The organism is Bradyrhizobium sp. SZCCHNS3002 (assembly GCF_032377435.1).
GTDB lineage: Bacteria > Pseudomonadota > Alphaproteobacteria > Rhizobiales > Xanthobacteraceae > Bradyrhizobium.
On sequence record NZ_JAUHHY010000029.1, the window covers coordinates 1 to 40,568 of the forward strand.

At 65.1% G+C, this 40,568-nt stretch carries 39 protein-coding genes and 1 tRNA gene; 11 read left to right on the forward strand and 29 right to left on the reverse strand.

Translation table 11 applies throughout. The features are described from left to right. Nucleotides 1–228: 228 nt before the first annotated feature. On the forward strand, nt 229–1,824 hold the full coding sequence (locus QW845_RS33680; RefSeq protein ID WP_315805843.1) for an oleate hydratase: 1,596 nt from the start codon (nt 229–231) through the stop codon (nt 1,822–1,824). Between the two features lie 114 nt (nt 1,825–1,938). After that, on the forward strand, nt 1,939–3,498 hold the full coding sequence (locus tag QW845_RS33685) for an oleate hydratase (RefSeq protein WP_315805812.1): 1,560 nt from the start codon (nt 1,939–1,941) through the stop codon (nt 3,496–3,498). Between the two features lie 530 nt (nt 3,499–4,028). Here QW845_RS33685 and QW845_RS33690 read toward each other — a convergent pair. From QW845_RS33690 to QW845_RS33735, 10 genes are all read right to left on the reverse strand, one after another. Next, nucleotides 4,029–4,910 (reverse strand): AraC family transcriptional regulator, encoded by an 882-nt coding sequence (locus tag QW845_RS33690; protein WP_315805813.1) that lies wholly within the window; start codon nt 4,908–4,910, stop codon nt 4,029–4,031. A 101-nt stretch (nt 4,911–5,011) separates the two neighbouring features. Next, the gene (locus QW845_RS33695; protein ID WP_315805814.1) at nt 5,012–5,884 is read right to left on the reverse strand and encodes a class I SAM-dependent methyltransferase; all 873 of its coding nucleotides are present in this window, start codon (nt 5,882–5,884) and stop codon (nt 5,012–5,014) included. 488 nt (nt 5,885–6,372) lie between these two features. Beyond that, nucleotides 6,373–7,650, reverse strand: a complete 1,278-nt coding sequence (locus tag QW845_RS33700; RefSeq protein WP_315805815.1) for a hypothetical protein — start codon at nt 7,648–7,650, stop codon at nt 6,373–6,375. Nucleotides 7,651–7,835: 185 nt separating this feature from the next. After that, nucleotides 7,836–7,913: transfer RNA gene (locus QW845_RS33705), tRNA-Pro, on the reverse strand. 106 nt (nt 7,914–8,019) lie between these two features. After that, a complete protein-coding gene (locus QW845_RS33710) occupies nt 8,020–8,583 on the reverse strand; it encodes a MerR family transcriptional regulator (protein ID WP_315805816.1) in 564 nt (187 codons plus the stop codon). Nucleotides 8,584–8,715: 132 nt separating this feature from the next. Beyond that, a complete protein-coding gene (locus QW845_RS33715; RefSeq protein ID WP_315740211.1) occupies nt 8,716–9,072 on the reverse strand; it encodes an integration host factor subunit alpha in 357 nt (118 codons plus the stop codon). Nucleotides 9,073–9,204: 132 nt separating this feature from the next. Continuing rightward, on the reverse strand, nt 9,205–10,179 hold the full coding sequence (locus QW845_RS33720) for a beta-ketoacyl-ACP synthase III (RefSeq protein WP_315805817.1): 975 nt from the start codon (nt 10,177–10,179) through the stop codon (nt 9,205–9,207). Beyond that, on the reverse strand, nt 10,176–11,237 hold the full coding sequence (plsX, locus tag QW845_RS33725) for a phosphate acyltransferase PlsX (RefSeq protein ID WP_315805818.1): 1,062 nt from the start codon (nt 11,235–11,237) through the stop codon (nt 10,176–10,178). The genes QW845_RS33720 and plsX overlap by 4 nt, the downstream gene beginning before the upstream one ends. Before the next feature lie 319 nt (nt 11,238–11,556). Next, entirely contained in the window at nt 11,557–12,180 is a 624-nt protein-coding gene (locus QW845_RS33730; RefSeq protein WP_315805819.1) for a DUF177 domain-containing protein, read from the reverse strand. Between the two features lie 4 nt (nt 12,181–12,184). Next, nucleotides 12,185–12,721 carry a ubiquinol-cytochrome C chaperone family protein gene (locus QW845_RS33735; protein WP_315805820.1) on the reverse strand — a complete coding sequence of 179 codons (537 nt, stop codon included), beginning with the start codon at nt 12,719–12,721 and terminating at the stop codon, nt 12,185–12,187. A 129-nt stretch (nt 12,722–12,850) separates the two neighbouring features. On the opposite strand from QW845_RS33735, the gene QW845_RS33740 reads away from it, so the two are divergent. The 3 genes from QW845_RS33740 to QW845_RS33750 all read left to right on the forward strand — a co-directional run bounded on the left by QW845_RS33740 (nt 12,851) and on the right by QW845_RS33750 (nt 15,780). Beyond that, complete coding sequence (locus QW845_RS33740; RefSeq protein WP_315805821.1) at nt 12,851–13,312, forward strand: outer membrane protein assembly factor BamE; 462 nt, start codon at nt 12,851–12,853, stop codon at nt 13,310–13,312. A gap of 156 nt (nt 13,313–13,468) precedes the next feature. Continuing rightward, nucleotides 13,469–14,476, forward strand: coding sequence for a tripartite tricarboxylate transporter substrate binding protein (locus QW845_RS33745; protein WP_315805822.1), 1,008 nt, complete (start codon nt 13,469–13,471; stop codon nt 14,474–14,476). A gap of 221 nt (nt 14,477–14,697) precedes the next feature. Next, complete coding sequence (locus tag QW845_RS33750) at nt 14,698–15,780, forward strand: DUF2336 domain-containing protein (RefSeq protein ID WP_315805844.1); 1,083 nt, start codon at nt 14,698–14,700, stop codon at nt 15,778–15,780. A 74-nt stretch (nt 15,781–15,854) separates the two neighbouring features. Here the strand turns inward: QW845_RS33750 and QW845_RS33755 are convergent, their stop codons facing one another. The 13 genes from QW845_RS33755 to QW845_RS33815 all read right to left on the reverse strand — a co-directional run bounded on the left by QW845_RS33755 (nt 15,855) and on the right by QW845_RS33815 (nt 26,945). Next, a complete protein-coding gene (locus QW845_RS33755) occupies nt 15,855–17,975 on the reverse strand; it encodes a sodium-translocating pyrophosphatase (RefSeq protein WP_315805823.1) in 2,121 nt (706 codons plus the stop codon). A 202-nt stretch (nt 17,976–18,177) separates the two neighbouring features. Further along, a complete protein-coding gene (gene thiL, locus QW845_RS33760) occupies nt 18,178–19,170 on the reverse strand; it encodes a thiamine-phosphate kinase (RefSeq protein ID WP_315805824.1) in 993 nt (330 codons plus the stop codon). Nucleotides 19,171–19,408: 238 nt separating this feature from the next. After that, a complete protein-coding gene (nusB, locus tag QW845_RS33765) occupies nt 19,409–19,918 on the reverse strand; it encodes a transcription antitermination factor NusB (protein WP_315805825.1) in 510 nt (169 codons plus the stop codon). 1 nt (nt 19,919) lies between these two features. Further along, nucleotides 19,920–20,411: a 6,7-dimethyl-8-ribityllumazine synthase gene (gene ribH / locus QW845_RS33770; protein ID WP_315805826.1), complete on the reverse strand. Its 492-nt coding sequence runs from the start codon at nt 20,409–20,411 to the stop codon at nt 19,920–19,922. Nucleotides 20,412–20,593: 182 nt separating this feature from the next. Beyond that, nucleotides 20,594–21,202 (reverse strand): riboflavin synthase, encoded by a 609-nt coding sequence (locus QW845_RS33775; RefSeq protein ID WP_315805827.1) that lies wholly within the window; start codon nt 21,200–21,202, stop codon nt 20,594–20,596. Continuing rightward, nucleotides 21,202–22,353 (reverse strand): bifunctional diaminohydroxyphosphoribosylaminopyrimidine deaminase/5-amino-6-(5-phosphoribosylamino)uracil reductase RibD, encoded by a 1,152-nt coding sequence (ribD, locus tag QW845_RS33780; RefSeq protein ID WP_315805828.1) that lies wholly within the window; start codon nt 22,351–22,353, stop codon nt 21,202–21,204. The genes QW845_RS33775 and ribD overlap by 1 nt, the downstream gene beginning before the upstream one ends. Next, a complete protein-coding gene (gene nrdR / locus QW845_RS33785) occupies nt 22,350–22,835 on the reverse strand; it encodes a transcriptional regulator NrdR (protein ID WP_011927287.1) in 486 nt (161 codons plus the stop codon). Before nrdR ends, ribD begins: the two co-directional genes overlap by 4 nt. Nucleotides 22,836–22,849: 14 nt before the next feature. Next, nucleotides 22,850–24,154 carry a serine hydroxymethyltransferase gene (gene glyA / locus QW845_RS33790; protein ID WP_315805829.1) on the reverse strand — a complete coding sequence of 435 codons (1,305 nt, stop codon included), beginning with the start codon at nt 24,152–24,154 and terminating at the stop codon, nt 22,850–22,852. 186 nt (nt 24,155–24,340) lie between these two features. Continuing rightward, nucleotides 24,341–24,745: a hypothetical protein gene (locus tag QW845_RS33795; RefSeq protein ID WP_315805830.1), complete on the reverse strand. Its 405-nt coding sequence runs from the start codon at nt 24,743–24,745 to the stop codon at nt 24,341–24,343. 180 nt (nt 24,746–24,925) lie between these two features. Further along, on the reverse strand, nt 24,926–25,147 hold the full coding sequence (locus tag QW845_RS33800) for a hypothetical protein (protein ID WP_006612770.1): 222 nt from the start codon (nt 25,145–25,147) through the stop codon (nt 24,926–24,928). Nucleotides 25,148–25,165: 18 nt separating this feature from the next. Further along, nucleotides 25,166–25,390 (reverse strand): hypothetical protein, encoded by a 225-nt coding sequence (locus tag QW845_RS33805; protein ID WP_315805831.1) that lies wholly within the window; start codon nt 25,388–25,390, stop codon nt 25,166–25,168. A gap of 214 nt (nt 25,391–25,604) precedes the next feature. Continuing rightward, nucleotides 25,605–26,117, reverse strand: coding sequence for a transcriptional regulator LdtR (gene ldtR, locus QW845_RS33810; RefSeq protein WP_008962376.1), 513 nt, complete (start codon nt 26,115–26,117; stop codon nt 25,605–25,607). A 360-nt stretch (nt 26,118–26,477) separates the two neighbouring features. Continuing rightward, nucleotides 26,478–26,945 (reverse strand): DUF6163 family protein, encoded by a 468-nt coding sequence (locus QW845_RS33815; protein WP_315711435.1) that lies wholly within the window; start codon nt 26,943–26,945, stop codon nt 26,478–26,480. Nucleotides 26,946–27,166: 221 nt separating this feature from the next. Here QW845_RS33815 and hemB point away from each other — a divergent pair, with 221 nt between their 5' ends. The 3 genes from hemB (at nt 27,167) to QW845_RS33830 (ending at nt 29,816) form a co-directional block, all read left to right on the forward strand. Then, nucleotides 27,167–28,228 (forward strand): porphobilinogen synthase, encoded by a 1,062-nt coding sequence (gene hemB, locus QW845_RS33820; protein ID WP_315805832.1) that lies wholly within the window; start codon nt 27,167–27,169, stop codon nt 28,226–28,228. A 186-nt stretch (nt 28,229–28,414) separates the two neighbouring features. Next, complete coding sequence (locus QW845_RS33825) at nt 28,415–28,948, forward strand: RDD family protein (RefSeq protein WP_315805833.1); 534 nt, start codon at nt 28,415–28,417, stop codon at nt 28,946–28,948. Between the two features lie 91 nt (nt 28,949–29,039). After that, the gene (locus tag QW845_RS33830) at nt 29,040–29,816 is read left to right on the forward strand and encodes an arginyltransferase (protein ID WP_315720511.1); all 777 of its coding nucleotides are present in this window, start codon (nt 29,040–29,042) and stop codon (nt 29,814–29,816) included. 82 nt (nt 29,817–29,898) lie between these two features. Here the strand turns inward: QW845_RS33830 and QW845_RS33835 are convergent, their stop codons facing one another. Beyond that, nucleotides 29,899–31,281 (reverse strand): Nramp family divalent metal transporter, encoded by a 1,383-nt coding sequence (locus tag QW845_RS33835; RefSeq protein ID WP_315805834.1) that lies wholly within the window; start codon nt 31,279–31,281, stop codon nt 29,899–29,901. Between the two features lie 200 nt (nt 31,282–31,481). On the opposite strand from QW845_RS33835, the gene QW845_RS33840 reads away from it, so the two are divergent. After that, complete coding sequence (locus tag QW845_RS33840) at nt 31,482–32,273, forward strand: class I SAM-dependent methyltransferase (RefSeq protein ID WP_315805835.1); 792 nt, start codon at nt 31,482–31,484, stop codon at nt 32,271–32,273. A gap of 102 nt (nt 32,274–32,375) precedes the next feature. After that, a complete protein-coding gene (locus tag QW845_RS33845; RefSeq protein ID WP_315805836.1) occupies nt 32,376–33,599 on the forward strand; it encodes an MFS transporter in 1,224 nt (407 codons plus the stop codon). Here the strand turns inward: QW845_RS33845 and QW845_RS33850 are convergent. From QW845_RS33850 to parC, 5 genes are all read right to left on the reverse strand, one after another. Then, nucleotides 33,596–34,030, reverse strand: a complete 435-nt coding sequence (locus tag QW845_RS33850) for a universal stress protein (RefSeq protein WP_315805837.1) — start codon at nt 34,028–34,030, stop codon at nt 33,596–33,598. The genes QW845_RS33845 and QW845_RS33850 overlap by 4 nt on opposite strands. A gap of 62 nt (nt 34,031–34,092) precedes the next feature. Then, nucleotides 34,093–35,367 carry an adenylate/guanylate cyclase domain-containing protein gene (locus QW845_RS33855; RefSeq protein ID WP_315805838.1) on the reverse strand — a complete coding sequence of 425 codons (1,275 nt, stop codon included), beginning with the start codon at nt 35,365–35,367 and terminating at the stop codon, nt 34,093–34,095. A 37-nt stretch (nt 35,368–35,404) separates the two neighbouring features. Continuing rightward, nucleotides 35,405–35,809, reverse strand: coding sequence for an arsenate reductase (glutaredoxin) (arsC, locus tag QW845_RS33860; protein WP_315805839.1), 405 nt, complete (start codon nt 35,807–35,809; stop codon nt 35,405–35,407). 44 nt (nt 35,810–35,853) lie between these two features. Beyond that, nucleotides 35,854–36,816 carry a cation diffusion facilitator family transporter gene (locus QW845_RS33865; RefSeq protein WP_315805840.1) on the reverse strand — a complete coding sequence of 321 codons (963 nt, stop codon included), beginning with the start codon at nt 36,814–36,816 and terminating at the stop codon, nt 35,854–35,856. Between the two features lie 83 nt (nt 36,817–36,899). After that, nucleotides 36,900–39,152 carry a DNA topoisomerase IV subunit A gene (gene parC, locus QW845_RS33870; RefSeq protein ID WP_315805841.1) on the reverse strand — a complete coding sequence of 751 codons (2,253 nt, stop codon included), beginning with the start codon at nt 39,150–39,152 and terminating at the stop codon, nt 36,900–36,902. 395 nt (nt 39,153–39,547) lie between these two features. Between parC and QW845_RS33875 the strand changes: the two genes are divergently transcribed. Further along, nucleotides 39,548–40,378, forward strand: a complete 831-nt coding sequence (locus QW845_RS33875; RefSeq protein ID WP_315805842.1) for an alpha/beta hydrolase — start codon at nt 39,548–39,550, stop codon at nt 40,376–40,378. Nucleotides 40,379–40,568 lie beyond the last annotated feature (190 nt).

A 40,568-nucleotide genomic window follows, 5' to 3' on the forward strand; every position in this document is an offset into this window, starting at 1 on the left:
ACCCCAAAAGTGTCAACCATGTCCCCGAACAGGTGTAAGCTATGTCTCCGGGCTAAACACTGCGCTCGCAATGACGGTGGAGGGAGTTGGGCCCGCTCCGCGGGACATTGCGCCCCACCAGGGGTAAACGACCTCAAGCTGTTGACGACTAATTCATCCCGCTGAGGTAACATCGCGGCGAGTGCGTGCTGGTTGCGGCCGCCTGGCCGTCCTGGCGACATTTTCCTTATCTCGTTTCAATCCCTTGCTCGACAGGTCGATCTCATGAAGGCCTATTTCATCGGTGGCGGCATCGGTTCGCTCTCCGGCGCAGCATTCATGATCCGCGACGGCGGCGTCTCCGGATCGGACATCACCATTTTCGAAAAGCGCCTGCCCTATGGCGGCAGCCTCGACGGCGCGCGTCTTCCGGACGGCTCCTACTCGATGCGCGGCGGGCGCATGCTGACGACCGAGCAATACGAATGCACCTGGGACCTGCTGTCGACCATTCCCTGCGAAACCGACGCTCAGCAGACCATCCTCCAGGAGACCGTGGCGTTCAACAAGCTCCACGTCACCCACGCGCAGGCGCGGCTGGTCGATGGCAACCGGCACAAGGTCGACGTCTCCACCATGGGCTTCTCGATGCAGGACCGCATCGAGATGACCAGGCTCACCGAGGCCTCGGAGGAGAAGCTCGGCAAGTCCTTGATCTCGGACTGGCTGTCGCCGCCGTTCTTCACGACGAACTTCTGGTACATGTGGCAGACGACCTTCGCCTTCCAGCCCTGGCACAGCGCGGTCGAGTTCAGGCGCTATCTGCGCCGCTTCATCAACGAATTCCCGATGATGGATACGCTCGGCGGCGTCAAGCGGACGGTGCACAACCAGAATGACTCGATCGTCAAGCCGCTGATGCGCTGGCTGAAAGGCCACGGTGTCAACTTCGTCGGCGGCGCCGACGTCACTGACATCGCGCTCGTCACCGGGAACGGCAAGCATCGCGCCACGCGCCTCGATCTGGAACATGACTTCGTCGGCCGCAGCATCGATCTCGCGGCGGATGACCTCGTGTTCTACACCGCCGGCTCGATGACGGACGCGACCAGCCTCGGCAGCCACGACAGTCCGCCCAAGCAGCTCACCAAGGAGGACAGCCAAGGCTGGACTCTCTGGGAGAAGCTCGCACAGGGCCGCCCGGAATTCGGCAATCCGGCCGCGTTCAACTCATCGGTTCCGGAGTCGAGCTTCGAATCTTTCACGGTCACCTGCCGCAATGCGCGCTTCTTCGACGCGATGCAGACTTTCACCGGCAACGTCGCCGGCACCGGCGGGCTCGTCACGTTCAAGGATTCGAACTGGCGGATGTCGATCGTGCTCTACAGCCAGCCATACTTTCCGGACCAGCCCGGCACCATCAAGATCTTCTGGGGCTATGGGCTCCATCCCGATCGCGTCGGCAATTTCGTGGGGAAGCCGATGTCCGAGTGCAGCGGCGCCGAAATCCTGAAGGAGCTGTGCGGGCATCTGCGCTTTCCGCTCAACGTGTTCGACGAGGCGACCTGCGTGCCGTGCTGGATGCCCTACATCATGAGCATGTTCATGCCGCGCAGCTATGGCGACCGGCCGCTGCCGGTGCCGCTCACCTCGCAGAATCTCGCCTTCATCGGCCAATATGTCGAGCTGCCCGAGGATGCCGTGTTCACGATCGAATATTCGGTGCGCGCGGCCATGCATGCGGTCTATCAGCTCTTGAAGATCGACCGCGCCATTCCGCCGGTCACGCCGTATGACAAATCGCTGAAGGTGCTGCTGCAGTCGGTGGTGAAATCATTCGCTTGACGGACCACGCGAGATCGTGATCACCGCGCGCCGCAGCGCTTGACCTGGATCAGTTCCGCGAGGGAACACAGCAGCTAAGCCCCGGATCATAACACACGATCCGGGTGAACCATCATGAAGGCGTATTTCATCGGCAGCGGCATCGGCGCATTGGCCGGCGCGGCGTTCCTGATCCGCGACGGCGGCGTCGCGGGCCGCGACATCACGATCTACGAGAAGCACCTGCCCTATGGCGGCAGTCTCGATGGCGCGCGGCTGCCCGACGGCTCCTATTCGCTGCGCGGCGGCCGCATGCTGACGACCGATCACTACGAGTGCACGTGGGACCTGCTCTCCACCATCCCCGATGCCAGCGATCCCCGCCGCACCGTGCGCGACGAGACGATTGCCTTCAACAAGGCCCATGTCGCGCATTCGCAGGCGCGCCTCGTCGATCGCAACCGGCACAAGGTCGACGTCTCCACCATGGGCTTCACCATGCAGGACCGGCTCGAACTGGTGCGGCTGACCGAGGCGTCCGAGGAGAAGCTCGGCAACTCCCGCATCACCGACTGGCTGTCGCCGCCGTTCTTCACCACGAATTTCTGGTTCATGTGGCAGACGACGTTCGCGTTCCAGCCCTGGCACAGCGCGGTCGAGTTCAAGCGCTATCTGCATCGCTTCATGAACGAGTTTCCTCGCATCGAGACGCTGGCCGGCGTCAAGCGCACCGTGTTCAACCAGTATGATGCGATCGTGGTGCCGCTCGTCAAATGGCTGGAAGGCCACGGCGTGAATTTCGCCGGCGGCGTCGATGTCACCGACATGGAGATCGCGACGGAAGCCGGCAAGCATGTGGTCAAGCGCCTCACGCTGGATCGCAGCGGAAAGCCGGAGACGGTCGCGCTGTCGAGCGACGATCTCGTCTTCCTGCAGAACGGCTCGATGACGGACGCGACCAGCCTGGGCACGCAGGATGCGCCGCCGCCGCGGCTCACCAAGCAGGACAGCCAGGGCTGGACGCTGTGGGAGACAATCGCGAAGGGCCGCCCCGAATTCGGCAATCCCGCCGCGTTCAATTCATCGATCCCGGAATCCTGCTGGGAGTCGTTCACCGTCACCTGCCGCAATCCGCGGTTCTTCGACGCGATGGAAGCGTTCAGCGGCAACGCCGCGGGCACCGGCGGGCTCGTCACCTTCACCGAGTCGAACTGGCTGATGTCGGTCGTGCTGTATCACCAGCCGCATTTCGCCGGCCAGCCCGCCGACGTACAGGTGTTCTGGGGCTATGCACTGCATCCCGACCGCATCGGCAATTTCGTCGGCAAGGCGATGGCCGATTGCGGCGGCGCCGACATCCTCAAAGAATTGTGCGGCCACCTCAACTTCGACCTTGCGGTGTTCGACCAGGCGACCTGCGTGCCATGCCGCCTGCCCTACATCACCAGCATGTTCATGCCGCGCAACAAGGCCGACCGGCCGCTGCCGGTGCCGGCGAATTCGAAGAACCTCGCCTTCGTCAGCCAGTTCGTCGAGATCCCCGACGACGTCGTCTTCACGGTGGAATATTCAGTGCGTGCCGCGCAGATGGCGGTCTATCAGTTGCTCGGCATCACCAGGGCGATCCCACCGATCACGCGGCACGACAAGTCGTTCCGCGTGCTGATCGAGACGATGGAGAAGGCCTTCGCCTGACGCCTCTCTCATCCGCAAAAACGAACGCGCCCGGATCAGGCTCGATCCGGGCGCGCTTTCCGTCTCGCGAGGCACAGATGGCGCCTCCATGCGTCTTGCGTGAGTTGTCAGTAGCCGAGCAGCGCGAGACCAACCCAGCTGACGGCAAACAGCGATACGACCGAGGTTGCAGCGGCAAAAACGGACAGCGAAACTTTCAAAGTCCTGAGGACCATACGCGCCTCCTTCAACGACAATGAACAGCACATCGAGGTGAACCCCGATGTCAGTCTGAAATTTCCTGGAACCGGCTCCACAACGAGCCGAACACAGGTTTGGTGCGCGCCTGCGCGCAAAGGTTCAATGTCAGGGTGTGGGGCCCTGATAGAGCGGCTTGATCGTTAACGGACACGGCCGCTCGTGGTTCCCGGATGGGAACTGGAACCGCTCCAAAGGAGGCCGCTCTCCCCCTCAGAGCCCCCTTCCTGGCGGAACTCAAGGTTGAGAAGGCTCCTGGCTGCAGGTTTTAGGATGGATCCGGCCGCCGGGCGCTATTTCAGCGGCAGGAACAGGTCCGCAGCCGTCTCGTGCTCGGGAACCTCCGGGAAGAAATTCAGCCGCTGGCAATAGATCGGGAAGTCACGCACCTCCTCGCCGCTGGCTGGAAGCCAGTCGCGATAGAGGAACAGCGCGGCGGGCTCCAGATTGTGGGTGTTGCCGACGACGCGCAGCACGGCGCAGCGTCCTCCGGGGATCACGCCGGCTCTGATCGTCGCGTCGTCCGTCTCGACCGGCTGATCGGTCCCGACACAGAGATCCACGCTGTAGTCGGCAGGCGAAGCGGGGCGCCGCTCGGAGCGCCAGACCGTGAAGGTCGGATGGGTCCTGGGGTGCAGGCCGGCCGCCTTGCGCCAGGCGATGAAGCGCTGGATGGTCGCGCCGAGCGTCGCCGGGTCGCCGCGATGCTCCATGATCGCCACCGGCGTGGCCGGCACCTCGCGAATCGTCACGTCGTCAGGGGTATAGGTCGTCCGCATCAGCTTGCTCCTCGCGTCGTCGAGAGGCCCGAAGGCCGCAAGCCACGGCTCCCAGTCGGGAGATTTCCGGAACGATGACGGCGATTGCCCGAACCGTTGCCGAAAGGCGCGGGCGAAGGCGTCCGGCGCATCGTAGCCGGCCTCCATCGCGACCTCGGTGACGCTTTGGGCATCGCTGTAGGCCAGCTGATAGGACGCCCGCTTCATGCGGGCGAGCTGGATGTAGCGATGCACTGATAGACCGAAGGTCGCCGTGAACTGCCGGTGGAAATGATATTTCGAGTAGGCTGCGATGCTGCTCAGCGCGTCCAGATCGAGATCATCCTCCAGATGCCGGTCGATATGATCCAGCACCCGCTGCATCCGCGCATGGTAGTTTCGCAGCGCCGCCTTCATCGTTCCTTGCTCCGTGGCGGCATCAGCTAAGCGCAGGCGGACATGACGCGCTCGACCGATCTTGCGGCTTTGTCACGGGGTTCAGCGATCAAGACCGCCTTTCACGGATCGACGGCCGTCACGGTCCAGAACGAGGCGGGCACCATGACGCCCGCGCCTCTGGCGTAGCGCGCCAGCGCCTTCCTCACCGCGGCCGTCGCGGCCTCCATGGCCTCGGGCGGCTGCCCGACCACCGCACGGCCGGCAGGCCCGATCGCGAGCGCCGTCTGCACCGCGCTGTCGAGGCCGGCGCCCGCGCCGACGTCGAGCGCGATGTCGTGGCGCTCCAGCCGGATGCGGCGCAGCCCGGCATCGGTCGTCACCTTCTCCATCCACTCGGGAGCGCCGAATGCGAAATCGTCCGGCGCGTGCGGCGGCAATCCCGGTAGCTTCGGCACGTGATCATAGGCCGCCTGCAGCGGCTCCAGCGCCCACGGGTTGTCGCGCAGCTCGCCCCAGCAGGCGAACGCGACGCGCCCTTCCGAATGCAGCGCATTGCGGATGTTGAGCACGGCGCGCACCGGATTGGCGAAGTACATGACGCCGAGCCGCGAGATCACGAGATCGGCGCTGGCGGCCTTGAAGTGGTGCACCATGGCGTCGCCTTGCACGAAGCTCACCGGCGCCTCGGCCGGGGCGAGTTCGTGGGCCGCGGTCAGCATGGCCGCGGAGACGTCGAGGCCGAGCACGCTGCCGCCTGGGCCGACCTTGTCGGCCGCCGCGATCAAGGTCGCGCCGCAGCCGCAGCCGATGTCCAGCACCCGCTCGCCCGCCTGGATCGCCGCGCGCTCCAGCAACGCCTCCTGCACCGGCACCAGCATCGCATCGATCTCGGCGCGGCGTGCGACCCAGCGCCCGCCGCCGGCGCCATTCCAGAAGGCGATCTGCTCGGCATTCTCGAAATGCCCAAAGGAGGCGTCAAAAGTATCCGTCATCTCGGTCAGCCGACTCGCCTCGATCTCGAATTGATGACGCAGATGCGCCCAGGCACCACACTGCGCTGCATGATAGTAGAAAGCGGTCGTCGGATTTGGAAGTCATAGGCAGGGACGAGTTCGCCCTGTGCCGAAACACGAACTCTATGAGACTGGGCGCCAGCCGCACGACCAGGTTGCTCGCCACGCGTTCGCTGCATCGCGAAGTATAGAGCAGGACTAGGATTTCACCGATACTCGGATCTCAACATGCAAAAGCCTCCGCTCGTTGCGGAGGCCTTCTTGCGCCGGGCATCAATAATACCATACCTGCTCAGCCAGCAGAACGCCGTTTGCGCCGAATCTCTTCCCGAGCGCTCTCGCGCTCCTTTTGCAGCTTGCCAATGATCCGCCCCGACGCCTTGTCAGCTTCTTCCTCGGGGCTGCCCACGGCCCGTGTGCCACGCAAATAGTCAAGCACGGTGCGGCGGATGCGAATGGCTCTGTGCTCAGACCGATGTTCCATCAGAATTCACCTTCTGAAGCTGGAGTGCCTTACGGATACCAAAGTCGGGATTCAACGACGAGTCGAAATAATGTTTCCGCTTTGCCCAGACGAGACCATCACCTTTCGAGATCACCGCAACATCGGTTGGCCCTCCGACTGATTCCAACGGTGAATCAACGCGTCGTCGAAGGGACGTTAGTTCCACGAGAGCCTCGGCCATATCAGCCATCTCTTCTTTTGGAAGAGTCGCAACCACTTTCATAACCGGCTGAACCAAGCTCTTGTCGCGATACTCTTCAAACTCTTTATCGAGATCCCGTACGATTTTAGAATTTTCTCTTCTTTGCAAGCCGCGCTCCACGGTTTTTTCATCCTGATCCGATACGTATGTCCCGATCAGAGTGTCGGATTTGTCGTCCAGGAGACGCTTCAGGGCTCGACGCAACCAGCGCGTGTGTTGCGACAATACGCCTTCGAGAAAAAGGATGGCTATGTCATCTTGCCCGAAGGGAATGATTACCCCGTTAGACTCATCTTCACCGTTACAGTTGTGGCTATTGGTTTCATCTTGCCAAGCCCTGAGTTGCCCTTTGTGTTTGCCATCGACAACGTAAGACACGAGTGATGGAAAGAATTCGCTTGAGCCGAAACCAGCAACGACCACGCCTGTATAGAAGTCAGAGCTAAACCTCCGTCGAAACCCCGCGTAGAAGAGTTCAACTAGATTGTTTATTATCTTCTTCGGTACATGTTCGTGGATTTCCTGTTTCACCAAGCCCGCTATCGTCGCCTGATATTGAGCGCGAAAGTCCTTCAAACTTAGATCAACAGCGATCTCCGGAAGGCTTTGCATCTGCTCCTTGCCTCTCGCTATTCTGGCCGAAAGCGCCTCTCGAAATTCCTTTCTGGTTTTGCATTCCGGCATCTGTTTCTTGATGAGTTCAAGATGCTTCACGAACCCGATTACAATGCTGATCTCTTCTTCGGCACTCGCGGAGAATCTTGGATCCCTCAAGTAGCCGATGAAGTCGTCCGCACATTCCTGAACAGTATTGAACGTTTTTTGTCCCACCGCGAGACGATACGTTTTTACGATTGTTTCCCAAGGGTAGCCGATCAAATCACCGGCGCCGTAGGCCATGATTGCAATGTCATTGTAGGGGGATAGAGAAAAAAGCTTATTTGCGGTTTTCCAAACCTTGCGGCGACCGACCGTAACCGCGCTGTCGGCCGCGAGAACAAGCGCCTGCTTGTTCATGATGGCTATCTCGGTGGTCATTGGAGGACCTTCAGCAGCGGTGCAGCGCTATAGTCCGAATCTTCAACGATTCTCCCCGATCCTAGGGAGATTTGGGCAATCATGGATTGATAGCAACACCAAAATCACTTGAAGCGCCAGCATCAGCGCTCGGATTCAAAGAACATACAACAAATCCGGGCCCCTCAAACACCCGGTCAAAAAAATGGTCGGAGCGGCGGGATTCGAACCCACGACCCCTAGTCCCCCAGACTAGTGCGCTAACCGGGCTGCGCCACGCTCCGATGGCCGTTCCTGTAGCCGTGATCAGAGCGCGATGCAAGGCACGCTGGGAGGGTTTCATGGGGGCGATGGCCCCGAATCCGCCCCTGATCGCCGGGGTGTCCCGCCTCAGACGTCCTTCATCGCGCGGTCGAGCAGCGCGCGGCAGTCGAGCAGGTCCTTGAGCACGCCCTGGAGCTTGTCACGCTCCTCCGGCTTCATCCCGGCGCGGGTGGGCGGGCCGACGCGGAAGGTGTCGAGGATGTCGTCCTCGGTGTCGACGAAGCGGAAGTCGATGCCCTCCTCGTCGGAAGCCTCCTCCTCCTCGTCCTCCGATTCGACCTCGGCCTCGCCGATCGGCTCCTCTTCCATCATCGCCTGGCCGAGGGTCTCCTCCATCGCGCCGAACGAGACCGCGGCGGAGCTGTCGGCTAGTCCCTGGACCGACTTGACGCCGTGCTCCTTGAGGATCCGCTGCACCCCCTTGATGGTGTAGCCTTCGCCGTACAGCAGGCGGCGGATGCCCTTGAGCAAATCGACGTCGTCGGGCCGGTAATAGCGCCGGCCGCCGCTTCGCTTCATCGGCTTGATCTGGGCGAACCGCGTCTCCCAAAACCGCAGCACGTGCTGCGGGATGTCGAGCTCCTGCGCGACCTCGCTGATCGTCCGAAACGCATCCGGCGCCTTGTCCAAATGCCCGTTCCCCTTCGACCGTGCTGCCAAGAAAGTGGGAGACTACGCTGATTCGACTGGACGAACTGCACGCGGGACGAAGGTAACGCGTCGATACGGCCTCGCCGGACGATGCGGCGGGCTAGCCCGGCCCTATTCCGGCTCGGCGCCGAACTCGGCGCTAGCCTCGCCGTTCATCTTGCCGTTGCCCTGCTGGCCGTTGATGCGCTGCTTGAGGATCGCGGACGGCTTGAACACCATGACCCGCCGCGGCGAGATCGGCACTTCCGTGCCCGTCTTCGGGTTACGTCCGATGCGCTGACCCTTCTTGCGCACCATGAACGACCCGAACGACGATAGCTTGACCGTCTCGCCGCGCTCGAGGCAGTCGGTGATCTCCTTCAAGACCAGCTCGACGAACGCAGACGACTCCGTCCGCGACAGCCCCACCTTCTGGTAGACTGCCTCGCAGAGATCGACGCGTGTGACTGTTTTTCCGGTTCCCGCCATCGCCTGCCCCAAACTCTCGGCGAATAATTCGCTCCGGAAATTAAGAGGTTAAGCGGCGGTGGTCAACAGCAGCGTGAATAGAAGTACGGGCCCTCATGCCGATCTAAGGCGTAATCCCGCCGCGCGGCAGGCTCACCAGCGCACCAAAGCCGAGCCCCAGGTGAAGCCGCCGCCCATCGCCTCCAGCAGAACCACGTCGCCCTTCTTGATGCGACCGTCCTTGACGGCCACGTCGAGCGCCAGAGGGATCGAGGCAGCGGAGGTATTTCCATGCCGATCGACCGTCAACACCACCTTCTCCGGCGCGATGTGCAGCTTGTGCGCCGAAGCATCGATGATTCGCTTGTTGGCCTGGTGCGGCACGAACCAGTCGATGGTCTCGGCCGACAGGCCGGTGGCATCGAAGGCGTCGACGATCACGTCCGTGATCATGCCGACCGCGTGCTTGAACACCTCGCGGCCTTCCATCCGCAGATGCCCGACGGTCTGGGTCGAGGACGGTCCGCCATCGACATAGAGCTTGGCCTTGTGGCGACCATCGGACCGCAGGTGAGTCGTGAGCACGCCGCGATCGGCCGAGGTCCCCCCCTGCTCCTGAGCGTCGAGGACCAGCGCGCCGGCGCCGTCGCCGAACAGCACGCAAGTGGTGCGGTCGTTCCAGTCGAGGATGCGCGAGAAGGTCTCGGCGCCGATCACCAGCGCGCGCTTGAACTGGCGGCTGCGCAGGAAATTATCCGCGGTCGCGAGCGCATAGACGAAGCCCGAGCACACCGCCTGCAGGTCGAACGCCGCGCCATGATGGATGCCGAGGCCGTTCTGCACCGCCACGGCCGTCGCCGGAAAGGTGTTGTCCGGGGTCGAGGTGCCCAACACGATCAGATCGATTGACTGCGGATCGACATCGGCCGCGGCCAGCGCGGCACGGGCCGCGTTGATCGCGAGATGCGAGGTGAATTCGCCGTCGGCTGCGACGTGGCGCTCACGAATGCCGGTGCGCTGCACGATCCACTCGTCGGAGGTCTCGATGCGGCTTGCCAGCTCGGCATTGGTCACGACCCGCTGCGGGAGGTAGGAGCCACAGCCGAGCACGACCGAACGAATTGTCACGAGACAGCCTCCTGGGCGACGGGTTCGGACGCCGGTGCGCCGCCGTCGGGATTGAGTGTTTGATTGATCTTGGTCAGGAGATCGTAGCGGGCCATCTCATAGCCAACCCTGACCGCCGAGGCAAAGCCCTCGGCATCGGTTCCGCCGTGGCTCTTGACCACCATCCCCTTGAGCCCGAGCACCACGCTGCCGTTGGATTTGCGCGGGTCGAGCCGGGCCCGCAGGGCGGCGAACGCGCCGCGTGCCAACACGTAGCCGATCCGGGCCAGCAGACTGGCCTGGATCGCGCCGCGCAGGAAATCCGTGACCTGGCGCACCGTGCCCTCGGCCGTCTTCAGCGCGATGTTGCCGCTGAAGCCCTCGGTCACGACCACGTCGGCGGCGCCCTTGCCGATGCCGTCGCCCTCGACGAAGCCGATATAGTCGAGCTGCGGCAGGTTCATCGCACGGAGCTGCTCGGCCGCCTCGCGGATCTCCTCATGGCCCTTGATCTCCTCGACACCGATGTTGAGGAGGCCGACGGTCGGCCTGGGCTTGTTGAACAGCACGCTCGCCAGCGCGCCGCCCATCACTGCCAGCGCGACGAGGTGGTGGGCGTCGCCGCCGATCGTCGCGCCGAGGTCGAGCACCACCGATTCGCCGCGCGCAGTCGGCCAGATCGCGGCCAGAGCCGGCCGGTCGATCCCGTCCAGCGTGCGCAGGCAGAAGCGCGCCATCGCCACCAGCGCGCCGGTGTTGCCTGCGGACACGGCGACGTCGGCCTCTCCCTTCTTCACCGCCTCGAGCGCGAGCCACATCGACGACGTCTTGCGGCCGCGCCGGAGCGCCTGGCTCGGCTTGTCCTCCATGCTGACGGCGACATCGGTGTGAACGACGCGCGAGACTGCCTTCAGCCGCGGATGCCGGTCGAGTTCGGGAACGATCTTGGCACTGTCGCCGAACAGCAGAAACTCCGCATCCGGATGGCGGCTCAGCGCGATCGCGGCACCGGGGATGACGACGGCCGCGCCGAAATCCCCGCCCATGGCGTCCAGCGCGATTCGAACCTTTTGAGGCATGACGTCCCGGAAACCTGATCTCGAGCTTTGTCTCGTCTTGGCCGTGATTTGGTTGGCCGTGTTTGGCGGTCGTTCAGAGGCATTGCGCGGCCGATGGACAGGCCAGAGGCCGTCCGGGCCTTTTCGTCGCACCCCGACCCGGGCGCGACAATAGCGTCTCTCCGTGTCGAAACAACCTCCCGGGAGCGATGCATTTTGCAACCGCCGCGCCGGTCCGGGACCGGTAGCGCCCCGTCTTTTCGTTCGAAATCAGCGGCTTGAGAGAATTTTGACAAGCTTTGTGACAGGATCGCGCGGCAGCGGCCTGCACAATTGCGCGTCAATCCTCACCCGTTTTCTTCGCTTTGACCGCGGCCGGCCCGACGGCATCTGCCGGCTTCAGCGCCTTCAGCGCGGCGAAGGGATGGTCCGCCGGATCGGAGGCCTCGGCGGGCTGCTCGAACACCGCGCCCGGTTTGCGCGGATACGGATCGATCCCCAGGAACAGCGCGTCGGCGGCGAGCCGGCCGAGGTCGATCTGCCCACCGACGATCGGCTCGGGCGGATCGGCCGTCTCGACCTCGCTGTTCGGGTCGTCCTCGACCAGGTCGGCAAGCTCCGGAATCTGCTCCGGCGGGGCAAACATCTGGTCGATCGGCTCGTCGATCTCGGTCTCGATCGGATCGAGCGTGACGACGCAGGTCTGGCCGATCCGGGCGCGCACCCGGCCCTCGACATGCACCTTGCCGTCACGCTTCAGGGCCACGTCGAACGAGGCTTTGGCCGAAAGCACCTCGCGCAGATCGGCGATCTCTGCCAACGCCCGGCGCGTGGCCGGATCGGCCTCGATCTCGCGATGCAGGCCGGCGTCCGGGATTTGCGCCACGATCACCGGCGGCGCGCGCCAGGGGTCCTTGGAAGGGTCTCGCGCCGTTTCGCGCGACGTGTCTCTGTCTCTGGTCATGTCGCTAGTCCTGCTGAACCGGCCGCGGGAAGCTCCAGCCGGCGCCGAGCAGCCTGTTGTCGTCGAGGGCGGCGAGGTCGGCCGCCACCCGGGCCGCATAGGCGGCAAGTCCGGCCGCGCTGTCGGGATGCTCGCCGTTCAAGATATTCTTCTGCAGCGCCTCCGCCAGCCGGGCCTCGCTCTCCGACCAGGCCAGATCATAGGCGGCGGTGCGGCCATAGAACGCCTCGCCGAACTTCTGCATGCGCTTCGGAACGGTCAGATCACCCACCCCCATCTCGCGGAGATTGTCGTCCATGTCGTCGCAGAACCGGTCGAACAGGGCCTGCGACAGCGCCGACCCCACCCCGCGCAGCCGCCGCAGCACCAGCCAGAGGTGCAGAATCAGCAGATCGAACCGTCCTTCCACCGTGTCAGGGACATTCAAGTGTCTATAAAACAACGGGTCTCGGGTTTGTGCCACGATCGCGCCATAGATCGGCTCGATGGTCCCGCGCGGGGACGGTCGGGATTTCCTGAGATGGTTGAATGGCCAGAGCATGACGGTTCCGCGGTCGAGTTTCCCTGACCCTGTTCAGGGGCATGTTGCAATCCGCAAGTTTGCCCGGTACGTCAACGCCCTGCCCGACGCAAGGGGACGGGATCCGATCTGAAGAAGATGACCCAGACAATGCGAACGACTGCCCGCCTGCTCACCCGTGGCCTGAGCCCCCGTCTGCGCACCCTTGGTGCGATCGCGCTGACCTGTCTGGCGCTCGGCGCCTGCACCGGCGAGCAGTTCCAGAAGGGCTACATCATGCCGCCGGGCGCGCTGGAGCAGATCCCGATCGGCGCCAGCCAGGACCAGGTGCTGATCGTGATGGGCACGCCATCGACGGTGGCGACGCTCGACGGCGAGGTGTTCTACTACATCTCGCAGCGCGCCGAGCGCCCGGTCGCCTTCATGAACCAGAAGGTGGTCGATCAGCGCGTCATCGCGATCTATTTCGACAAGAACCGCCAGGTCCGCCGGCTCGCCAATTACGGCATGAAGGACGGCAAGATCTTCGACTTCGTCAGCCGCACCACGCCGACCTCCGGCCAGGAGCTCAGCTACCTGACGCCGCTGTTCAAGCTGCTCAGCTTCAACTGATCCCGACCCGATCGCCGCAGCCCGGAATATGATTCCGGGCCACGGCACAAAGCCGGACCGCTGCGCTGATTGGCGCAGCCCGTGCGCAATTCGCCGGCTTGCTCTGGCGCTGCAATCTTCCCTACCCTGCTGGAAAACATCAGCAGGGAGGAATCATTGGCTCATCGCATCGCGCTGTCGCGCCGCAAGCTCGTGTCCGGCGCCGCGGCGCTGTCCACCGCCGCCATCCTGCCGCGCGCGAGTCTCGCCGACTGGCGCCCGACCGAGACGATCAAGCTGATCGTGCCCGCTGCGCCCGGCGGCAGCACCGACGTCATGGGCCGGCTGCTCGCGGCGCGTCTGCAGACCGCCTGGGGACAGTCGGCCGTGGTCGAGAATCGCTCCGGCGGTGGCGGCACGATCGGCGCCGCCGAGGTCGCGCGCAACACCAAGGGCGACGGCCATACGGTCCTGATCGGCAACCCCGGTCCGAACGCGATCGCCTATTCGATCTTCCGCAACCTCGCCTACAAGCCGGATCAGTTGCAGGCGGTCTCCAACATGATCCGCATCCCCAACATCGTCTCGGCGCATCCCTCCACCGGCATCAAGTCGATTCCCGAGCTGATCGCCTATCTCAAGGCCAATCCCGATAAGCTCAACTACGCCTCGTCCGGCGTCGGCCAGAGCCCGCATCTCACCGGCGCATGGTTCCTGCAGCTCACCGGGCTGAAGATGACGCACATCCCGTTCCGCGGCGCCGGCCCGGCGCTGCAGGCTGCGCTGGCGGGCGACGTCCAGATCCTGTTCGACAATCTGTTTCCATCGCTGCCGCAGGTCCAGGAGGGCAAGCTCACCGGCCTTTGCGTAACCACACCGGAGCGCAGCGCCAATGCGCCGGAGCTGCCGACGATGCGCGAGAGCGCGCCGGAGCTCGCCAAGTTCGACGTGTCGTCCTGGTTCGGCGTATTCCTGCCCAAGGCCTGCCCGCCGGAGATCGTCAGCGCGCTCAACCTGCAGGTCAAGGCGATGCTGGAGCGCGAGGACATCGCCAAGAACATCGCGGCCATGGGCGCGCGGGCCGACTACGGCACGCCGCAGCAGTTCGGCGACTTCGTCCAGGCCGAGACAGCCAAGTTCGCCTCGATCATCCAGAAGGAAGGCCTGCAGATGGATGTGCAGTAGCCCTCGGAGCCCGGCCGGCCACGTCGCAGCGGAGTATTGCAACACGGCTCGTGGTGTAACGGCACCTTAAGCGGGATGGTGCGATAGATGGCGGCCGCGCGCCTTTGATCTGGTCCTGAGATACCGTCAAGCGGATGCCTGGCCGACCACCTTCGCGTGGATGCGGTCCGAGCACCGTCCGAGGGGCAGGCGCCGGCGATGTCCATCGCATGAGCCGTGCCTTGCCCAACGACGTCCTCCACCAACTCGAAGACATTCTCGCCAGCCGCTACGTCTCGCGGCGCGCGGAGATTCTGGAGCGCGTCACCGACCTGTTCGTCTTCGGTTCGGGCAAGTTCAACGAAGAGCATGTCGATCTGTTCGACCACGTGCTGTTCAAGCTGCTCGACAACGTCGCCATTGCGGCGCGGGCGCAGCTCGGCAGCCGGCTCGCGGGGCTGCCCGACGCACCGCTACGCCTGCTCCGGCTGCTCGCGAGCGACGAGACGATCGCGGTGGCAGGTCCCGTGCTGCGCCAGAGCGATCGGCTCGACGAGGAGACCCTGGTCGCGACCGCGCAGACCCGGGGCCAGGAGCATCTGCTCGCGATCTCCGACCGCAAGATCCTGACCGAGTCCGTCACCGATGTTCTGGTCGATCGCGGCAATCAGGCCGTGGTGTCGAACACCGCCAACAATGGCGGCGCGCGCTTCTCCGATCACGGCTTCTCCGGCCTGGTGACGAAGGCGTCCGACGATCCCAACCTCGCCTTGAAACTCTGGAGCCGGCCCGACAGTCCGCGCGAGGTGCTGGTGCGGCTGTTCGTCGAAGCCTCCGACGCGGTGCGCAGCCAGCTCGCCAGCGCCGACGCGGCGCGCGCCGAGATCGTCGAACGTGCCGTTGCGCAGGCATCGGACCAACTGCAGGCGGCAGCGCGGACGCGCTCGGCCGATTTCGTCACCGCCAAGGACTATGTCGAGCTGCTGCACGCGACCGGCCAGCTCCACGAGGCGCAACTGCACGGTTTCGCCAAGGAAGGCAGCTTCGACAAGGTCACGCTGGCGCTGGCGCTGATGTGCAAGCTGCCGCTCGACGTGGTCGAGCGCGCCTTCGTGCGCAAGCAGCCGGACCAGCTCCTGGTGCTCGCCAAGGCGCTGGACCTGTCCTGGGTCACGACCACGACGCTACTGTTCATGCAGGCCAACGCGAGCGGCAGCGCGCGCCCGCAGCTCGATCAGCATCTGGCGAGCTTCTCGCAGATGCAGCCGCGAACCGCTCAGAGCACGTTGCAGTCGTATCGCACGCGGCAGCGCGCAGCCGATTAGCAAACAACACAGTCTCATGAAAAACCCCGCGGCTCACGCCGCGGGGTCTTTATTCGTCAGGACAATTGCTCCGCTCAGTGCGCGAGGATTGCCAGCAGCAGCAGGGCCACGATGTTGGTGATCTTGATCATCGGGTTCACGGCAGGGCCGGCCGTGTCCTTGTAGGGGTCGCCGACGGTGTCACCCGTCACCGCCGCCTTGTGGGCATCCGAGCCCTTGCCGCCGAAGTGACCGTCCTCGATGTACTTCTTGGCGTTGTCCCAGGCGCCGCCGCCCGAGGTCATCGAGATCGCCACGAACAGGCCGGTGACGATGACGCCGAGCAGCATGGCGCCGACGGCGGAGAACGCCGCCGACTTACCGGCCGCGCCGCCGCCCGCGATCGCGTAGATCAGGAAGTAGACGACGATCGGCGACAGCACCGGCAGCAGCGAGGGGATGATCATCTCCTTGATCGCCGCCTTGGTCAAAAGGTCGACGGCCCTGCCGTAATCCGGCTTGTCGGTGCCCTGCATGATGCCCGGCTTCTCGCGGAACTGCCGGCGCACCTCCTCGACGATCGCGCCGGCGGCACGGCCGACCGCGGTCATGCCCATCGCGCCGAACAGATATGGCAGCAGGCCGCCGAACAGCAGGCCAACCACGACGTAGGGGTTGTTCAGCGAGAAGTCCGGCTTGATGCCGGCGAAGTAAGGATGCTTCGCGGAGTCGGCGATGAAGAACTGCAGGTCCTGGTTATAGGCCGCAAACAGCACCAGCGCGCCGAGACCGGCGGAGCCGATCGCATAGCCCTTGGTGACCGCCTTGGTGGTGTTGCCGACCGCGTCGAGCGCGTCGGTCGACTTGCGGACCTCCTTCGGCAGGCCGGCCATTTCGGCAATGCCGCCGGCATTGTCGGTGACTGGACCGAAGGCGTCGAGCGCGACGATCATGCCGGCCAGCGCCAGCATCGTCGTGGTCGCGATCGCGATGCCGAACAGGCCGGCGAGGCTGTAGGTGACCAGGATGCCGGCGATGATCACGATCGCGGGCAGCGCGGTCGATTCCATCGAGATCGCGAGGCCCTGGATCACGTTGGTGCCGTGACCCGTGACCGAGGCCGAAGCGATCGACTTCACCGGGCGGAAGTCGGTGCCGGTGTAGTATTCGGTGATCCAGATGATCAGGCCGGTCACGACGAGGCCGACGACACCACAGACGAACAGCGCGGTGCCGGTGTAGTCGACGCCATCGAGCTTGCCGAAGCCGATCAGCCACGCAATGGCAATCGCGACGCCGGCGAGCGAGAGCACGCCGGTCGCGATCAGGCCCTTGTACAGCGCGCCCATGATCGACTGGCTGGCGCCGAGCTTGACGAAGAAGGTGCCGGCGATCGAGGTGATGATGCAGATGCCGCCGATGGCGAGCGGCAGGGTCATCATGTTGGCGAGCAGCGATGACTTGGCGAAGAAGATCGCAGCCAGCACCATGGTGGCGACCGCGGTCACCGCGTAGGTCTCGAACAGGTCGGCGGCCATGCCGGCGCAGTCACCGACGTTGTCGCCGACGTTGTCGGCGATGGTCGCGGGGTTGCGCGGATCGTCCTCAGGAATGCCGGCTTCGACCTTGCCGACGAGGTCACCGCCGACGTCGGCGCCCTTGGTGAAGATGCCGCCGCCGAGACGGGCGAAGATCGAGATCAGCGATGCGCCGAAGCCGAGCGCGACCAGCGCGTCGATCACGGTGCGGCTGTCGGGCGCGAGCTTCATGAAGCCGGTGAGAACGCCGAAGTAGATCGTGACGCCGAGCAGCGCCAGACCCGCGACGAGCAGACCGGTGATGGCGCCGGCCTTGAAGGCGAGCTCGAGGCCGCCTGCGAGCGAGGTCGTCGCAGCCTGCGCGGTGCGGACGTTGGCGCGCACCGACACGTTCATGCCGATGAAGCCGGCGGCGCCGGAGAGGATCGCGCCGATCGCAAAGCCGACCGCCACGAGCATGCCGAGGAAATACGCAAGGAGCACGAAGATCACGACGCCGACGATTCCGATCGTCGTATATTGGCGGCGGAGATAGGCCTGCGCGCCCTCACGCACGGCCGCCGCAATTTCCTGCATCCGCGCATTGCCGGCGTCCGCACCCAGGACCGATGAAGTGGCCCAGATCGCATAGACGATCGACAGCGCTCCGCAGAGCACGATCACCCATAAAGCTGACATTTAGTTTCCTCGGCTCTTTGCTTTTTTGAACTACGTCACGCCGCGATGGTGCGACGCACGCCCCCTATCAGGCCGCTCCGGGCGGAGCCGCCTCGAACATCATGAAGCTTGCCAAAATCGCCATGATGACGCAACGCCGCGACGCCTGAACCGCTCCAAATTCAGACGCTTCTTTGGTCGCATTGTGCGGTGCAAATAGGTGTCAGAAGTGGCTGAAGGACAAACGCGTCAGTGTGACGGGACGGCCCTGCCCGTCCAGGAAGCGCGGGGCTCGCGCCCCTTCGACGATGGCGCCGATGTCCGTGACGGCAACGCCCGCCGTCTCGGCTGCAGCACGGAACGCTTCGCATCGCGCTGCGGGAACAGTGCAGAGGATCTCGTAATCGTCGCCGCCCGAGATCATGCTTTCAAGCTGCGCGGCCCCGACAGCAAGCAGCTTCGCCGCTGCCGGCGATCGTGGAATGTGGGACAGCGCGATGTCGGCGCTCACGGAAGAGGCGGCGCAGAGCTTGGTCAGGTCGCCTGCGAGGCCATCAGAGACGTCCATCGAGGCGGTCGCACAGTCTCTCACGGCCGCCGCCAGTGCATTGCGCGGCTGCGGCGTGCGATAACGACCGATCAGCATATCCCGCGCGGCGGGATCGTCGGCCAGCGCCGTAGCCTCGGCTGTGCCCGTCAGCATGCGCAGACCGAGCGCGGCATCACCGATCGTCCCGGTGACCATGACCCGGTCGCCGGGACGCGCGCCGAAGCGATGCACCATCCGGCCCCTGGGCACCCGCCCCCAGGCCGCAATCGAGATCATCACGGGACCGGGCGTCGACACGGTGTCGCCGCCGAGCAGCGGACAGCCAAACGCAGCCGCGTCCTCGCCGAGGCCACGTGCGAATTGCGACAGCCAGGCGTCATCCTTCTCGCGCAGCGCGAGCGTCAGGACGAAGCCGGCGGGCACGGCGCCCTTGGCGGCGAGATCGGACAGGTTCACCCGCAGCGCCTTGCGCGCGATGGTGTCGGGGGGATCGTCGGCGAGATAATGGACGCCTTCGACGATGGCGTCGGTCTTGACGACGATGTCGTCCCCATCGGCCGGAATGATCGCGGCGTCGTCGACGAGGCCGAACGCGCCGGGGTCGGTCGCCAGCGGCTTGAAATAGCGGGCAATGAGGGAGTCTTCGCCGGAGGGGTTTTGGGTCACAGCCCCCCTCCCCGCTCTCCGCTGTCATCGCCCGGCTTGCCGCCTTCGCTAAAGCTTCGGCGCGCCCTTGCATTCGTCGCCGCGCCGGAGCCGATAGACGAAGGCGGGACCGGGCGATCCAGTACGCCGCGCTCGTCTCTGGAATGCTGGATCACCCGCTTTCGCGGGTGATGACAGTCGAGGAAAGACACTGGCATCGCACCGGTTTGCAGCGATCGTGCTCCGGCGCCCCCCATCGCTACTTCGGCCCCATCTCGTCGGCGCGGTATTGCCTGGCGAGTTGCTCCAGCACGGCGTTGACCATGCCGGTCTCGTCGCGCTCGACGAAGGCATGGGCGATGTCGACATATTCGGACACGACGACCTTGGCCGGCACGTCCTTGCGCCGCTCCAGCTCATAGGCGCCGGCGCGCAGCACGGCGCGCAGGATCGCCTCGATCCGCTGCAGCGGCCAGCCGCGCTCCAGCGCCGCGTCGAGCACCGGATCGATCTTGGTCTGGTCGCGCACCACGCCGGAGACGATGTCACGGAAGAAGGCAGCCTCCGCCGGCAGATACTGCTCGCCCTCGACCTCGTTGCCGAGCCAATGGCTCTCGAACTCGGCCAGCACGTCGTTGATGCCGGCGCCAGCAATGTCCATCTGGTAGAGCGCCTGGACGGCGGCGAGCCGCGCCGCGCCACGGCGGTTGGCCTTGCGGTCGCCGGCGCGGATCGGGCCCTTGGACGGCTTGTTGCTGCTCTCGGCCATCTCAGCCTCGCGACAGACGGCGTTTGATGCGCAGCACGGCGAGCGCGGCGCGGGCGGCATCGCCGCCCTTGTTCATCTCGGAGACGCGGGCGCGCGCCCAGGCCTGGTCCTCGTTGTTGACGGTGAGGATGCCGTTGCCGAGCGGCAGGCCGCGCGCCACCGACAGATCCATCAGGGCCCGCGAGGATTCCTGCGACACGATCTCGAAATGGATGGTGTCGCCGCGGATGACGCAGCCGAGCGCGATCGCCGCATCATAAGGCTTGCCGGTCTTGGCGGCAGCATCGAGCGCAATGGCAATAGTCGCCGGAATCTCCAACGAGCCGGTGACGGTGAGAACATCATAGCCCACGCCCGCCGCCTTCAGCTCGGCGGTGGCGCCCTCCAGCAGGGCGTCCTGGAGGTCGTCGTAGAAGCGGGCCTCGACGATCAGCGCCCGGGCGCCGGAGATGTCGGTCTGGTCTTTGAGCGGCGCGCGCCGTGCGTCTGCCATGGTTCTGTTTCCATTGTCTTCAGGTGCCTCGCCCCAAGGGAGCGGCGATCCGGCCGCGTCGCGAAGGGCGAGATGAAATCGGCCTCATGCCGCGAGACGACACATCGGCGCCTCCTCGCCACGAGGGCTGGCCTTGTAGGCGCGGGCGCCCGCAAAGCCAAGACGGAAAGCCCCCTTCGAGGCTACTTCATTTCCGTGAGGCGCGCGGCATAGCGCGCCATCAGGTCGACCTCGAGATTGACCTCGCCGCCGGCCTGCCAGGACGACAGCGTCGTGACCGACAGCGTATGCGGAATGATCAGCACCGAGAAGGCCAGTTCGTCGACGGTGTTGACCGTGAGCGAGACGCCGTCGAGGGTGACTGAGCCCTTGGTGGCGATGAAGCGCGCCAGATCCCGCGTTGTCTTCAGCACGAACCGCGCCATATCCGGCAGGTCGTCGCGGCTGACGATGGTCGCGATGCCGTCGACATGGCCTGCGACGATGTGGCCACCGAGCTCGTCGCCGATCTTCAGGGCCCGCTCGAGGTTCAGTTTTGTGCCGACGCGCCAGTGCTTGGCCGTGGTCAGTGCCAGCGTCTCCGCGGCGGCGTCGACCTCGAACCAGGTCTTCCCATCGGTGACGCCGGACTGCACGACCGTGAGGCAGACGCCATTGTTGGCGATGGATGCGCCATCGGCGATGCTGGCCTGGTCATAATGGCAGGCAATGCGCAGCCGGTGCAGCTTGCCCTCGGTCCGCGGCGTCAGGCTGGCGATCTCGCCGATGTCGGTGACGATGCCGGTAAACATTACGCGCGCTCGTAAATCGTAAGGGTGTCGGGATCGAGCGTTTCGCTAGCACGAACGCGATAGGCCGGCGACTGCGTGATTGCGGTCAGCGGCAATGCGTCCAGCGCAGCGATGCCGTCGGCCCCGATCTCGCCGGGACCGCGCAGCAGCCAGATTTCATCGACCAGGCCACTCGCCATGAAGGATGAGGCGACGCGGCTGCCGCCCTCGATCATCAGGCGGGTGATGCCCTTCTCAGCCAGCGCCTTGAGCACGGCGGGGGGCTCCAGCGCCGAGGGCTCGGCCTGCGGCGGCACGCGGATCACCTGGGCACCGGCAGCACCGAGCTTGGTCGCCGCCGCGGGCTCGGCAAGCGCTGACGCGACCATCCAGAGCGGCGTGGTTCGCGCTGATTGCACCAAACGGCTGGTCATGGGCAGCCGCAGCATCGGATCGAGCACCACGCGCACCGGCGAGCGGGCCTCCATGCCGGGCAGCCGGCAGGTCAGCAGCGGATCATCGGCGATCGCGGTGCGCACGCCGATCAGGATCGCGTCACTCTGGGCACGCAACATATGCACGCGCGTCCGCGCCGCCTCGCGGGTGATCGCGACCGGCTTGTTGCCCGCGGCTGCAATCTTGTCGTCGGCCGAGACCGCAAGCTTCAGGATCACATGCGGCCGGCCATCGCGGATACGCCGGAAATGGCCAGCATGATCGCGCTTGGCGTCCGCCGAGCAGAGGCCGACTTCAACCTGGATGCCGGCAGCGCGGAGCTTGGCATGCCCCTGCCCTGCGACCTCCGGATTGGGATCCTCGATCGCCGACACGACGCGGCTGATTCCGGCTGCGATGACGGCGTCCACGCAAGGCGGCGACTTGCCGAAATGCGAGCATGGCTCCAGCGTCACATAGAGTGTGGCGCCCTTCGCGGCCTTGCCGGCGCGATTCAAGGCCTCGGGCTCGCCATGAGGGCGTCCACCGGGCTGGGTCCAACCGCGGCCGATGATGACGCCGTCCTTGACCACGACGGCGCCGACCGCCGGGTTAGGCCAGGTCCGCCCCTGCCCGCGACGGCCGAGCGACAGCGCGAGCTGCATGAAGCGGCGGTCGGCGTCCTTCTGCGCCTTCAGCTTCTCGCCGACCTGATCGACCAGGACCCGGAAGATCATTTGCGGACCGGCGCCAGCCGCGGCGTCTCGTCCTCGGCCGAGAGCTCGCCGAGCACGGCCTCGAAGTCCTTGGCCTCCCGGAAATTGCGGTACACCGAGGCGAAGCGGACATAAGCGACGTCGTCGAGATCGCGCAGATGCTCCATCACGATCTCGCCGATCGCCTCCGAGGACACCTCGGACTCGCCGCCGCTCTCGAGCTCGCGCACGATCGCCGAGACCATCTTCTCGACCCTTTCAGGATCGACCGAGCGCTTGCGCAGCGAGATCTGCACCGAGCGCATCAGCTTGTCACGATCGAACGGCACGCGGCGGCCATTGCGCTTGATGACGGTGAGTTCGCGCAGCTGCACCCGCTCGAAGGTCGTGAAGCGGAAGTTGCAGGTGACGCAGACCCGCCGCCGCCGGATCACCGAGGAATCCTCGGTGGGGCGGGAGTCCTTCACCTGCGTATCGAGACTGTTGCAGCTCGGGCAGCGCATTGTGGCTTCAAGCCTTACTGATAGATCGGGAACCGGTCGGTCAGCGCCTTCACCTTCGCCTTGACCGCAGCTTCCACCAGCGGCGCGCTGCCGTCCGGCGCCTGCGCGATCGCGTTCAGCACCTCGGCGATCAGGCTGCCGACCTGCTGGAATTCAGCGACGCCGAAGCCACGGGTGGTCGCGGCCGGCGTACCGAGTCGCAGGCCGGAGGTGACGAACGGCTTCTCGGGGTCGAACGGAATGCCGTTCTTGTTGCAGGTGATGCCGGCGCGGACCAGCGCCTTCTCCGAGACGTTGCCCTTCAGGCTCTTCGGCCGGAGGTCGACCAGCATCAGATGGTTGTCGGTGCCGCCGGAGACGATGTCGAAGCCCTGGGCGCGCAGCGATTCCGCCAGCGCCTTCGCGTTCTCGACGATGTTCTTCGCGTAGACCTTGAACTCGGGCCGCAGCGCCTCGGCAAAGGCCACCGCCTTGGCCGCGATCACGTGCATCAGCGGGCCGCCCTGCAGGCCCGGGAAGATCGCCGAGTTGAATTTCTTGGTGAACTGCTCGTCGTTCCACAGGATGAGGCCGCCGCGCGGACCGCGCAGCGACTTGTGCGTGGTGGTCGTGGTGACGTGAGCGTAGGGCACCGGGGAGGCATGGACGCCACCCGCAACGAGACCAGCAAAGTGGGCCATGTCGACCAGCAGATAGGCGCCGACGCTGTCGGCGATCTCGCGGAAGCGCTTGAAATCCCACGGGCGCGAATAGGCGCTGCCGCCGGCGATGATCAGCTTCGGCTTCACTTCCTCGGCCTGCCTGGCGACCGCATCCATGTCGATCAGGTGGTCGTCGCGGCGCACGGTGTAGTGCGCGGCCTTGAACCACTTGCCGGACATGTTGACCGGCGAACCGTGGGTCAGATGGCCGCCGGCGGCGAGGTCGAGGCCCATGAAGGTGTCGCCGGGCTGCAGCAGCGCCAGGAACACCGCCTGGTTCATCTGGCTGCCCGAGTTCGGCTGGACGTTGACGAAATTGGCACCGAACAGCTTCTTGGCGCGGTCGATCGCGAGGTTCTCGGCGACGTCGACCCATTCGCAGCCGCCATAATAGCGCGCGCCCGGGTAGCCCTCGGCATACTTGTTGGTCATCACCGAGCCCTGGGCTTCCAGGACCGCGCGGCTGACGATGTTCTCCGAAGCGATCAGCTCGATCTCGTGTCGTTGTCGACCGAGTTCACCCTTGATGGCGGCAGCGATCTCGGGATCGGCCTCGGCCAGGGTGGCGGAGAAGAAGGAATCGACTGACGAGGCGGGCTTGGCGCTGGAAGCGGTCATCGGCGGAATATCTCCACGTCCGCAAGGCCTTGGGCGGCCGGCGGTCGGTTCAGTGAAGGCGGTCGGAAAAGACCCCTGCCCTTACCATACGGGCGGCGGCAGGCCAAGGGACAGACCAAGCGGTTGCGGGTCAAACCGGATATTTGCGCCAGATATGGTGGACGGCCGCTGGAGCAAGCCCCCTGCTCAGGCCCCGCCACAGGAGTGCCAGCTTTCCGACATCTGCCAGGTTTTCTTGGTCCGGAGATTGGTCGCCTTGTAGATTCGTCCCCGGTCATCGCCGGGCGGGCATTTCTTCGGCTTCCAGACGGTGCAGAGCCGCACGGGATCGCTCAGTTTGGAATGCGCGACGGCGGCATTCCATGCCGAGTCGATCTGCTCGGCGCCGTTCTGGTACAGCACGTGGACGCCCTGATCCATTATGGGCTCACCATACTCGTCGAGCTTCTCGCCGAGCTTGAACGGGGTCGGCGACAGCGGCTCATCGAACCGACCAGCAATTTTCGTGATCGTCGTCTCCGCGCAGGCTCCAACTCTGGCCAGCGCTTCTCGAGTGTTCGGTCCCTTCTGGGGCCAGACCGTCTCAGCCATGCTCCTTGTGGGCAGACTCAGCTCGCCGCACGCGAAGGCCAAGAGTCCCACCGTGGCAATAACTCGGGACACCAAACGCATCGATCCCCCAAAAATAAACAACCTGCATGAAACCTGACGGTCTCATACAGGTTGTCGGTATCATGAGGCAAGCGCGCGAGCCATCGCGCGCCGATGACATCAGAGGCCGGTGTAGCCGGCCTTCACCGGATCGACGCGGCCGTCGAGCTGGCGCAGGTAGGTCAGGCCGCACACCGTGAGACGATGCGGGTCACGCTCGCCAGCTTCGAACAAGGTCTGGATGTAGGCGCTGACCTTGCGCCGCGCTTCCTCGCTGGCGGCCGCGGTGCGGTTCGCCAGCAGGTCGTAGGTATGCATGATCCGATCGATGGCAGCTTCCATATCATCCCCTCTTGATGGTCAGGCCGCAGAGGCCATCTCGAACATCGAGATCGCCTTGTTCGCGAGTCTGAGCTTGTTGAATTCTCCGCGGTGAATCAGCTGTACGATCATGTCGACGAGCTGCTCGTTCGGCGTGATGGTATCCGTCATCGCCCCCGACAGCCGCAGGTAGTTGGCCGCGATCGCATAGGCGTCGCTCACCAGCTCCACGTTCATGACCTGCATTCCGTAATCGTGCAGCATCACCCGACCTCCGCGGGAGACAAGTCCGAGAGGCGATATTGGTTCCAGTTCGGAGTGGATGTTTTTCGCAACAGCGAACGAAGTGAGCCACGACAAAAAAAAAAAAGCGCCGGCCCAGCAGGGGCCGACGCAAGGTCGAACTCAGAGGATCGAGGGCTGTCCGGTCTTGGCTCTCGATGTCTGAGGCCGGATCAGCCGAAACGATGAAGCCGGCTCAGAGACGATACAGGATCTGGTCGGTCCAGAACCGCTCGAGGCGGTGCAGCGACTTGTTGAGCGTTGAGAACTCCTCGCTCGAAATGCCGCCGACCTGCTCCACGGTCTTGACGTGCTTCTGATACAGCGAGTCGACGATGCGGCGGATCTCCTGGCCCTGGGGGGTCAGGCGGATGCGGACCGAGCGGCGATCGACGCGCGAGCGCTGGTGATCAAGGAAGCCGAGCTCGACGAGCTTCTTCAGGTTGTAGGAGACGTTGGAGCCGAGATAGTAGCCGCGCGTGCGCAGCTCGCCCGCGGTCAGCTCCTTGTCGCCGATGTTATAGAGCAGCAGCGCCTGGACCGAATTGATGTCGGAACGACCACGGCGGTCGAACTCGTCCTTGATGACGTCGAGCAGGCGGCGATGCAGCCGCTCCACCAGCGTCAGAGCTTCCAGATAGAGCGACTGGACGGTGCCGCCCTGGCCCGGCGCAGCAGTCTCCACGGCCGTCGCAACGGCTTTCATCATGACACTTCCCCTGTCGTCGTTTTTGTCGACTTATTCGACGAAACTTTTGTCCCGTCTGATAGAACGAACTTAAGGGGCGTGCTTTGAAGATCGCCTTAAATAAGAGCATAAAGAGAGAATGAATCGCGGAGAGTGAATCCTCTTTTAATCCAGTGATTACAGGGGCTTTTGCAAGGGTCCGTTGACGGACGACGGGCAATGTTCGCGCTCTGTTTCACCCCCCTGTCACATTCCAAAACAGGTGCAGTTCCCACCGCTAAGGTCTGTGTAACGGCTGTGGCAGGCGCTCTTAAGGTGTTCGAAACATTACTTGCATCGCGCTGAGAGGATTTACAGCGTGCAACGAATTTTCCTCACCACCTACGGTGGCCGCTCGCGGGCCGCCATCCAGGCCAGCACGAGGTAGGCGGCGAGCATGATCGCCTCGCCCGCGACCACCAGCAGATTGCCGCCATAGATGCCGGGGAACATCAGCTCGATGACCGCCATCGACACGACCGTGGTGAGCCACACCACCGCGCCCCACGGCGTCGCCAGCCACAGGCCGACCGCGGCGACGAGCTCGATCACCGCGAAATAGACCGTCGCCGCCTGCCAGGCCATCGCCTGGTTCTCGAACGCGTCGTCCTCGCCGCCGATGAAGCCGGTCACCTGGGCCCAATGATAAAGGCCCTTGGCGATCGAGAGCATGGCCATGACCCGCAGGAACAGCACCAGCCGCCGCGTCCAGACATTGTCGTCGCTCTCGCGCCGATCTGAGGACATGGCGGCAATCGACATGGCGGCGTTGTCACGCGCCAGATCTCGCGCCGAGGGAATCTCAGCCATGGCAGCTCGAGCAGAACAGGCAGGTCGTCATTGGGGCCTCTCAAGACCAGGAGCATGGCGATTCTTGGCCGGCCGGCACCGTGAAATCAACCGGGCCGGAAATCAACCGGGCCGCTTGCGTCAGGTCAAGTGACGGGCGGCGGCCGAAGTGCTACAGATTGTTGGAATTACAACAAATCAAATCCTCCGGCTCGCCGGCCAGCTCAAGGAGCCAGCACCCCATGGCGATCAAATTCGGGCGCCCGATCGACCTGCGCGACACCGCGCGCAACCCGGCCACTGCACCGACACCGGCGCTCGATCTCACCATCCGCCCCCGCCGCAACCGCAAGGCCGAGTGGGCGCGTCGGCTGGTGCGGGAGAACGTGCTCACGACGGACGATCTGATCTGGCCCCTGTTCGTGGTGCAGGGCGATCGGACCCGCAGCACGGTCGCATCGATGCCGGGCGTGGAACGGCTCAGCGTCGACGAGATCGTCCGCGATGCCGAACGCGCCGCCAAGCTCGACATCCCCTGCATCGCCCTGTTCCCCTACACCGAGCCGTCGCTGCGCGACGAGCACGGCTCCGAGGCCTGCAACCCGGACAATCTGGTTTGCCAGGCGGTGCGCGCGATCAAGAAGGAGTTTCCGGAGATCGGCGTGCTCTGCGACGTCGCGCTCGATCCGTTCACCAGCCACGGCCATGACGGCTTGATCCGGGACGGCCGCATCCTCAACGACGAGACGGTCGCGGTGCTGGTGCGCCAGGCCCTCGTGCAGGCCGAGGCCGGTTGCGACATCATCGCGCCGTCGGACATGATGGACGGCCGGGTCGGCGCGATCCGCCAGGCGCTGGATCAGGCCGGCTTCCTCGACGTGCAGATCATGGCCTATGCGGCCAAATATGCCTCCGCCTTCTACGGCCCGTTCCGCGACGCGATCGGCTCGGCCAAGACGCTCACCGGCGACAAGCGGACCTACCAGATGGACAGCGCCAACTCCGACGAGGCGTTGCGCGAGGTCGAGCTCGACATCGCCGAGGGCGCCGACATGGTGATGGTGAAGCCGGGCATGCCCTATCTCGACGTCGTCAGGCGCGTGAAGGACACCTTCAGCATGCCGACCTTCGCCTATCAGGTGTCGGGCGAATACGCGATGATCGCGGCGGCCGCCAACAATGGCTGGATCGACGGCGACCGGGCGATGATGGAGAGCCTGCTCGCCTTCAAGCGCGCCGGCGCCGACGGTGTGCTCACCTATTTCGCCCCGCAGGCTGCCGAGCGGCTGCGGCAGCAGCGCTGAGCGGGCGCCTCGGGATCTGGGTCTGCGGCGGTCTTCCGGGCGCGCCGACTATGCGCGCGCGCCGGCTTACAAGCGGGCTTGCAAATCGCGAAATCGCCGGAAATTTGCCGCGCCCCATGCACGAACGGCTCTTGCAAGCGGAAGTGGGGTTCCCATGTCCTCTGAGCCAATCCGGAGGGCAGATTCATGGCGTATATGGGTTCAGGCGATAGCAATGGCGGTGCCGGTGCCCGGCCGCACGCCTACGACCCCTATCAGCAGCCGGAATTGTTTCGCGGTGTGCTGACGCGGCGGATGATTGCATTCCTGATCGATCTCTTGGTGCTCTCCGTCCCGGTGATCCTGGCGGTGATCTTCATCGCCGTGTTCGGCCTGGTCACGCTGGGCCTCGGCTGGGCGTTGTTCTGGCTGGTGTCGCCGGCCTCGGTGATCTGGGCGATCGTCTACTACGGCGCCACGATCGGCGGCCCGAGCTCGGCGACGATCGGCATGCGGGTGATGGATCTGGAGCTCCGGACCTGGTACGGCGCGCCGGGCTACTTTGTGCTCGGTGCCGTGCATGCGGTCTGCTTCTGGATCTCGGTCTCGGTGTTGTCGCCGCTCGTGCTGCTGATCGGACTGTTCAACGGCCGGCGCCGGCTGCTGCACGACTTCGTGCTCGGCACCGTCGTGATCAACACGTCGGTGCGCTCGCAGCTGGTTGAACCGGCTCGCACGTGATGAGACGTCAGGTGGCGCAGCAAAAGCGATTGACCGGCCGCCTCCGGAGCGCAATTCTGTTGATGATCGCCTCGGAGGCTCACGACGTTCCTTGACCCAGCATTCGCGTGACACCCCGCAATTCTACCTGACCGCGCCATCGCCCTGCCCGTATCTGCCGGGCCGGCAGGAGCGCAAGGTGTTCACGCATCTGGTCGGCGACAAGGCGACCGATCTCAACGACCTCCTGACCCATGGCGGCTTCCGCCGCAGCCAGTCGATCGCCTACCGGCCGGCCTGCGACCAGTGCCGCGCCTGCGTGTCCGTCCGCGTGATCGCCAACGAATTCCGCCCCTCGCGCAACTTCCGCAAGGTGCTCGCGCGCAATTCCGATCTGGTCGGCGAGCAGCGCAGCGCGGTGCCGACGTCGGAGCAATATTCGATCTTCCGCGGCTATCTCGATCAGCGCCATCGCCATGGCGGCATGGCCGACATGACGGTGCTCGATTACGCAATGATGGTCGAGGACAGCCATGTCGAGACGCGAATCATCGAGTACCGCCGCCGCAATCTGAGCAACGGTCCGAACGCCCGCGGTGGCGAGCTGGTCGCGGTGGCGCTGACGGACGTGCTCAGCGACGGCCTGTCGATGGTGTACTCGTTCTTCGACCCGTCGGAGACCACGCGCTCGCTCGGCACCTTCATGATCCTCGACCACATCGCCCGGGCGCGGCGCCAGGGCCTGCCCTACGTCTATCTCGGCTACTGGATCGAGGGCTCGAAAAAGATGGACTACAAGAGCCGCTATCTGCCGCAGCAGCGGCTCGCGGCGGCCGGATGGCTCCGCGTGGATGCCGAGGGCGACACCGCGCCGGAGCCGCAGGAATGAAGAAGCGAATGGCGAATAGGGAGTAGCGAATAGGGATTTGAACGACCGCTATTCGCTATTCTCTATTCGCTACTCGCCTCCATCAACCTATCGCCAGATCCCACACCAGCTTGGCATTGAGCGCGATGATCACCACCGCGATCAGGCTCGCAATCGCCGTCAGCCAGCGCGGCGCCACGAACTGCCCCATCTTGGCGCGGCTCGCGGTGAGCAGCACCAGCGGCACGATGGCGAACGGCAGTTGCAGGCTGAGCACGACCTGACTGAGGATCAGGAGCTGCCCGGTCGCCTTCTCGCCGGCCCAGATCGTCACCGCCACCGCCGGCACGATCGCGATCATGCGCGTGATCAGCCGGCGCAGCCAGGGCGCGATCCGCCAGTGGAGGAAGCCTTCCATCACGATCTGGCCGGACAGGGTCGCGGTGATCGTCGAGTTCAGGCCGCAGCACAACAGCGCGATTGCAAACAGCGTCGGTGCCAGCGTCGATCCCAGGAGCGGCGCCAGGAAGGAATGCGCCTGGTCGAGCTCGGCCACGTCGCGCTGGCCGGTCTTGTGGAACGTGGCGGCCGCCAGGATCAGGATCGAGGCGTTGATGGTCAGCGCCAGGCACAGCGCGATGGTGGAATCGATCGTGGAAAGCGTGATCGCCTCGCGCTTGTCCTCCGGGCTGTCGCCGTAGCCGCGCGTCTGGACCAGGCCCGAATGGAGATACAAATTGTGCGGCATCACGGTCGCGCCGAGAATGCCGAGCGCCAGATAGAGCATCTCCGGATTGGCGATCAGCTGACCGCTGGGCACGAAGCCCTTCACCACCTCGGCCCAGTCGGGCTCGGCCATCGCGATCTGGATCGCGAAGCACAGCGCGATGATGCCGAGCAGCGCAACCACGAAGGCCTCGATCCAGCGAAAGCCGAACGCCTGCAGCGCCAGGATCAGGAAGACATCGAGCGCGGTGACGCAGACGCCGATCGACAGCGGCAGCCCGAACAGCAGGCTGAGACCGATCGCTGTGCCGATCACCTCGGCGAGATCGGTGGCGGTGATCGCGATCTCCGCCGACAGCCACAGCGGCACCGAGACCCAGCGCGGGGTGGAGTCGCGACAGGCCTGGGCGAGGTCGCGGCCGGTGGCGACGCCGAGCCGCGTGCAGAGCGACTGCAGCACGATCGCCATCAGGTTGGACAGCAGCGCGACCGAGAGCAGGACGTAGCCGAATTTGGAACCGCCGGCGAGCGACGTCGCCCAATTGCCGGGGTCCATATAGCCGACGGCGACAAGGTAACCGGGTCCGAGAAAGGCCAGCAGCTTCCGCCAGAGCGACCCTTTTGTTGCGGTTCGTACCGTCGCGAACATGTCGCCGAGCGACGGATCGCCGCGCTCGCCGCGCCAGCCTGCGTTCATCAGGCGGTCGCTCGGCGGAACCATGGCGTGCAGTTGCGAAAGGTCTGACGATTTTGCGTCCATGACATCATCCTGGACGAAACCGAGCTTTAATGCAACTTATTTGCAAGTGCGTCTCCCGCCTATGGCTGCGCCCCGCAGAGAGGCTAGAAATCCTCCGATACCGCTTCATCATCGCGAGAGCCTGTTGCTGCCGATTCGCGCGCGGCCCTCGCGGCGTGCCGCCGGCGACGGGTGCCACTGCCCCACTGACGGGATCCAACATGCTCTCCCCCCAACTCGGTCTCCGACCGGTCACGAACGCGCCCGTGCCCTGCAAGATCTGTGACGGTCCTGCCTCTCTCTACGGCGTGGTCGACATGAACCGCCCCTGCCAGACGGCCCATGCACATCGCCCGCCGCTGGCCGGCGTGCCGATCTACTACCGGCGCTGCTCGGATTGCGGCTTCCTGTTTACGGACGCCTTCGACGACTGGGGCATCGAGCAGTTCAAGACCCACATTTACAACGACGGCTACGAAGCCGTGGATCCAGACTATCGGATCAAGCGGCCAACCGACAATGCGGCGGCCGTGGCCCGCTTCTGGGCGCCGCACAAGGCCGGGATGCGGGTGCTCGACTTCGGCGGCGGCAACGACCTGTTCTGCACCGGCCTGCGCGCTCAAGGCTTTGCCGAAGCGGTCACCTATGATCCGATGGTGGCCGAGCACGCGACCCGCCCCGATCGCAAGTTCGATCTCGTGACCTGCTTCGAGACCCTCGAGCACGTGCCCGATCCGCTGGCGACGATCGGAGCCATGGCGGCCTGCGTGGCCGAGCCCGGCGCGGTGTTCTACTCCACATTGACCCAGCCGGACGATTTCGACAGCCAGGGCATGTCCTGGTGGTACGTCGCGCCGCGCAACGGCCACATCTCGATCTACACCCAGCATGCGCTGGCGCTGGCCTGGCACCGGTTCGGCTTCAAGACGGCGCCGCTGAATGCGGGCACGCATCTGGCGTTCCGCACGCTGCCTCCGGAATGGGGATTGGCCGAGGCACCGACCGCGGCATAGGCCGTCCGCCGCGCGAGGGGCGATGCAGGAGATCAGGAAGCGGGTGGGCGCAAGGAGGCGGCGCAGTGATGATGGCCGCATCATCACAACAGGTTCCTGTTCATGTCTCCCTCCGCCCTGCCTGCCGCCTTCCACCGCCTCGCCTGGTCCAACCTCACCGCGCAATCGGCCGAGCAGATCGCGCTCGCCGCAGCACCGATCGTCGCGGTGCTCGCGCTCGGTGTCGGCGAGGGCGAGACCGGGTTGCTGCAGACGGCGCTGACCGCGCCCTTCGTGCTGTTCGCGATCCCTGCGGGGCTGCTCGCCGACCGGATGCCGAGACGGCTGCTGATGGCCATGGCCGAGACGCTTCGCGCGCTGGCGCTGCTCGCGATCCTCATCGCCTTGGCGGCCGGCGTGCTCACGCTGCCGCTGCTGGCGGCGCTCGGATTCGCAGCGGTGTGCGGCACGGTCGTGTTCAGCGTCGCCGCGCCGGCCGTGGTGCCGAGCCTCGTCGCCCCGGCCCAGTTGGCGCCTGCCAATGCGCGCATCGAGCTTGCCCGCACCATCGCCTTTGCGGCGGGGCCCGCGCTCGGCGGCGTGCTGGTCGGCTGGATCGGCGGCGCGCCCGCCTTCGGCTGCGCCGCGGCGCTCTCGCTGGCCGCAGCCATCTGCCTGGCCGGCATCGCCGAGCCCGCTCGCGCGCCCGTGCCGCGCCGCCATCCGCTCGCCGACATCAGGGAAGGCGCCGCCTTCGTGCTGCATCATCCGTTGCTGCGGCCGGTGTTCGTGACCCAATTCATCTTCAACACGGCGCATTTCCTGCTGCTCGCGGTGTTCGTGCCCTATGCCGTGCACCGGCTTGGCCTGTCGGCGGGAGGCGTCGGCACGGTGTTGTCGATGTTCGGCATCGGCATGGTGTGCGGCGCGCTGCTGGCGACGCGCATCATGCGGCTTCTGCCGTTCGGCACCGTCATCGGGCTCGGCCCCGTCACCGGCTTCACCGCAGCGCTGGTGATGGCGCTCACCACGGTCGTCCCTTCGCCTCTCCTGGCCGCGCTCAGCTTCTTCCTGCTCGGCGCCGGGCCGATCCTCTGGGTGATCTCGACCACGACGCTGCGGCAGTCGGTGACGCCGGCCGGCCTGCTCGGGCGGGTCTCGGCCATCAACATCCTGAGCTACGGCGCCCGTCCGCTGGGCTCGCTGCTCGGCGCGGTCGTCGGCGGCCGCTACGGCGCCGACATCTGTCTCTACCTCGTCGCCGCCATCTTCGGCCTGCAGGCGCTCGTCATCCTCGCCTCGCCGGTCGTCGCGATCGCGCGCCAGCCGGAGCCGCAGCCCGCCTAGCGATAGACCAGGATCGGCACGGTCGAATGCGTCAGCACCTTCAAGGTCTCGCTGCCCAGGATCGCCGACACGCCGCGCAGCCCGTGCGAAGCCATCAGCACCAGATCGCAATGCTGCTTGCGCGCGGTCTCGACGATCGCCTCATAGGGCTTGTCGTGCTCGACGCACAGCGTGGCGCAGGCCACGCCGGCCTGCTCGGCATCGTCCTTCACATGATCGAGATATTTCGCGGTCTGATCGGCCACCAACGACTTGTATTGCGCGAGCGCCTTGGTCGCAGCGTGGGGATCGACGACCAGCGAATGCAGCGGCGTCGACACCACCAGCGCCGTGACCTTGGCGCCGGTCGCCTTGGCGAGCGCGATGCCGTGCTTGATCGCGGCCTTGGACAGATCGGAGCCATCGGTCGGCAGCAGAATATGTTTGTACATGAGCTTTCATCTCCCGGCGGAGAATGCTGGGCAGACTCGCTTCTGCTGGGCATTGACGTGGGTCAAGGGTGCGACATCTCGTCCGCCAGGTAGTTCTCGTAGGCCCGCGTGGCCGAGGCGCTGCCGGCAATGTCCGGATCCAGCGTGAACAGATCCTGCGCGCGGCCGATGCCGCGCAGCGCGTAGCGCCCGGTCGACACCAGATAGCGCCGACCTTCGCCGTCGAGCCCCTCGCAGAATTCGGAGGATGCCAACAGTTCGCGATCGACCGAGCGGCACATCGAGGCGATGCGGCTGACCTCGTTGACGGCCGGTCCCACGACGGTGAAGTCGAGCCGGTCCTCGCTGCCGATATTGCCGTAGAACACCTCACCGACATGCAGGCCGACATAGGCCGAGGTGACAGGCCGTTCCTCGCCGGCGCGCCGTGCGTTCAGCTTCAGGATGTTCAGCCGAAAGCGATGCTCGGCGCGCAGCGCGGCGTGACGGGCCGAGGCCATGTCGCCGCCGGTGAAGATCGCCAGCACGCCATCGCCGATCAGCTTCAGCACGTCGCCACCGGACTCGTAGATCGCGTCGATCGACGCCTCCGCATAGTCGTTGAGCAGCGGGATGATCTCGTCCGGCGAGATGCTCTCGCTGATCGCGGTCGAGCTGCGCAGGTCGGAGAACCAAAGCACGGCATTGATGCGCTCGGTGACACCGCGGGAGATGCGGCCGCGCAGCACCTGCTCCGACGCATCGCGGCCGAGATAGACGCGGCCAAGGGTTCGCACGATGTCGACCTGCTGCGCGGATTTGATCGTCAGCGCGAGCAGCGGGACAAGGTCGCGCAACGCGCCGACCTGCGTGTCGGTGAAGCCGCCGTCACGCCGCGTCAGCCAGTTCGAATAGAAGCAGTCCATCTGGCCGAGCGTGCCCGCTTCGCCGAACCGGTGCACGAAAGCGAGATAGTGCCGGTGCCCCTGTGCGGTAAGCTCCTCGATGATCGGAAAATCGAGATGCGCACAATTCAGGAAGTCGATGCTGAACTCGTCATGGCCGTTCTCCAGCATGTGGTGGAAGACCGAGCGCCGCCAGTTCTGTGCCGCCTCTCCCTCATTGCTGGAGCCATATTCGAAGCTGTCGGCCTCGTTCGTGTCGAAATCGTTCCAGCGGAAGCCACGCCCCTCGAAGATCGGATGCAGCGTGTCGATGATCGCGAGGCTGCGTGACAATTCGAGTCCGGCCGCGCGGCAGCGCTCGCAGAAGCCGCGCAGGATCTCGTTTTCCGGCATGCCGGTCAGGCTCTGAGCCACGAGCCAGTTCGCCACTTCGAGACGGGTCGCCGTATCCATGGTTTCAACTCACCAACGCGTCACGATCCGGAAAGCTTCAGCCAGGCCGGCTCACCACCTCGCCGTCCTCCTTGGTGAAGGAGGAGACGGGATGATCGAGCAGGTCGAGCACAAGTTCGGACGGGCGGCAGAGCCGCGCGCCCTTGCTGGTCACCACGATCGGCCGGTTGATCAGGATGGGGTGCGCGAGCATCGCCTCGATCAGCTGGTCGTCGGTCCATTTGGGATCGCCCAGCCCAAGCTCGGCATAGGGCGTTCCCTTTTCGCGCAGCACGTCGCGCACCTTGACGCCCATCGCGTTGATCAGCGCGATCAGCTGCTCGCGGCTCGGCGGCGTCTTCAGATATTCGATCACCTCGGGCTCCTCACCCGAGGCGCGGATCATTGCGAGCGTGTTGCGCGACGTGCCGCAGGCGGGGTTGTGAAAGATCGTCACGGGCATGGGCTGTCCAGTCGTTGCGTGCCGAGGGCACATTCGCGTACTGCTCACACCACGTCGGCGGGAGCGAGCTTGCAGGCGCAGCCATCGGCCTCGATCTGCAGGGTGGGATGCTGGATATTGAAGCGATGGGACAGCTCAGCGCAGACGCGATGCAGGAAGGCATCATCCGTTCCGCCTGCCCTTACCAGATGCGCCGTCAACGCGGTCTCGTTGGTGCTCATCGCCCAGACGTGGAGGTCGTGCACCTCGCTGACGCCGTCGAGGGAGGCGAGATAATCGCGTACCGCCGGCAGGGCGATGTCGCGCGGCACGGCGTCGAGCGCCAGATTGACGCTGTCGCGGGCGAGATCCCAGCCGCTCAGGAGCACCACGAGCGCGATGATCAGGCTGACCACCGGGTCGACCCACAGCCATCCGGTCCAGATCGTCACCAGCGCCGCGATGACCACGCCGAACGACACGGCGGCGTCGGCGGCCATGTGCAGGTAGGCGCCGCGAATATTGAGGTCGGTGTCGCGGCCACGCATGAACAGCATCGCGGTGGCGCCGTTGATGACGATGCCAAGCGCAGCCACCCACAGCACGGTCGTGCCGGCGACCTCGTCCGGATTGCGCAGGCGGTCGAAGGCCTCGACGGCGATGCCGCCGACCACGAGCAGCAGCAGGCCGGCATTGATCAGCGCGGCCAGGATCGAGGCGCGGCGATAGCCGTAGGTGTGGCGGTCGGTCGGCCGCCGGCCCGACAGCCACAGCGCGCCCCAGGCCAGGAGCAGCGACATCACGTCGGAGAGATTGTGGACGGCGTCCGAGATCAGCGCCAGCGAATGCGCGGCATAGCCGAAGATGAGCTCGGCGATGACGAAGGCCGTGTTGAGCGACACGCCGATCGCGAACGCCGTGCCGAAGCTGGCGGGTGCGTGGCTGTGGCCGGCGTGGCCATGGGCGTGCGGGGAGCCATGATCATGGGAATGATCATGGTCGGGATGATGAGAATGCGAGTGCGCCATCCAACATGTCTCCGGGCGATCGCGCACCTCGCGATCGCCCGCTGTCTGATATAGACGGCCGCCGGACGGATACTATTACGTCGCTACTCGATCGGCCGGTTGAACTTGTTCGACTTCGGCAGGCCCTGCGCGATGCGGCCGGCATCGGCGCGGTTGCCACGGTAGTCGGCCAATTCCTTCCAGCTCAGGCCCTGGTCGCGGCCGGCGGAATCCTTCCAGGCGAGCCCCTGCTTCTGCTCGAACGTCGTGACGTCGGACAGCTGCGCGCTGGTGTATTTCTGCAGCCGGACGCCGCGGCCACGCGCCATCTCCGGCACCTGGTCGAGCCCGAACACCACCATCTTGTGGTTGGTGCCGATGACCGCGACCTGATCGCCCTGGACGGTGGTGATCGCGCGCGCTTCCGCCGGTGCGGTCACGTTCAGCACCTGCTTGCCCTTGCGGGTGTTGCTGACGCAATCCTCTTCCTTGACGATGAAGCCCTGGCCGTCGGACGCCGCCACCAGGAACCTGCGCTCGCCCTTGGTGACGAACATCGACACGATCGAGGCATCCTGGTCGAGATCGATGAACATGCGGATCGGCTCGCCATGGCCGCGGCCGCCGGGCAGCTTGCCGACGTCGAGCGAGTAGAACTTGCCGTTGCTCGCAAACAGCAGCACCTTGGACGTATTCTCGGCAAAGAACGCCTGGCCGAGCTGGTCGTCGGTCTTGAACTGCAGGTTCGACAGATCAGCGACGTGGCCCTTCAGCGTGCGCACCCAGCCCTTGTCCGAGACGACGACCGTGACCGGCTCGCGCTCGATGAAGGCCTCCTCGATCGCGGCGAGGTCATGCTCCGGCGCGTCGGCAAAATTGGTGCGGCGCTTGCCGAGCGGCGTCTTCGGCCCGAACAGGTCGCGGACCGTCTTGACCTGCTCGCCGACCTTGGCCCATTGCAGTTGCTCAGAACCGAGCAGCGCATTGATGCCCTTGAGCTCGCCGCGCAGGTTCTTGTCCTCGGTGCGGATCTCCATTTCCTCGAGCTTGCGCAAGCTACGCAGGCGCATGTTGAGGATGGCCTCGGCCTGCACCTCGGTGAGCTTGAAGGTCTTCATCAGGACCGGCTTCGGCTCGTCCTCGGTGCGGATGATCCGGATCACCTCGTCGATGTTGAGATAGGCGATCAGATAGCCGCCGAGGATCTCCAGCCGGTTCTCTATCTGCTTCTTGCGGTAGTTCGAGCGGCGCAGCAGCACGTCGCGCAGATGATCGAGCCATTCGCGCAGGCACTCGGCGAGACCCACCACCTTCGGGATCTTGCCCTTGATCAGCACGTTGAGGTTCAGCGGAATCTTGCTCTCGAGATCGGTGAGCCGGAACAGCGATTCCATCATCAGCGCCGGATCGACGTTCTTCGACTTCGGCTCGATCACGAGCCGCACGTCCTCGGCGGATTCGTCGCGGACGTCGCCGACCAGCGGCAGCTTCTTCTCGTTGAGCAGCTCGGCGATCTTCTCGACCAGGCGCGACTTCTGCACGAGATAGGGAATCTCGGTGATGACGACGATCCAGGTGCCGCGGTTGCCCTCCTCCTGCTTCCACTTGGCGCGGACGCGGAACGAGCCGCGGCCGGTGGTGTAGGCCTCGATGATCGATTCCTTTGAATCGATCACGGTGCCGCCGGTCGGGAAGTCCGGGCCCTTCACCCAGCGCAGCAGCGCGCGCGACTTGGCGTCGGGCTTCTCGATCAGATGCAGCGCGGCGTCACACAGCTCGGCGGCGTTGTGCGGCGGGATCGAGGTCGCCATGCCCACCGCGATGCCCTGCGCGCCGTTGGCGAGCAGGTTCGGGAAGCCGCCGGGCAGCACCACCGGCTCCTTGGACTGGCCGTCATAGTTCGGCCGGAACTCGACGCCGTCCTCGTCGATGCCTTCGAGCAGCAGCCGCGCGACGTCGGTCATGCGCGCTTCGGTGTAGCGATAGGCCGCCGGATTATCGCCGTCGATGTTGCCGAAATTGCCCTGGCCGTCGACCAGCGGATAGCGCGAGGAAAAGTCCTGCGCGAGGCGGACCATCGCGTCGTAGATCGCCTGGTCGCCATGCGGATGGAACGAGCCCATCACGTCGCCGACGATCTTGGCGGACTTCTTGAACGCGGTGCCGGGATCGAGCCGCAGCAGCCGCATGCCGTAAAGGATGCGCCGGTGCACCGGCTTGAGGCCGTCGCGCGCGTCGGGCAGCGCCCGGTGCATGATGGTCGAGAGCGCGTAGGCGAGATAGCGCTCCTCCAGCGCCTCGCGCAGCGCGACCTCGTGAATCTCCGCCGGCTCCGGCGGAATCAGTGATTTTCCCATTAGCGTTGAGCTTTCAGTGGGTTAGCCCAGGAGCTTGAGCTGAATTGAACGATTTGGGAACACGCTTTATGCGATGACGCGCCGGGGCGCAATGACGGCCCTGCCCGGTTCCAGGAGGAAAAACCGGGTGTCCGGCCGCGGAACCGCAAAGCAGCCCGCAAATCATGCAGGTCATGCGCCGCCGACGCATGCCGCTACGCTCAGGATTGGGCAGCCATCGCGCGTCCCGTTGAGATGCAACGATGTCGCACACGAGTCTGTGTTGCTGAGATCGTCACCCTCCGTCGCTAAGGTAGCAGCGGACATCCTTGGTTGCGTATCGACGCGACGAGGAGCGCCATCACGCCGCGCCTTGAACGCGGCAGATTCCATCCAGTGAGAAAGGCAGACATCCCATGAGCTCAGGATTCGTGACGACATCGGACGGCACGCAGATCTTCTACAAGGATTGGGGCTCGGGCCGGCCCATCGTCTTTCATCATGGCTGGCCATTGTCGTCCGACGATTGGGACGCGCAGATGCTGTTCTTCCTCGACAAGGGCTTTCGCGTCATCGCGCATGACCGCCGTGGCCATGGCCGCTCGAGCCAGACCGAGACCGGCAACGAGATGGACACCTACGCGGCCGACGTTGCGGCGCTCGCCGCCAAGCTCGACCTCAGGGACGCGGTTCACGTCGGTCACTCCACCGGCGGCGGCGAGGTCGCGCGCTACGTGGCGAAGCACGGCAAAGGCCGCGTCGCCAAGGCCGCCCTGCTCGGCGCGGTGCCGCCGGTCATGGTCAAGTCCGACAAGAACCCCGGCGGACTGCCGATCGAGGTGTTCGACGGCTTCCGCGCCGCGCTCGCCGCCAATCGCGCACAGTTCTTCCTCGATATTCCGAGCGGCCCGTTCTACGGCTTCAACCGCGCCGGCGCCCAGGTCTCCGAAGGCGTGATCCGCAACTGGTGGCGGCAGGGCATGATGGGCGGCACCAAGGCGCACTATGATTGCATCAAGGCGTTCTCGGAAACCGACTTCACCGAGGATCTCAAGGCGATCGACGTGCCAGTGCTGCTGATGCATGGCGAGGACGACCAGATCGTCCCGATCGACGACTCCGCGCGCATCGGCATCAAGCTGCTGAAGCATGGGACCTTGAAGACCTATCCCGGTTTCCCGCACGGCATGGCGACGACGCATGCCGACGTGATCAATGCGGACCTGCTGGCGTTCATCAAGGGGTAGCTCGCGCTCTGGTGAATGAGCAGCCGGAGGCCGGTGAGGCGACAGACCTCACGTCTTGCACGTCATGGCCGGGCTTGTCCCGGCCATCCACGTTGCACCGCGCACGCCGAACGACGTGGATGCCCGGGACAAGCCCACGGCTGTCCGGTTCAGCTTCCGCATATTGCGAGGCTCAACTGTTGTGGGTTTT

Coding starts and splice junctions, on each gene's coding strand:
- QW845_RS33755 (WP_315805823.1), bottom strand. CDS start 17,975: ATGTCAGCTTTATGGGTGATCGTGCTCTGCGGAGCGCTGTCGATCGTC.
- glyA (WP_315805829.1), bottom strand. CDS start 24,154: ATGACCGCTTCCAGCGCCAAGCCCGCCTCGTCAGTCGATTCCTTCTTC.
- nusB (WP_315805825.1), bottom strand. CDS start 19,918: ATGGCCGAGAGCAGCAACAAGCCGTCCAAGGGCCCGATCCGCGCCGGC.
- hemB (WP_315805832.1), top strand. CDS start 27,167: ATGGCGATCAAATTCGGGCGCCCGATCGACCTGCGCGACACCGCGCGC.
- QW845_RS33695 (WP_315805814.1), bottom strand. CDS start 5,884: ATGACGGATACTTTTGACGCCTCCTTTGGGCATTTCGAGAATGCCGAG.
- ribD (WP_315805828.1), bottom strand. CDS start 22,353: ATGATCTTCCGGGTCCTGGTCGATCAGGTCGGCGAGAAGCTGAAGGCG.
- QW845_RS33795 (WP_315805830.1), bottom strand. CDS start 24,745: ATGGCTGAGACGGTCTGGCCCCAGAAGGGACCGAACACTCGAGAAGCG.
- QW845_RS33840 (WP_315805835.1), top strand. CDS start 31,482: ATGCTCTCCCCCCAACTCGGTCTCCGACCGGTCACGAACGCGCCCGTG.
- ldtR (WP_008962376.1), bottom strand. CDS start 26,117: ATGATGAAAGCCGTTGCGACGGCCGTGGAGACTGCTGCGCCGGGCCAG.
- QW845_RS33865 (WP_315805840.1), bottom strand. CDS start 36,816: ATGGCGCACTCGCATTCTCATCATCCCGACCATGATCATTCCCATGAT.
- parC (WP_315805841.1), bottom strand. CDS start 39,152: ATGGGAAAATCACTGATTCCGCCGGAGCCGGCGGAGATTCACGAGGTC.
- QW845_RS33875 (WP_315805842.1), top strand. CDS start 39,548: ATGAGCTCAGGATTCGTGACGACATCGGACGGCACGCAGATCTTCTAC.
- ribH (WP_315805826.1), bottom strand. CDS start 20,411: ATGGCAGACGCACGGCGCGCGCCGCTCAAAGACCAGACCGACATCTCC.
- QW845_RS33855 (WP_315805838.1), bottom strand. CDS start 35,367: ATGGATACGGCGACCCGTCTCGAAGTGGCGAACTGGCTCGTGGCTCAG.
- QW845_RS33730 (WP_315805819.1), bottom strand. CDS start 12,180: ATGACCAGAGACAGAGACACGTCGCGCGAAACGGCGCGAGACCCTTCC.
- QW845_RS33735 (WP_315805820.1), bottom strand. CDS start 12,721: ATGCTCTGGCCATTCAACCATCTCAGGAAATCCCGACCGTCCCCGCGC.
- arsC (WP_315805839.1), bottom strand. CDS start 35,809: ATGCCCGTGACGATCTTTCACAACCCCGCCTGCGGCACGTCGCGCAAC.
- plsX (WP_315805818.1), bottom strand. CDS start 11,237: ATGCCTCAAAAGGTTCGAATCGCGCTGGACGCCATGGGCGGGGATTTC.
- QW845_RS33815 (WP_315711435.1), bottom strand. CDS start 26,945: ATGGCTGAGATTCCCTCGGCGCGAGATCTGGCGCGTGACAACGCCGCC.
- QW845_RS33825 (WP_315805833.1), top strand. CDS start 28,415: ATGGCGTATATGGGTTCAGGCGATAGCAATGGCGGTGCCGGTGCCCGG.
- QW845_RS33845 (WP_315805836.1), top strand. CDS start 32,376: ATGTCTCCCTCCGCCCTGCCTGCCGCCTTCCACCGCCTCGCCTGGTCC.
- QW845_RS33685 (WP_315805812.1), top strand. CDS start 1,939: ATGAAGGCGTATTTCATCGGCAGCGGCATCGGCGCATTGGCCGGCGCG.
- nrdR (WP_011927287.1), bottom strand. CDS start 22,835: ATGCGCTGCCCGAGCTGCAACAGTCTCGATACGCAGGTGAAGGACTCC.
- QW845_RS33740 (WP_315805821.1), top strand. CDS start 12,851: ATGCGAACGACTGCCCGCCTGCTCACCCGTGGCCTGAGCCCCCGTCTG.
- QW845_RS33850 (WP_315805837.1), bottom strand. CDS start 34,030: ATGTACAAACATATTCTGCTGCCGACCGATGGCTCCGATCTGTCCAAG.
- QW845_RS33800 (WP_006612770.1), bottom strand. CDS start 25,147: ATGGAAGCTGCCATCGATCGGATCATGCATACCTACGACCTGCTGGCG.
- QW845_RS33805 (WP_315805831.1), bottom strand. CDS start 25,390: ATGCTGCACGATTACGGAATGCAGGTCATGAACGTGGAGCTGGTGAGC.
- QW845_RS33700 (WP_315805815.1), bottom strand. CDS start 7,650: ATGACCACCGAGATAGCCATCATGAACAAGCAGGCGCTTGTTCTCGCG.
- QW845_RS33775 (WP_315805827.1), bottom strand. CDS start 21,202: ATGTTTACCGGCATCGTCACCGACATCGGCGAGATCGCCAGCCTGACG.
- QW845_RS33835 (WP_315805834.1), bottom strand. CDS start 31,281: ATGGACGCAAAATCGTCAGACCTTTCGCAACTGCACGCCATGGTTCCG.
- QW845_RS33715 (WP_315740211.1), bottom strand. CDS start 9,072: ATGGCGGGAACCGGAAAAACAGTCACACGCGTCGATCTCTGCGAGGCA.
- QW845_RS33690 (WP_315805813.1), bottom strand. CDS start 4,910: ATGAAGGCGGCGCTGCGAAACTACCATGCGCGGATGCAGCGGGTGCTG.